The sequence below is a fragment of the Clostridium bornimense genome (assembly GCF_018917145.1).
In the GTDB taxonomy this organism is placed as follows: Bacteria; Bacillota; Clostridia; order Clostridiales; family Clostridiaceae; genus Clostridium_AN; species Clostridium_AN bornimense_A.
Map to the genome: position 1 here is coordinate 1 of NZ_JAHLOD010000019.1, position 57,671 is coordinate 57,671.

General features: G+C 29.1%; 57 protein-coding genes, 1 pseudogene and 1 riboswitch (1 of these 59 running past the window's edge). Of the genes and pseudogenes, 52 read left to right on the top strand and 6 right to left on the bottom strand.

Annotated elements, in window-relative coordinates:
* The first annotated feature begins 270 nt into the window (after positions 1–270).
* The 16 genes from KQI30_RS08405 (at position 271) to KQI30_RS08480 (ending at position 15,866) form a co-directional block, all read left to right on the top strand.
* Positions 271–1,257, top strand: coding sequence for an asparaginase (locus KQI30_RS08405; protein ID WP_216462860.1), 987 nt, complete (start codon positions 271–273; stop codon positions 1,255–1,257).
* A 268-nt stretch (positions 1,258–1,525) separates the two neighbouring features.
* Complete coding sequence (locus KQI30_RS08410; RefSeq protein WP_216462861.1) at positions 1,526–2,410, top strand: YicC/YloC family endoribonuclease; 885 nt, start codon at positions 1,526–1,528, stop codon at positions 2,408–2,410.
* 15 nt (positions 2,411–2,425) lie between these two features.
* Positions 2,426–2,701, top strand: a complete 276-nt coding sequence (remA, locus tag KQI30_RS08415; protein WP_044038752.1) for an extracellular matrix/biofilm regulator RemA — start codon at positions 2,426–2,428, stop codon at positions 2,699–2,701.
* 1 nt (position 2,702) lies between these two features.
* The gene (gene gmk, locus KQI30_RS08420; protein ID WP_437177725.1) at positions 2,703–3,332 is read left to right on the top strand and encodes a guanylate kinase; all 630 of its coding nucleotides are present in this window, start codon (positions 2,703–2,705) and stop codon (positions 3,330–3,332) included.
* Positions 3,325–3,543, top strand: coding sequence for a DNA-directed RNA polymerase subunit omega (gene rpoZ / locus KQI30_RS08425; RefSeq protein WP_216462863.1), 219 nt, complete (start codon positions 3,325–3,327; stop codon positions 3,541–3,543). Before gmk ends, rpoZ begins: the two co-directional genes overlap by 8 nt.
* A gap of 20 nt (positions 3,544–3,563) precedes the next feature.
* A complete protein-coding gene (gene coaBC, locus KQI30_RS08430) occupies positions 3,564–4,751 on the top strand; it encodes a bifunctional phosphopantothenoylcysteine decarboxylase/phosphopantothenate--cysteine ligase CoaBC (RefSeq protein ID WP_216462864.1) in 1,188 nt (395 codons plus the stop codon).
* Between the two features lie 118 nt (positions 4,752–4,869).
* Positions 4,870–7,071, top strand: a complete 2,202-nt coding sequence (gene priA, locus KQI30_RS08435; RefSeq protein ID WP_216462865.1) for a primosomal protein N' — start codon at positions 4,870–4,872, stop codon at positions 7,069–7,071.
* 30 nt (positions 7,072–7,101) lie between these two features.
* Positions 7,102–7,551, top strand: coding sequence for a peptide deformylase (def, locus tag KQI30_RS08440; RefSeq protein WP_216462866.1), 450 nt, complete (start codon positions 7,102–7,104; stop codon positions 7,549–7,551).
* 4 nt (positions 7,552–7,555) lie between these two features.
* Positions 7,556–8,485: a methionyl-tRNA formyltransferase gene (gene fmt, locus KQI30_RS08445; protein ID WP_216462867.1), complete on the top strand. Its 930-nt coding sequence runs from the start codon at positions 7,556–7,558 to the stop codon at positions 8,483–8,485.
* Positions 8,482–9,801, top strand: a complete 1,320-nt coding sequence (gene rsmB, locus KQI30_RS08450) for a 16S rRNA (cytosine(967)-C(5))-methyltransferase RsmB (RefSeq protein ID WP_216462868.1) — start codon at positions 8,482–8,484, stop codon at positions 9,799–9,801. Before fmt ends, rsmB begins: the two co-directional genes overlap by 4 nt.
* A 16-nt stretch (positions 9,802–9,817) precedes the next feature.
* Complete coding sequence (gene rlmN / locus KQI30_RS08455; protein WP_216462869.1) at positions 9,818–10,870, top strand: 23S rRNA (adenine(2503)-C(2))-methyltransferase RlmN; 1,053 nt, start codon at positions 9,818–9,820, stop codon at positions 10,868–10,870.
* A complete protein-coding gene (locus KQI30_RS08460) occupies positions 10,854–11,558 on the top strand; it encodes a Stp1/IreP family PP2C-type Ser/Thr phosphatase (RefSeq protein WP_216462870.1) in 705 nt (234 codons plus the stop codon). The genes rlmN and KQI30_RS08460 overlap by 17 nt, the downstream gene beginning before the upstream one ends.
* Positions 11,552–13,702 carry a Stk1 family PASTA domain-containing Ser/Thr kinase gene (gene pknB, locus KQI30_RS08465; protein ID WP_216462871.1) on the top strand — a complete coding sequence of 717 codons (2,151 nt, stop codon included), beginning with the start codon at positions 11,552–11,554 and terminating at the stop codon, positions 13,700–13,702. The genes KQI30_RS08460 and pknB overlap by 7 nt, the downstream gene beginning before the upstream one ends.
* 12 nt (positions 13,703–13,714) lie before the next feature.
* Positions 13,715–14,581 (top strand): ribosome small subunit-dependent GTPase A, encoded by an 867-nt coding sequence (gene rsgA, locus KQI30_RS08470; protein ID WP_216462872.1) that lies wholly within the window; start codon positions 13,715–13,717, stop codon positions 14,579–14,581.
* Positions 14,578–15,231 carry a ribulose-phosphate 3-epimerase gene (gene rpe, locus KQI30_RS08475; protein ID WP_216462873.1) on the top strand — a complete coding sequence of 218 codons (654 nt, stop codon included), beginning with the start codon at positions 14,578–14,580 and terminating at the stop codon, positions 15,229–15,231. Before rsgA ends, rpe begins: the two co-directional genes overlap by 4 nt.
* Positions 15,228–15,866 (top strand): thiamine diphosphokinase, encoded by a 639-nt coding sequence (locus KQI30_RS08480; RefSeq protein ID WP_216462874.1) that lies wholly within the window; start codon positions 15,228–15,230, stop codon positions 15,864–15,866. The genes rpe and KQI30_RS08480 overlap by 4 nt, the downstream gene beginning before the upstream one ends.
* 247 nt (positions 15,867–16,113) lie before the next feature.
* Here KQI30_RS08480 and rpmB read toward each other — a convergent pair whose 3' ends face one another.
* A complete protein-coding gene (gene rpmB / locus KQI30_RS08485) occupies positions 16,114–16,305 on the bottom strand; it encodes a 50S ribosomal protein L28 (RefSeq protein WP_044038724.1) in 192 nt (63 codons plus the stop codon).
* A 179-nt stretch (positions 16,306–16,484) separates the two neighbouring features.
* Here rpmB and KQI30_RS08490 point away from each other — a divergent pair, with 179 nt between their 5' ends.
* From KQI30_RS08490 to KQI30_RS08515, 6 genes are all read left to right on the top strand, one after another.
* On the top strand, positions 16,485–16,832 hold the full coding sequence (locus tag KQI30_RS08490; protein ID WP_216462875.1) for an Asp23/Gls24 family envelope stress response protein: 348 nt from the start codon (positions 16,485–16,487) through the stop codon (positions 16,830–16,832).
* Positions 16,833–16,885: 53 nt separating this feature from the next.
* Positions 16,886–18,478: a DAK2 domain-containing protein gene (locus KQI30_RS08495; protein WP_437177726.1), complete on the top strand. Its 1,593-nt coding sequence runs from the start codon at positions 16,886–16,888 to the stop codon at positions 18,476–18,478.
* 87 nt (positions 18,479–18,565) lie between these two features.
* Complete coding sequence (gene recG, locus KQI30_RS08500) at positions 18,566–20,593, top strand: ATP-dependent DNA helicase RecG (protein WP_216462877.1); 2,028 nt, start codon at positions 18,566–18,568, stop codon at positions 20,591–20,593.
* Between the two features lie 181 nt (positions 20,594–20,774).
* A complete protein-coding gene (gene rsmD / locus KQI30_RS08505; protein WP_216462878.1) occupies positions 20,775–21,329 on the top strand; it encodes a 16S rRNA (guanine(966)-N(2))-methyltransferase RsmD in 555 nt (184 codons plus the stop codon).
* A 33-nt stretch (positions 21,330–21,362) separates the two neighbouring features.
* The gene (gene coaD / locus KQI30_RS08510) at positions 21,363–21,872 is read left to right on the top strand and encodes a pantetheine-phosphate adenylyltransferase (protein WP_216462879.1); all 510 of its coding nucleotides are present in this window, start codon (positions 21,363–21,365) and stop codon (positions 21,870–21,872) included.
* On the top strand, positions 21,859–22,413 hold the full coding sequence (locus KQI30_RS08515; RefSeq protein ID WP_216462880.1) for an ATPase: 555 nt from the start codon (positions 21,859–21,861) through the stop codon (positions 22,411–22,413). The genes coaD and KQI30_RS08515 overlap by 14 nt, the downstream gene beginning before the upstream one ends.
* Here the strand turns inward: KQI30_RS08515 and KQI30_RS08520 are convergent.
* A complete protein-coding gene (locus KQI30_RS08520; RefSeq protein ID WP_216462881.1) occupies positions 22,381–23,325 on the bottom strand; it encodes a sporulation integral membrane protein YlbJ in 945 nt (314 codons plus the stop codon). The two genes, KQI30_RS08515 and KQI30_RS08520, sit on opposite strands and share 33 nt — an antisense overlap.
* Positions 23,326–23,712: 387 nt before the next feature.
* Between KQI30_RS08520 and KQI30_RS08525 the strand changes: the two genes are divergently transcribed.
* The 3 genes from KQI30_RS08525 to KQI30_RS08535 all read left to right on the top strand — a co-directional run bounded on the left by KQI30_RS08525 (position 23,713) and on the right by KQI30_RS08535 (position 25,635).
* Entirely contained in the window at positions 23,713–24,045 is a 333-nt protein-coding gene (locus tag KQI30_RS08525) for a PadR family transcriptional regulator (RefSeq protein WP_216462882.1), read from the top strand.
* A gap of 1 nt (position 24,046) precedes the next feature.
* Entirely contained in the window at positions 24,047–24,763 is a 717-nt protein-coding gene (locus KQI30_RS08530; RefSeq protein WP_216462883.1) for a DUF2812 domain-containing protein, read from the top strand.
* Positions 24,764–25,038: 275 nt separating this feature from the next.
* Positions 25,039–25,635: a hypothetical protein gene (locus tag KQI30_RS08535; RefSeq protein ID WP_216462884.1), complete on the top strand. Its 597-nt coding sequence runs from the start codon at positions 25,039–25,041 to the stop codon at positions 25,633–25,635.
* A 230-nt stretch (positions 25,636–25,865) separates the two neighbouring features.
* Here KQI30_RS08535 and KQI30_RS08540 read toward each other — a convergent pair whose 3' ends face one another.
* Complete coding sequence (locus tag KQI30_RS08540; RefSeq protein ID WP_216462885.1) at positions 25,866–27,095, bottom strand: nucleotidyltransferase; 1,230 nt, start codon at positions 27,093–27,095, stop codon at positions 25,866–25,868.
* 178 nt (positions 27,096–27,273) lie between these two features.
* Between KQI30_RS08540 and pta the strand changes: the two genes are divergently transcribed.
* The 13 genes from pta to KQI30_RS08605 all read left to right on the top strand — a co-directional run bounded on the left by pta (position 27,274) and on the right by KQI30_RS08605 (position 40,062).
* Positions 27,274–28,269, top strand: a complete 996-nt coding sequence (pta, locus tag KQI30_RS08545) for a phosphate acetyltransferase (RefSeq protein ID WP_216462886.1) — start codon at positions 27,274–27,276, stop codon at positions 28,267–28,269.
* A 19-nt stretch (positions 28,270–28,288) separates the two neighbouring features.
* Positions 28,289–29,482 carry an acetate/propionate family kinase gene (locus KQI30_RS08550; protein ID WP_216462887.1) on the top strand — a complete coding sequence of 398 codons (1,194 nt, stop codon included), beginning with the start codon at positions 28,289–28,291 and terminating at the stop codon, positions 29,480–29,482.
* A gap of 75 nt (positions 29,483–29,557) precedes the next feature.
* Complete coding sequence (locus tag KQI30_RS08555) at positions 29,558–30,055, top strand: YceD family protein (protein ID WP_216462888.1); 498 nt, start codon at positions 29,558–29,560, stop codon at positions 30,053–30,055.
* Between the two features lie 15 nt (positions 30,056–30,070).
* Positions 30,071–30,256, top strand: a complete 186-nt coding sequence (gene rpmF, locus KQI30_RS08560; RefSeq protein WP_044038693.1) for a 50S ribosomal protein L32 — start codon at positions 30,071–30,073, stop codon at positions 30,254–30,256.
* A 120-nt stretch (positions 30,257–30,376) separates the two neighbouring features.
* Positions 30,377–31,390: a phosphate acyltransferase PlsX gene (gene plsX / locus KQI30_RS08565; RefSeq protein ID WP_216462889.1), complete on the top strand. Its 1,014-nt coding sequence runs from the start codon at positions 30,377–30,379 to the stop codon at positions 31,388–31,390.
* An 80-nt stretch (positions 31,391–31,470) separates the two neighbouring features.
* Entirely contained in the window at positions 31,471–31,704 is a 234-nt protein-coding gene (gene acpP, locus KQI30_RS08570; protein WP_216462890.1) for an acyl carrier protein, read from the top strand.
* Between the two features lie 105 nt (positions 31,705–31,809).
* Positions 31,810–32,514, top strand: a complete 705-nt coding sequence (rnc, locus tag KQI30_RS08575; protein WP_216462891.1) for a ribonuclease III — start codon at positions 31,810–31,812, stop codon at positions 32,512–32,514.
* Positions 32,504–33,559 (top strand): elongator complex protein 3, encoded by a 1,056-nt coding sequence (locus tag KQI30_RS08580; protein ID WP_216462892.1) that lies wholly within the window; start codon positions 32,504–32,506, stop codon positions 33,557–33,559. The genes rnc and KQI30_RS08580 overlap by 11 nt, the downstream gene beginning before the upstream one ends.
* A gap of 74 nt (positions 33,560–33,633) precedes the next feature.
* Complete coding sequence (locus KQI30_RS08585; RefSeq protein ID WP_044038675.1) at positions 33,634–33,894, top strand: stage V sporulation protein S; 261 nt, start codon at positions 33,634–33,636, stop codon at positions 33,892–33,894.
* A 79-nt stretch (positions 33,895–33,973) separates the two neighbouring features.
* Positions 33,974–34,117, top strand: a complete 144-nt coding sequence (locus KQI30_RS08590) for a hypothetical protein (protein WP_216462893.1) — start codon at positions 33,974–33,976, stop codon at positions 34,115–34,117.
* Positions 34,118–34,285: 168 nt separating this feature from the next.
* On the top strand, positions 34,286–35,086 hold the full coding sequence (locus KQI30_RS08595; protein ID WP_216462894.1) for an N-acetylmuramoyl-L-alanine amidase family protein: 801 nt from the start codon (positions 34,286–34,288) through the stop codon (positions 35,084–35,086).
* 264 nt (positions 35,087–35,350) lie between these two features.
* Positions 35,351–39,556: an alpha-amylase family glycosyl hydrolase gene (locus KQI30_RS08600; protein WP_216462895.1), complete on the top strand. Its 4,206-nt coding sequence runs from the start codon at positions 35,351–35,353 to the stop codon at positions 39,554–39,556.
* Positions 39,557–39,816: 260 nt separating this feature from the next.
* Positions 39,817–40,062, top strand: a complete 246-nt coding sequence (locus KQI30_RS08605; protein WP_216462896.1) for a hypothetical protein — start codon at positions 39,817–39,819, stop codon at positions 40,060–40,062.
* A 363-nt stretch (positions 40,063–40,425) separates the two neighbouring features.
* On the opposite strand, the gene KQI30_RS08610 is transcribed toward KQI30_RS08605, so the two are convergent.
* Positions 40,426–41,166 (bottom strand): LytR/AlgR family response regulator transcription factor, encoded by a 741-nt coding sequence (locus KQI30_RS08610; RefSeq protein WP_216462897.1) that lies wholly within the window; start codon positions 41,164–41,166, stop codon positions 40,426–40,428.
* A 213-nt stretch (positions 41,167–41,379) separates the two neighbouring features.
* Here KQI30_RS08610 and KQI30_RS08615 point away from each other — a divergent pair, with 213 nt between their 5' ends.
* The 11 genes and pseudogenes from KQI30_RS08615 (at position 41,380) to KQI30_RS08665 (ending at position 54,528) form a co-directional block, all read left to right on the top strand.
* The gene (locus tag KQI30_RS08615) at positions 41,380–42,693 is read left to right on the top strand and encodes a sensor histidine kinase (protein WP_216462898.1); all 1,314 of its coding nucleotides are present in this window, start codon (positions 41,380–41,382) and stop codon (positions 42,691–42,693) included.
* Between the two features lie 221 nt (positions 42,694–42,914).
* Positions 42,915–43,535: pseudogene (locus KQI30_RS08620) on the top strand (polyphosphate polymerase domain-containing protein).
* 24 nt (positions 43,536–43,559) lie between these two features.
* Positions 43,560–44,219 carry a DUF4956 domain-containing protein gene (locus KQI30_RS08625; RefSeq protein ID WP_216462899.1) on the top strand — a complete coding sequence of 220 codons (660 nt, stop codon included), beginning with the start codon at positions 43,560–43,562 and terminating at the stop codon, positions 44,217–44,219.
* Between the two features lie 16 nt (positions 44,220–44,235).
* A complete protein-coding gene (locus KQI30_RS08630; protein ID WP_216462900.1) occupies positions 44,236–45,027 on the top strand; it encodes a CotH kinase family protein in 792 nt (263 codons plus the stop codon).
* A gap of 159 nt (positions 45,028–45,186) precedes the next feature.
* Positions 45,187–45,678, top strand: a complete 492-nt coding sequence (locus KQI30_RS08635) for a hypothetical protein (RefSeq protein WP_216462901.1) — start codon at positions 45,187–45,189, stop codon at positions 45,676–45,678.
* A gap of 284 nt (positions 45,679–45,962) precedes the next feature.
* Positions 45,963–46,835, top strand: a complete 873-nt coding sequence (locus tag KQI30_RS08640) for an NUDIX hydrolase (RefSeq protein ID WP_216462902.1) — start codon at positions 45,963–45,965, stop codon at positions 46,833–46,835.
* 18 nt (positions 46,836–46,853) lie between these two features.
* Positions 46,854–47,648, top strand: a complete 795-nt coding sequence (locus KQI30_RS08645) for a ribose-phosphate pyrophosphokinase (RefSeq protein ID WP_216462903.1) — start codon at positions 46,854–46,856, stop codon at positions 47,646–47,648.
* Between the two features lie 13 nt (positions 47,649–47,661).
* Positions 47,662–48,207: a cysteine hydrolase family protein gene (locus KQI30_RS08650; RefSeq protein ID WP_216462904.1), complete on the top strand. Its 546-nt coding sequence runs from the start codon at positions 47,662–47,664 to the stop codon at positions 48,205–48,207.
* A gap of 5 nt (positions 48,208–48,212) precedes the next feature.
* Positions 48,213–49,682, top strand: a complete 1,470-nt coding sequence (locus tag KQI30_RS08655) for a nicotinate phosphoribosyltransferase (RefSeq protein WP_216462905.1) — start codon at positions 48,213–48,215, stop codon at positions 49,680–49,682.
* Between the two features lie 560 nt (positions 49,683–50,242).
* On the top strand, positions 50,243–51,886 hold the full coding sequence (locus KQI30_RS08660; protein WP_216462906.1) for a glutamate synthase-related protein: 1,644 nt from the start codon (positions 50,243–50,245) through the stop codon (positions 51,884–51,886).
* 434 nt (positions 51,887–52,320) lie between these two features.
* Positions 52,321–54,528 carry an outer membrane protein assembly factor BamB family protein gene (locus KQI30_RS08665; RefSeq protein WP_216462907.1) on the top strand — a complete coding sequence of 736 codons (2,208 nt, stop codon included), beginning with the start codon at positions 52,321–52,323 and terminating at the stop codon, positions 54,526–54,528.
* A 22-nt stretch (positions 54,529–54,550) separates the two neighbouring features.
* Here KQI30_RS08665 and KQI30_RS08670 read toward each other — a convergent pair whose 3' ends face one another.
* Positions 54,551–55,045 carry a CarD family transcriptional regulator gene (locus KQI30_RS08670; RefSeq protein WP_216462908.1) on the bottom strand — a complete coding sequence of 165 codons (495 nt, stop codon included), beginning with the start codon at positions 55,043–55,045 and terminating at the stop codon, positions 54,551–54,553.
* Between the two features lie 153 nt (positions 55,046–55,198).
* Between KQI30_RS08670 and KQI30_RS08675 the strand changes: the two genes are divergently transcribed.
* Together KQI30_RS08675 and aat are read left to right on the top strand one after the other, a co-directional pair.
* Positions 55,199–55,669: a hypothetical protein gene (locus KQI30_RS08675; protein WP_216462909.1), complete on the top strand. Its 471-nt coding sequence runs from the start codon at positions 55,199–55,201 to the stop codon at positions 55,667–55,669.
* Positions 55,670–55,700: 31 nt separating this feature from the next.
* A complete protein-coding gene (gene aat, locus KQI30_RS08680) occupies positions 55,701–56,345 on the top strand; it encodes a leucyl/phenylalanyl-tRNA--protein transferase (RefSeq protein ID WP_216462910.1) in 645 nt (214 codons plus the stop codon).
* 330 nt (positions 56,346–56,675) lie between these two features.
* Here aat and KQI30_RS08685 read toward each other — a convergent pair whose 3' ends face one another.
* A complete protein-coding gene (locus KQI30_RS08685; RefSeq protein WP_216462911.1) occupies positions 56,676–57,095 on the bottom strand; it encodes a zinc-ribbon domain-containing protein in 420 nt (139 codons plus the stop codon).
* Between the two features lie 225 nt (positions 57,096–57,320).
* Positions 57,321–57,422: riboswitch (SAM riboswitch) on the top strand.
* Between the two features lie 91 nt (positions 57,423–57,513).
* Here KQI30_RS08685 and KQI30_RS08690 point away from each other — a divergent pair.
* Positions 57,514–57,671: the beginning of an O-acetylhomoserine aminocarboxypropyltransferase/cysteine synthase family protein gene (locus tag KQI30_RS08690; RefSeq protein ID WP_216462912.1), read on the top strand. The gene runs 1,132 nt beyond the window's last position; the window shows 158 of its 1,290 coding nt (coding positions 1–158); the start codon lies at positions 57,514–57,516; the stop codon falls past the right edge of the window.

Genomic DNA, 57,671 nt, shown 5'->3' on the forward strand with positions numbered 1-57,671 from the left:
CCCTGTAAAATTTTGGAATCAGAATGAGCTTTATTAAAGTTACCCTTTTTTTAATAAGACAAACTAGAAAATTTCCAATTTTAAAGTTTTTTTATCTTGACATATTACCAGTCGTCTTTAAATTATTAATAAATTGGAGAAAATAATTATAGTTTATATAATATATACGTTATATTACTATTAATATATCATTTGTTATTATATTATATTTACCAATGAAAGATAAGAGAATATAATATAAAAAACAGATATAAGAAGAGGCGTGGTTATATGAAAAAGGTAGTTGTAATATTTAATGGTGGAACTATATCAATGAGAGTTGATGAAAGAATACATGCTGCAATTCCTACTTTAAAAGGTGAAGAAGTAATGTCGATGGTTACTGGAATAGAAGAATTTGCAGAAATAGAAAGTTATGATTTTTCTAATAATCCAGGGCCACATATGACACCTAAAATAATGCTAGAACTTTCTAACTACATAAAGAAGTTTTTAGAAAGAGACGATGTTAGTGGTGTAGTTGTAACTCATGGTACTGATTCATTAGAAGAGACAGCATATTTATTAGATTTAACAATAGATAGTGATAAGCCGGTTATAGTTACTGGAGCTATGAGAAATTCATCAGAATTAGGATACGATGGACCAGCTAATTTAGCTGCTTCTATATGTACTGCTATATCAGATGAAAGTAGAAAAAGAGGAGTTTTAGTGTGCATGAATAACGAAGTGCATCTAGCATCTCAAGTTACAAAATCACATTCTATGAATTTAGATGCATTTAGAAGTCCAGAGTTTGGATCTATAGGAATTGTTGATGATAATAAAGTTTTATATTACAGAAGAGCATTTATGAAAAGACAATTTATAACTTCAGACAAGATAGAAGATAAAGTTGCACTTATAAAGGCTGTAGCTGGTGATAATAGCGATGTTATGAAGTATTTAATAAGTATTGGCTATAAAGGATTTGTAATAGAAGGCATGGGTAGAGGTAATGTGCCACCAGCGATGTTAGAAGGAATAAAAATGGCTATAGATAATAATTTGCCAGTAGTTCTAGTATCAAGATGCTTTAATGGAAGAGTATTAGATTCTTATGGATACGAAGGCGGAGGAAAAACATTAAGAAATATGGGAGTAATTTTTGGCGATGATTTATGTGGTCAAAAAGCTAGAATAAAGTTAATGTTAGCATTAGGAGAAAATAAAGATTTAGATAGAATAAAAGAGATATTTGAAGAAGGACGTTATTAATAAATAGTATTGTTTTTACTATATATATATTTACAATAATAGATATATAAATTATAATTTATTGAGGTGGATGTTGCAAAGTGACTTAGGTTGTTTTGCAACATTCTATTTATGATAATATAAAAAATATAGTATACTTAGGATAAATAGAGTTAAGATTATATCAATTATTAAATATTAAATAATAATTGATAATTGTGAATTATGAAGAATATGTGATATAATCCATAGTATTGAATGATTTTTGCCAATCGGGAAGGATGGTACCATGCTAAAGAGTATGACTGGGTTTGGACGTGGTATATATTCAGAAGATAATTTAGGATTTACAATTGAAATGAAAAGTGTAAATCATAGATTTCTTGATTTGAATATTAGAATGCCAAGAAGTATTATGGCCACAGAGGATAAAATACGTAAAATAGTATCTAAAAGCTTAACAAGAGGTAAGGTAGATATTTTTATAACTCAAAATAATAGTGGGGAAAATTCAGGTGTTGCTACTTTTAACAAAGAATTAGGCGACAGTTATTTTAAATGTTTAACGGATATTAAAAAAATGTATAATTTAACTGATGAACCTACTTTATCTTTACTATCAAAATTTCCAGATGTAATTACAGTAGAAGCTGCAGAATTAAATGAGGAAGAAGCATTTAGAGTTCTTAAGGTAGCTTTAGATGAGGCTATAGAAAATATTGTTTTGATGAGAGTTAAAGAAGGAGAGAAACTAAAAGAAGATTTACTAAAAAAACTTCAAGGTATTGAAAAAAATGTTGATTCATTATGTGAATTAAGTAAAGATACTGTAGAAAGTTATAGAGTAAAGCTTTCAGAAAGAGTTGAAGAACTTTTAGAGGGATCCAATATTAATGTTGATGAAAATAGAATTGCTCAAGAAGTAGCAATTTTTGCTGATAAAAGTTGTGTAGATGAGGAAACAGTAAGATTATATAGTCATATAAATCAAATGAGGGATAATCTTAATTTAAATGAACCAGTAGGAAGAAAACTTGATTTTATTGTACAAGAGATGAATAGAGAGGCTAATACTATAGCATCAAAAGCTAATGATATTAGAGTAACTAATATAAGTATAAGTTTAAAAAATGAAATAGAAAAAATAAGAGAGCAAATTCAAAATATTGAATAGTTTAGGAGGATTTTCATGGGCATTAAATTAATTAATATCGGATTTGGAAATATAGTATCTGCTAATAGATTAGTAGCTATAGTGTCACCGGAATCAGCACCAATCAAAAGAATAATTCAAGAAGCAAGAGATAGAGGTATGTTAATAGATGCTACATATGGTAGAAGAACAAGAGCTGTTATAGTTACAGATTCTGATCATGTAATATTATCAGCAGTACAACCAGAAACAGTAGCACACAGATTAAGCACAAAAGGTGAAGAGCAAGGTATAGAAGAGGTTGATGAATAATATGCAATATGATAATTACGATAAAGGACTTTTAATTGTAATATCTGGTCCATCAGGAGCTGGAAAAGGAACAATTTGCAAAGCGTTAGTAGAAAAAGGAGATTATTTTGTATCTGTTTCTGCTACTACTAGAAATCCAAGAGAAGGAGAAGTTGATGGAAAGTCATACTATTTCCTAAATAAAGAAGATTTTATAAACAAGATAGAATCAGGTGATTTTTTAGAACATGCAGAAGTTCATGGAAATCTATATGGTACACCAAAATCAAGTGTTTTAGAAAAACTTGATGAAGGTAAAGATGTTATATTAGAAATAGATATACAAGGTGCGCTTAAAGTAAAAGAAACTTATCCAGATGGAGTATTTATATTTATTCTTCCACCATCTATGGATGAACTTAAAAAGAGACTTATTGGAAGAGGTTCAGAGACACCAGAATCATTACTTACAAGGTTTAACACTGCATTTAAAGAAATAAATTATATATCTAAATATAATTATGCCGTAGTAAATGATGAAGTTAATGTTGCCGTTGATAAAATTGAGGGTATATTATTAGCAGAAAGATGCAGAGTAGATAGAGTAAAAGAAATTATGTTGAATTCTAAGGAGGATATTATAAATGAGTGATGCAATGATCAATCCATCAGTTTATAAACTAAAAAAAATAACAGGAGACAGATATTCTTTAGTTGTAATAACATCAAAAAGAGCTAGAGAAATTATTGATGGTGATGAACCATTAGTAAACATAAAGTCAAACAAAGCATTAACAATAGCTATAAACGAAGTTAATGAAGGAAAAATTGAATTCGAAAAAGTTGAAGAAGGTATAAAATAGTATATAAAAAGAGGGATATTATGGGAAAAACAGTTGTTTTGGGCGTTACCGGTGGAATAGCTTCTTATAAGGCTTTAGATATTGTTTCTAGATTGAAAAAGAAGGACATAGATGTTCATGTAATAATGACAGAGCATGCGAAGGAGTTTGTAACTCCATTATCTTTTCAATCGTTAAGCTCTAATATGGTTATTTATGATATGTTTGAAGAACCAAGAGCTTTTGAAATACAACATATATCTTTAGCAAAGAAAGCAGATGTTCTTTTAGTGGCACCAGCTACAGCTAATATAATTGGTAAGGTTGCTAACGGAATAGCTGATGATATGTTATCAACTACTATAATGGCTACTAAGTCACAGGTTATATTTGCACCAGCAATGAATACAAATATGTATGAAAATCCTATAGTACAGAATAATATAGAAAAGTTAAAAAAGTATGGATATAAGTTCATAGAACCAGGTAGTGGAAGACTTGCTTGTGGAGATATGGGTAAAGGTAAATTAGCAGATGTTGATGATATTTGCGAAATAGTAGAATCTGCGTTATATGATAAAAAAGATTTAAGTGGTAAAAAAGTATTAGTATCTGCAGGACCAACAATAAGTAAAATTGATCCTGTAAGGTATCTTACCAATAATTCTAGTGGTAAGATGGGATATGAAATTGCAAGAGAAGCCAGGGATAGAGGTGCTAAAGTTACATTAGTTAGTGGACCAACTAATATTAAGGCACCCCTTGGAGTTAATGTTATTAATATATCTACTAATGAAGAAATGAAAAATGCTATAATGGATAGACAAGAGGAATTTGACATTATAGTAATGTCAGCTGCAGTAGCAGATTACAAAGCTAAGCATTATAGTGATAAAAAGATTAAAAAAGGCAATGAAGATTTAGTTATTGAGTTTGAAAGAGATTCTGACATTTTAAAATTACTAGGTAAAGTGAAAAAAGATAACATTTTAGTAGGTTTTGCCGCTGAAAGTAATGATTTATTAGAAAATGCTAGAGGAAAGCTTATAAAGAAGAACTTAGATTTTATAGTTGCTAATGATATTTCCACTAATGAATATGGATTTAAAAGTGATTTTAATAAAGTAACTATTATATCTAAAAGTGGAAAAGAATTAGTTTTAGATAAGATGACAAAAAGAGAAGTTGCTAGAAATCTATTTGATACGATATTGGAAAAAAGCCTCTAGGGGCTTTTTTTTCAATTCACTTAATTCAGTGCACAGTTGGCAGTGCACAGTGCACAGTGAATGTGGAAATTTCGTAGGAATTTCAACCAAAACTGTGCAATGAAAAAGGAGGTGTTTTATGGAGCTTTATGCAGGGATAGTAATTGAGGTTGATCATTATGGGTTAGATAATATATTCACATACAAGGTTCCTAGTGAAATGAATGATACTATTGCTATTGGGAAAAGAGTTACTATTCCTTTTGGTGTTAGTAATAAAAAGATAGATGGATATGTATACGAAATATATTATTGTAGACCTGAGAGTAGTAAGAGTTATAGATTAAAGTATATAAAAGAAATAAAAGATGATATAGAGCATTTTACAGAAGAAGATAAGAAGGTTATACAGTTCATAAAGGATAAATATCTTGCTACTTATATTGATTGTATAAGGTTAATAACACCGCCGGGGGCAGATAAGGGATCGAAGATAAAGGTTGAAAAGAAACTATATATAGAAAGACCGTTAGATGGCAAATTTGATAAGGAGCCATATATATCTATATACAATGAAGTACAATATAATGAAGGAAAGTATAGTAAGAATACTTTAAGTAAAAGTAGAGGGTTATCATTATCATCTATAAATACTTTAATAAAGCACCAATACATAAAAGAAGAAGAAAAAAGGGTGCTTAGATATAATAGTAAGAATTATATCAAAGAAGAAGAAAAAAATCTTACACTACAGCAAAATATGGCGTTAGATACTATAAACAATAGTTTTTATAATAAATTTTTAATACATGGAGTTACTGGTAGTGGAAAAACAGAGGTTTTTATAAGGCTTATAGAGGAAAGTTTAAAAAATGATAAGGATGTTATCATATTAGTACCGGAAATTTCTCTTACACCTCAGATGGTAGAGAGAATAAAGGGAAGATTACAAATAGAGATTGGTGTTTTTCACTCAAAAATGAGTGTTGGTGAAAAATATGACTTTTGGTACTCTATAAAAAAGAAAGAAATAAAGGTTGCTATTGGTCCTAGATCAGCTTTATTTTTACCTTTTAGCAATTTGGGACTCATAATAATTGATGAGGAACATGAAAATACATACAAGTCTGAGACTGATCCTAAATATGATGCTAGAGAAGTAGCTGAGTTTTTAATGGATATGAAGGGTGGAAAAGTAGTTTTAGCATCGGCTACTCCAAGTTTAGAAAGTTATACAAAAGGGAAAAGCGGACATTATAAGCTTATTGAGATGTCTGATAGAATTCCTGGGGCGGTGATGCCTAAAATTGAAGTAGTAGATATGAGATCAGAATTAAGTAATGGTAATAGTTCTATTTTTTCTAAAAGCTTGTTTGAAAAGATAAATGATAGATTAGAAAAGAAAGAACAGATAATATTATTTCTTAATAGAAGAGGTGATTCCTCCTTTGTTTCTTGTAGAGCTTGTGGTTTTGTATATAAGTGTCCTAATTGTGATGTATCATTAACACTTCATAGATCAGAAAATATATTAGAATGTCATTATTGTGGATATAAGGTTAGACCACAAATTAAGTGCCCAAAATGTAAGAGTAAATATATAAAGTTCTTTGGAATAGGTACGGAGAAGGTTGAAAGATTAACTAAAAAAGCTTTTCCAAGTGCCAATGTAGAAAGAATGGATTTGGACACAATGAAGGGAAGAAATTCTTTTAGTGAAGTTTACGAAAAACTTAAAAATAATGAGATAGATATATTAATAGGAACACAAATGATAACAAAGGGGTTTGATTTTAAAAATGTAACATTAGTAGGTGTTTTAGCAGCAGATTTAACTCTTAACATCCCTCAGTATAAGTCTGCAGAAAGGACATTTCAGTTACTTACACAAGTTGCGGGAAGAGCTGGCAGAGGTGCAAAGAAAGGTGAGGTAGTTATACAGACCTATACTCCAGGAAACTATGCAATTCAGAGGGCTGAAAAAATTGATTATAAAGGATTTTATAGTGACGAGGTAGATATAAGACAGGCAATGAAGTATCCTCCTTTTGGAGAGATTGTATTGGTAAATCTATTTTATAGTAAAGAGGATGAGGTTGTAGATACTATAAATGTTTTAGCAAAAGAAATGAAATCTAAGTTTACTGATTTGTCAATTCTTGGACCAGTTCCTTGTCCAATTTTAAAAATAAATAATAATTTTCGATATCAAATTATTATAAAAGGGGATTTATCTCAAAAGATTAATAAAAATATCAAAGATTTTGTGTATAATATAGTAAAGAAAAAAAATAATAATATAAAAATTTCAGTAGACATAAATCCAAATGATTTACTGTGATAATATAGTATATTTATAGGAGGCATTAACATGGCAATAAGAAATGTTAGAAAGATAGGAGATCCACTTTTAAGAAAGAAGAGTAAAGTAGTTGAGAAAATAGACAGAAGAACTCTTATTTTAATAGAAGATATGATAGATACAATGTATGAAGAAGATGGAGTAGGTCTTGCTGCACCACAAGTAGGGGTTTTAAAGAGAATAGTTGTTATTGATATTGGAGATGGACCAATGGTATTAATCAACCCTGAAATAATAAAAACTGAAGGAAGTTATAGAGATTTTGAAGGATGTCTTTCTATACCAGGAGAAAGCAAAGAAGTAGATAGACCAATGAAGGTATGGGTAAAAGCTCAAGATGAAAATGGTAAAGTAAGAGAACTTGTAGGAGAAGAGTTACTTGCAAGAGCTTTTTGTCATGAAATAGATCACTTAGAGGGAATATTATTTGTTGATAAAGCAGTAGAAAGTGAGGAATAATACTATGAATATAGTTTTTATGGGAACTCCTGAATTTGCAGTTCCATCTTTAGAAGCTATGATTAGCAATTATAATGTAGTAGGTGTTTTTACACAACCAGATAGACCTAAGGGTAGAGGAAAGAAACTTGCTTTTTCTGCAGTTAAGGAAGTAGCGGTTAAACATAATATAGATGTATATCAACCTGAAAAGCTTAGAAATGAAAGAGAATATATTGACAAATTAAAAGAACTTTCACCAGATTTTATAATAGTTGTTGCATATGGGCAAATACTTCCTAAGGAAGTATTAGATATTCCTAAATATGCATGCATTAATTTACATGGATCACTATTACCTAAGTATAGAGGAGCAGCACCACTTAATTGGGCTGTTATTGATGGTGAAAAAGTATCAGGAAATACAACTATGATTATGGATGTTGGATTAGATGAAGGTGATATGCTTCTAAAACAAGAAGTAGAAATTACAGAAAATATGACAGCAGGACAATTACATGACATTCTAATGGTAGAGGGTGGAAAACTGTTAGTTGAGACTATAGATAAGTTTGTAAAAGGTGAAATAGTTCCTGAAAAACAAGATGGTAGTTTATCTAACTATGCTTCTATGCTGTCTAAAGAAACAGGAAAAATAAATTGGAATAAAACAGCGGTGGAAATTCATAACTTAGTAAGAGGGGTAAATCCATGGCCTATTGCTACAACAATGTATGGTGATAAGGTAGTAAAGATATATGAGACAACTCCATTAGAGGAAAACTGCAATGACACACCAGGTACTATATTAAAAGCTGACAATGATGGAATCAGGGTAGCTACAGGAGATAAAGTGTTATTGATAAAGAAAATTCAATTTCCAAATAAAAAACCTTTAGAAGTAAAAGAATACTTAAAAGGAAATTCAATAGAGGAAAAGGTAGTATTAATATGAAGAGTGGAAGAGAAGTAGCAGTAGAAGTTTTAGATGAGGTATTTTTTAAAAAAGCTTATTCAAATATAGCATTAAATAATGCATTGAATAAGAGTAATGTTAGAGATATAGATAAAGGATTAATAACTGAACTTGTATATGGAACATTAAAACATAAATATACAATAGATGAAATTATAAAAGCGATAACAGGAAGAAATATAAGAGATATTGATAAATTTTCTATTAACATAATAAGAATAACTATATATCAATTAAAATATCTTAGCAGAATTCCTGAATTTGCAGCAGTAAATGAAGCTGTAGAATTAACTAAAAAGAGAGCTGGAATAAAGATGGCTTCATTTGTTAATGCAGTAGTAAGAACTTATATTAGAGGAGATAAGAAGCCTACATTTAAAAACATAGATTATAAAGAAGCTTTTAAATATTCATTAGAACCATGGATGATTCAAAGTTTAAGAAAAGACTATGGAACATATTCTCCAGCTATATTTAAGGGGCTTAATGAAAGACCCGCCGTTACAGTAAGAGTTAATTGCCTAAAAGGTGATTATGATGATGTTTTTGCTAAGTTAGAAGAACTTGGCTATGAAGTAAATGAGGGATTTGTATCTCCAGATGCTATTGAAATTGTTAGAGGAAAGTCAATAGAAGAAAATCCTTTATTTAAGGAAGGATATATAACAGTACAAGATGAATCTGCTATGCTTGTTGCATCAATAATGGATTTAGAAGAAGGTTTTGATGTTTTAGATGTATGTGCTGCACCAGGCGGTAAAACTACACATATAGCTGAACTTATGAATAATAAAGGTAAAGTAGTAGCTTGTGATATTCATGAAAATAAGCTTAAACTAGTAGAAGAGAATGCAGAAAGATTAGGAATCGATATAATTGAAACTAAAACTTATAATGGTGAAGAATTTAATGAAGAGTTTGAAAATTCTTTTGATAGAGTTCTTATAGATGTACCTTGTTCTGGACTTGGAATTATAAGAAAAAAACCAGAAATTAAGTGGGAGAAAAAAGAATCAGATATTTCTTCAATTCAAAATATTCAAAGAAATATTATGAAGAATGCTTCCAAATATGTTAAGAAAGATGGAGTGTTAGTATATTCTACTTGTACATTAAACTTAAAAGAAAATGATGGAAATGTAAAATGGTTTTTAGAAAATAATCCTGATTATGAAATAGAAAAAGTGTTTTTTGGTGCACTAGATAATATGATATATGATAAATTAGGATATGTAACTATATTGCCAAATAAATCAATGGATGGTTTCTTTATGGCTAAATTTAGAAGAAAGTAATAAGCAAGGTGAGAGTATGATAAACATATTAGATTTAACAAAAGAAGAAATAAAACAATGGATGGTTGAAAATGGTGAAAGTAAATTTAGAGGTGAACAAGTTGTAAGTTGGATTTACAAAAAGGTATTTGAATTTGATAATATGAAAAATATACCTGCATCATTAAAAGAAAAATTAAAGAATAATTTTTATTTTTCGATACCTGAAATAGTGGAAAGATATATTTCAAAAGATGGTAGAACAATAAAATATTTGCTAAAACTTAGAGATGGCTATATTATAGAAGCAGTACTTATGAAATATGACTATGGAAATACAGTATGTTTATCAACTCAAGTTGGATGTAGAATGGGTTGTAAGTTCTGTGCATCTACTATAGGTGGCAGACTTAGAAACCTTTCAAGTGGTGAGATATTAAGTGAAATTTTAGTTATGGAAAATGACTGTAATGAGAGAGTATCGAATATAGTACTTATGGGGACTGGGGAGCCTTTTGATAATTATGATAATGTTATGAAATTTATAAGAGAAGTTAATGCTGATTATGGATTAAATATAGGGCAAAGACATATAACAGTATCTACTTGTGGAATTGTTCCTAAAATAATAGAATTTGCCAATGAGAAAACTCAAGTTACATTGGCTATATCACTACATTCAACTACCGATGAAAATAGAAAAAAGATAATGCCTATAGCTAATAAATATTCTATAGATGAATTATTAGAAGCTTGTAGGTATTATATTAAAACTACTAGTAGAAGAATAACTTTTGAATACTCATTAGTTAAAGGGGTAAATGATTCAGTAGAGCAAGCTAAAGAACTAAGCAAATTATTAAAGGGTATGCTTTGTCATGTAAATTTAATTCCTGTAAATGAAGTAAAAGAAAGTGGTTTTGTAAGATCTACAGAAAAAGATATAGAAGGATTCAGAAAAGTATTAGAGAATAATGGCATTGAAGCAACTGTTAGAAAAGAAATGGGTGGAGATATCAATGCAGCATGTGGTCAGCTTAGAAGAGATTATGTGGAGAAAATGAGGGATAAGGATGTTAGGGTTCGTTAGTGATGTGGGAAATGTTAGAACATTAAATGAAGATTATTATGGTTATTTACAAGATAAAGACTATAGTATATATGTTATTGCTGATGGAATGGGTGGACATAATGCAGGTGAAGTAGCAAGTAAAATAGCTGTAGAAGAAACAATAAATGTTTTTAAAAAGACTAGGAGTATAACAGAAGCGATACGAAAAGCTAATGAAAAGATTTATCTTCTTAGTGTAGAGGATAAGAAATTAAGTGGAATGGGAACTACAATTACAGTAGCAGTAATAGAAAATAATAATATTGAAATAGGTCATGTGGGGGATAGTTCATGTTTTGTTATAGATGGTGATGAGATTGTTAAAATAACTAGAGATCATTCATTAGTTCAAGAACTTATAGAAATTGGATCTATAACAGAAGAACAGGCGAAGACTCATCCTAATAGAAATATAATAACTAGGGCACTAGGAACTAATGATACTATTGATATTGATGTATATAAATTAGAACTTACTGGCAAGGAAAAATTTATATTGTGTACAGATGGATTAAGTAATTATATAGAACAAGATGAGATGCTAGCCATAGTAAATAAAGAAGACTGTAAAAAAGCTTGTTTAGATATGGTAGAGTTAGCTAAGTCTAGAGGAGGTAGAGATAACATTACAGTTATAGTATTTGAAGGAGAGGGTAGAGAATGTTAGGTGTAGTTATAGCTGATAGGTACGAGATACTAGAGAAAATTGGAGAAGGTGGAATGGCTCTAGTTTTCAAAGCTAAAGATTTAAAATTACAACGTATAGTTGCAGTGAAAGTTTTAAAAGAAGAATATTTACAAGATAGTGAATTTGTAAAAAAATTTAAAGCTGAAGCTATAGCAGCAGGAAGTATTTCTGATGGAAATATAGTTAATATTTTCGATGTAGGTACTGATGGAAATGTAAACTACATTGTAATGGAATATTTGCAGGGGAAAACATTGAAAGAAATTATAAATGAAAAAGGTAAAATCCACTGTGAAGATGCTATTGAAATTTCACTACAAATAGCAAAGGCATTAGATTGTGCACATAGAAGTAATATTATACATAGAGATATTAAGCCTCATAATATCATGATTACTGATTATGGAATAGTAAAGGTGATGGATTTTGGTATAGCCAAAGCAGTGAATTCTACAACTATAACAAATACTAATGTAGTATTGGGGTCAGTGCATTATATATCACCAGAACAAGCAAAAGGACAGTATGTAAATAAAACTTGTGATTTATATTCTTTAGGAGCTGTAATGTATGAAATGGTTACAGGAGTAGTTCCTTATGATGGTGACACTCCTGTATCTATAGCAATCAAGCATATACAAGAAGAATTAATAGAACCAAAAACACTTAATCCAAATGTGCCAGAATCATTAAATAAAGTAATAGTTAAGTTATTACAAAAAAATCCTGATATGAGATATCAAAGTGCTAAAGAATTACAAGTTGATCTTATAAAAATCAAAAATGGTGAATCTTTAGAAAATAATTATGAAGAAGAATTTACAAAAGTTTTGCCTAGAGTAGATGATATAAATAGTATGATGAAAAATAGTAATACTAATACAGAAAATAATAACGAAGATTTAAATGGTGGCAAAACTGATATTGATGATGAAGATGAAGAAAATGATGAAGATGATGATTCTAAGAAATTAAATGTAGATAAGAAAAAAGCTATGATTTTTGCAATAGCTTTAGCAGCAGTATTATTACTTGTAGTTGGTGTTGTTGTTATGCCAGCATTATCATCAGATAGTAGTAGTGACAAAGTAACTGTACCTTCTATATTAAAAATGGATAAGGCAGAAGCAAAGAAAAAGGTTGAAAAGGCTGGATTAACATTTAAGATAGTTGAAAAAAAGAAAAGTTCAGAACAAGAAGGAAAAGTTATTAATGTTAGTCCTAAGGTAGGAACCGAAGTTAAAAAAGGTTCAGTAGTAAAAGTTACAATTTCATTAGGCCCTGGTGATACAGAAGTTCCAGATGTTACAGGAAAATCACAAAAAGAAGCAGAAGCGGCACTAGAGAAAGCTGGATTTAAAGTCGGCGATGTAACAACAGAATATAGTGATACTATCACTTATGGATTAGTAATGTCTCAAGATCCTAAAGGTGGGGATAAGGTAGATAAAGGTGAAACTGTAAACTTAGTAATATCAAATGGACCAAAGGCTAGAGAATACAACCTTATAGGTAAGACAGTAGATGATGCAAAAAGTGAAGTAGGTTCTTTTGCTAAAATAAGTGTGTCAAATGAAACAGTTAAAACTAATGATTCAAGTAAAGATGGACTTATTGGAGCACAAGATAAGACATCAGTTAGGATAAACGAAACAATTACAGTATCATTGTATAAATATGAGAGAGATAAAGATATGGTGCAAGTACCATACCTTAATGGACAAAACTTAAAAGATGTGATGAATTCATATAAAAATAAATTAACAATTGTGGCAACTGATGAATATGGTCAAAGTATAAGTGGAAATTATGGAGATTATACTATTTCAAAAGGTCCAGATAATGCTGGTGAAAGTGTAGAAAAAGGTTCTACTATTTACGTTACATGTAAAGGTAAGAATAATAGTAATAATGGAAATAGTTCTAGTAATAATCCATATGACGACATTGCTAAGATGAAAGGTAAAAATTTGGCATCAGTATTAAATGATTGGAGTAAAACATATACAATAGAGCCAAGGATAGATGGATGGAAAGAGTTTGAAGGTAATACAAGTGATTATAAAGTAATTGATGGATGGACTGAAGGAGAAAAAATTATATTAAGTGTATCTGAAAATTAAAATGGAGGTAACATGGAAGGAACAATAATAAAAGGAATAGGCGGATTTTATTATGTAGATATTGATGGGGAAGTTATTGAGTGTAAGGCTAGGGGAAAATTTAGAAATGCAAAAGTATCACCGATAGTAGGAGATAGAGTTAAAATAACTTTAGAAAATGGAAAAGGTGCTATTGAAGAGATTAAAGAAAGATCTAATATGCTTATAAGACCACTAGTGGCAAATGTAACTCAAGCTTTTGTAGTATTTGCTATAAAGAAACCTGATTTAAATATGGACCTTTTGAATAAGTTCCTTCTACTATGTGAATACAATCATATAGAAGCGGTAGTTGTTTTTAATAAATGTGATTTGATTACAGAAGAAGAAAAAGAATATTATAGTGAGCTATTAGAAAAAGCTCACTATAATGTGATATTTGTAGAAGGAAAGTCAGGAAAAAATTTAGATAAGTTAAAAGAACTTATGAAAGATAATATTACTGTATTTTGTGGACCTTCAGGAGTAGGAAAATCTACTATATCTAATAAGTTAGTAGGAAGAGAGCTTATGGAGACAGGAGAAATCTCTGAAAAGTTAAAGAGAGGTAAACATACTACTAGACATTCAGAACTTATAGAGTCAGACCATGGATTTTTAGTAGATACTCCAGGTTTCTCTAACTTAGATTTATCTTTTCTGAAGGAAGAAGAAGTTAAAGATTACATAAGAGATTTTCATGATTTTGAAGGAAGATGTAAATTTACTTCTTGTGCCCATGTATCTGAGCCTAAATGTGCAGTAAAAGATGCAGTAGAAGAAGGAAAAATATCTAGAGAGAGATATGAATTTTATCTAGATGTTTTAGAAGAAGCTAAAAACAGGAGGAATAAAAGATGATAAAAATTGCTCCATCAATATTATCTGCTGATTTTAGCAGATTAGGAGAAGAAATAGAATTATTAGATAAAAGTGGTGCAGACATTATTCATATAGATGTTATGGATGGTCATTTTGTTCCAAACTTAACTTTTGGAATGCCAGTGGTAAAGGCTATTAGAAAGTATACTAAATTACCTTTTGATGTTCATTTAATGATAGAGAATCCAGCAATGTATGTTAAAGATTTTATTGATGCAGGAGCAGATATAATAACAGTTCATTATGAAAGTGATAGACATATCGACAGAACAATAAATCTTATAAAAGAAAATGGATGTAAAGCTGGTATAGTTATAAATCCAGGTACATCTGTAGAAGTAATAAAACACCTAATACCTATTGTTGATATGATTTTAATTATGAGTGTAAATCCAGGTTTTGGTGGTCAAAAATTTATAGAGTATTCAGTAGATAAAATCAAAGAAGTTAGAGCTATTGCTGATAAAGTAAATAAAGATCTAATGATTGAAGTAGATGGTGGAATAACAACTGATAATATTGGAAAGGTTGTGGCAGCTGGTGCTGATGTTCTTGTAGCAGGTTCAGCAGTATTTAACGGTGGAAAAGTAAAAGAAAATATAGCTGCATTAAAAGCACAAGCAAAATGAGGGGCATTGTAATCTTAGGAGGAGATGCTCCTTCTTTAGAATTATTAAAAGAATATATTACTGATGATACTATAATAATTGCTGCTGATAGTGGAGGAGATTCCCTATATAAGTATAATATTGTACCAACACATTTAGTTGGAGATTTAGACTCAATATCACAAGAGGCTCTAGAATTTTTTAAGAAAAGTACAAATATTAATGTATATCCGAGAGAAAAAGATGAAACAGATGGATATATTGCTATTGATTTAGCTCTTAAGTCTAATTGTAGCGATATTTATATCTTTGGTGCTATAGGGGAAAGGATGGATCATGTTTTAGCTAATATAGGGCTTTTAAATGTTATTTTGAACCGTGATGCAAAAGGATATATAGTAGACGAGAATAATTTAATATTTCTTATGAAAGAAAGTGGAGAGATTAAATATAAAAAAGATAAAAGACTTTCACTTACTGCTTTTGGTGATACTGTTAGGGGATTATCAATAATAGATGCAAAATATTTATTAAAGGATTATGATTTACAATTTGGAGATTCAAGAACAGTATCAAATGAGTTTTTAGATAAGGATGTAACGGTAAAATTTAAATCAGGAATTTTATTAGTAATGATAACTTCTGATAAAAAGTAGAAACAAAGGAATATTACCTACATATAATATAATACAATACAATGTACTTATATTTATAAGGTGGGGGTATTTATGAAGATAATAGTATGGAAAGTTCCAAAATTCTTAAGCAGAATAATTAAAACTTTTAGAAAAAAATCTTGTTAGACATAATAATAAAGAAAAGTGGTAACCTAATGGTAGCCACTTTTCTTTATGAACATAAAAAATTAGAACACTGAAAAGTATTCTAATTTATTTAACGCTATTATATAGCACGTTCAATCTTTCCAGAACGTAAGCATCTAGTACAAACATGAACAGTTCTTGGTGAACCTTTAACTATAGCCTTAATCTTTTTAACGTTTGGAGCCCAAGTTCTCTTAGAAGCTCTGTGAGAGTGGCTATATTGTGAACCAGATATAACGCCTTTTCCGCATACATCACATTTTCTTGACATTTAGTTACACCTCCCTTAAAGCAGTGTAGTATTTAAACTGAAATTAGACAATTCATATTTTAACACAAAGTTATTCTTATATGCAAGGGTGAAGAGAAATAATTCTTTATTTCCTTGAATATATCTTAGGTTTAATATAAAATTAATATAATGGTTGAATATTTTAAGGAGGAATCGGAATGATGAATATTAATAATGAAAACGGCAATATTATCTATTCAGATGAAGTTATTGCTAATATAGTAGGAATATCAACTATGGAATGCTACGGTGTAGTAGGAATGGCATCAAAAAGCCCTAAGGATGGATTATGGGAACTTCTAAAAGGGGAAAATCTATCTAAAGGTGTAAAAGTTAATTGCAAAGATGAAATATTAAATATTGAAATATATATTATTGTTGAATATGGCACAAAAATTTCTGTAATTGCCAACAATATTATTCAAAAGGTAAAATACAACATTGAAAACTTAACAGGACTAAAAGTATCTACTATAACTGTTAATGTTCAAGGCGTAAGAGTTTAAGGAGGTACTAAGGTTTGAGTATTAAAAAAATAGGCGGCAAAGACTTTTATTATATGATTATAAGTGGCTGCAATAACTTAGAAGAACAAAAGAACTATGTAAATTCATTAAATGTATTTCCAGTTCCAGATGGTGATACTGGTACGAACATGTCAATGACATTCAGAAGTGCAACAGAAGAAATATTATCTTTAAAAGATGAAACTATAGGAGAGGTATCTAAAAAGCTTTCTAGAGGGGCTCTTATGGGCGCTAGAGGTAACTCAGGTGTTATCCTATCTCAAATTTTTAGAGGTATTGCTAAGGGATTAGAAGGTAAATCAGAAGTTACTAGTTCAGATTTAGCTAATGCGATAGAAGAAGGAGCAAAGTCTGCTTATAAAGCTGTTATGAGACCAACAGAAGGTACAATATTAACAGTTATAAGATCAGCAGGAGAACATGCATTAAATTATAAAGGTGACGACGTAATAGAATTACTTGAAGAAGTTATAAAAGGTAGTGAAGATACGTTAAATAAGACACCAGATATGCTTCCAGCTTTAAAAGCTGCTAAGGTAGTAGATGCTGGAGGAATGGGACTTTTAGTTATCTTTAAAGGAATGCTTAAAGAATTAAAAGAAGGAAATAAGCCTTCATTAGATGGTGTTGGAGAAACTGTAGAAGTTTCATCTAAGGCTGAGTTAAATGGTGAAGCTGAAATTACTTATGGATATTGTACTGAATTCTTTATAAATACAACTTCAATTACTAGTGAAGAGTTTAAAAAAGAAATAGAAAATATGGGTGATTCTTTAATTTCTGTAGGTAGCGATGGATTAATAAAGATTCATATACACACAGAACAACCAGGAGAAGTATTAACTAAGGCATTAGCTCATGGTAGTCTATCAAAAATAAAAATAGATAATATGAGAGAACAACATAGAAAAGTTTTAGAAGCAGAATATGAAACAGGAACTACTATAGATAATTCTTCAAATGAAGAAAAAGAATATGGGTTTGTAGCTGTAGCCATGGGAAGCGGAATAAAGAAAATATTTGAGAATGACTTAAATGTTGACGTAGTAATTGAAGGCGGTCAAACTATGAATCCAAGTACTCAAGATTTTATCGATGCTGTTGGTAAAATTAATGCTAAGAATATAGTTATACTTCCTAATAATAAAAATGTTGTTATGGCAGCTAACCAAGCAAAAGATGTTTGTGAAAAGAATGTAATAGTTATTCCAACTAGAACTATTCCTCAAGGTATCGCAGCTATAACTGTATTTAATGGCGATGCTAGTGTAGAAGACAATGAATCTAATATGAATGAAGCAGTAAGCAATGTTAAGAGTGCTTCTGTTACTTTTGCGGTAAGAGATACTGAAATAGAAGGTAAAGAAATTAAAGAAGGCGACATTCTAGGGTTAATAGAAGGAAAAGTTAAGGTTGTAGGTCATAGCATCAATGAAGTAGTAAAAGAATTATTAGAAAATCTTGTAGATGATGAATCTTCACTTATATCTTTATATTCAGGAGAAGATGTTAAGGAAGAAGAAAATTCTCTATATAAAGAATTAGAAAATATATATGATGATATTGATGTTCTAACTTATAAGGGAGAACAGCCATTATATTACTATTTAATTTCTGTAGAATAATTATACAAAGAAGTTGAAATAAATCCATGAATTTCACCAATAATATAATTGGATGATTCATGGATTTTTTATTGAGGTGTATAAAATATGAATATTTCTGATGATATAATAACCTTAAAAGGTATTGGAGAAAAAGCAAAGGCAGAACTTAATAAATGTGGAGTGTTCACTATATATGACTTATTATTATACTTTCCAAGAACATATGAAAACATCGAAAGAGTAAAATCTTTAGATGAAGTAGAAGAGGGCGAAAAAGTTGTACTTATGGGAAGAATGAAGAGCCTTAATCAAAGAAAAAGTGGATATAAAACAATAACTCATGGTGTTTTAGAAGGTGATGGTGGAACATTTGAAGTATATTGGTTTAACGTTACATATATAAGAAATGTTTATAAGGTGGGAAATACATATCTACTTATGGGAAAGGTAAAACTTTTGAGAGGAAAGGTAACGTTATCAAATCCTACAATTTTTAAAGGTGAAGATAATAGAAAAAATATAATGCCTGTTTATCATTTAAAAGGTTCTCTTAAAAATTCTTATATGATAAAAACTATAAAGGGATTGTTAGAAACTGTTTCTATAGAGGAAAATTTACCTGAAAGAATAATAAAGAAATTTAAGTTTTGTTCTTTAGATGAGGCACTTAGGAATATACATTTTCCTGAAAACTCTACATTGCTTAAGGAAGCAACAAGAAGACTTAAGTTTCAAGAGTTATTTTCTTATTCATTAAAAGTTTTGATGCTTAAGGATTATATTAATAATAATAAAAAGGGAATTAAATTTAATATAACTAAGGAACTTTCTGATTTAAAGGAACAATTGCCATTTCAATTAACATCAGCACAAAGTAGAGCTGTAAGAGAAATATTAAAGGATGAAAAGAAAGAGACAGCAATGAATAGATTACTACAAGGTGATGTTGGATCAGGAAAGACAGTAGTTGCAGCCATAGCTGTTTTTAATGTAGTTATCAATGGTTATCAAGGATGTGTAATGGCACCAACAGAAATATTAGCTACGCAGCATTATGAAGAGTTTAAAAAGTTGTTTGAAAGATTTAATTTAAACATAGAATTATTAGTAGGATCAAGAACATTAAAAGAAAAAAGAGATATAAAAGAGAGACTTTATAACGGAGAAATAGATATATTGATTGGTACTCATGCGTTAATAGAAGACGATGTAGAATTTAAAAATCTAGGAATCATTGTAGCTGATGAACAACATAGATTTGGAGTTGCACAAAGAAATAAACTATACTCTAAAGAGAATAAGGCAGATATATTAGTTATGACAGCAACACCAATTCCGAGAACTTTAAGTTTGTATATCTATGGCGACTTAGATGTATCTGTTATTGATGAATTACCACCAGGAAGAAAAAAGATAGATACGAAGTTTGTAGATAGTAATAGAAAGTATAAAGTATATGAGTTCCTAAAGAAGCAACTAGAAGAAGGAAGACAAGGATATGTAGTATGCCCTCTTATTGAAGACGATGATGGAAGTGATTTAACATCAGTAGAAAAGCTTTATAAAGAACTAAAGGAAGATTATTTTAAAGAAGAATCTATTGAAATTTTACATGGCAAAATGAAACCAAAAGAAAAAGATGAGATAATGAATAGATTTAAAAATAAAGAAATAAAAATATTAATTTCTACAACAGTAATAGAAGTAGGAATAAATGTACCTAATTCCAATGTGATGATAATAGAAAATTGTGAAAGATTCGGATTATCACAATTACATCAACTTAGAGGTAGAGTTGGAAGAGGGGAGCATAAGTCCTATTGTTTCTTAGTTGGAAATTGCAAAAGTGAAAAGACTCGTAGAAGGATGGCTATAATGGAAGAATCTAATGATGGATTCTATATATCACAAGAAGATTTAAAGCTTAGGGGGACTGGTGACCTGTTTGGCTTTAGGCAAAGTGGAGAGGATGGTCTTATTTTAAGTGATATCTTTGAAGATTTTGATCTTTTACGAGATGCAAATAATGAAGCGAAGGCACTTTTAAACAGTGAAGAAGAAGAAGATATGAAAATAAAGGATGAGATGATTGAAAGGCTAGAAGGATATAATCAATATATATCCTTTAATTAGGAAGTAAAGAGGGAAAAGTAAAAGGGTGGATAGGACCACCCTTTTATGAGGAGAATTATAGGAAGAGCCATTTGGCATCAGTTATATTATTGACAAAATAGAAGTATTTATACATATAATTTTGTATAAAATAATTCAATATGATAAAATAAAAAAGAATTAAAAATAGGGAGGACCAAAGATGAGAATAATTTCTGGTAAAGCAAGAGGAAGAAAAATATTATCTCCAGAAAGCATGGAAACAAGACCAACATTAGACAGAATAAAAGAATCAATTTTTAATATAATACAAAATAAAACACCAGATGCTGTAGCTTGTGATATATTCTCAGGGACAGGAAGTTTAGGACTTGAAACAGCTAGTAGATGGGCAAAAAGAGTATATCTTGTGGATAAAAGTCCTAGAGCATATAAAAATCTTCAAGCTAATGTGGAAAACTTAAAATTTCAAGATGTATGTACAACATTAAATATGGATGCTTATGATGCATTAAGAGAGTTTAAGAGAAGAGGAGAAGTTTTTGATCTAATATTTATAGATCCACCATATGCAAAAGAAATGATTCCTCCAGCAATGGAAATAATCTATGATTTAGAGTTATTAAAAGAAGATGGGATAATAGTAACTAAGATAGATTCTAGTGAGGAAATTTATGATGGCTTTAAAAATATAAAGCTATATGATAAGAGAAAGTATGGAAATACTACAGTTATTTTTTATAGAATAGAAAATTAAAATAACTAAATTTATATTTATAGGGAGAGAATTATGAGAGTTGCAGTATATCCAGGGAGTTTTGATCCAATAACTAATGGACATCTAGATATTATAGAGAGAGCCCTTAAAGTTTTTGATAAGGTTATTGTTGCAATACTTATTAATCCTACAAAAAAAGGATTGTTTTCGGTACAAGAAAGGGTAGAACTTATAAAGAAAGTTACAAAAGACATCGATAATGTAGAAGTAGAATCTTTTGAAGGTTTATTAGTTGATTTTTTAGAAAAGAAAGAAACTAATATAATTATTAAAGGATTAAGAGCTGTTTCTGACTTTGAATACGAGTTTCAAATGGCTCTTATGAATAATAAGCTTAATTCTGATGTTGAAACTGTTTTTATGATGACATCAGCAGAGTATTCATATTTAAGTTCATCATCAGTTAAGCAAGTAGCATTCTTTGATGGATCAGTAGAAGGGTTAGTGCCATCAAAGATAATAGGAGACATAAAGGAAAAAGTAAGAAAGGTTAAGGAGGCAGAGCAATATGGAAGTAAATAAGTTAGAAGTAGTTCAATTACTAGAGTATTTACAAGAAATTATAAATAATGCAGCTAAAGTGCCTATGAGCGGAAAAATCATGATTAGCAAAAAGGAAATCATGGAAGTTACAGAAGAGATTATAAATTTGCTTCCGGAAGAATTCAGAAAAGCTCAATGGATGTTAGGCGAAAAGGATAGAATTTTAAGTGAAGCAGAAGCTCATGCAGAAGAAGTTAGAAGAGATAAAATTGAGTACATAAAAAATGAAGTTGAAAATCATGATATAGTGAATGATGCAAAAAAGGTAGCAGAAGAAATTATTGCTAAAGCTCAATTAGAAGCTAAAGAAATTAGAATAGGCTCAAGAGAATATTCTGCAGAGATAATAGAAGAATTAAATGCTGCAATCTCTAGTAAAAAGGAAGAATATCTATCTGTTATTGAAATAGAAAGTAAGAAGTTTAGAGATAAAGTAAATAATATGCTAAACTCCACATCAGTGGAGCTTAGAGAAAATATAAAAGAATTAAAAGGTACAAGCAGTAATATAAGTAAATAGATTATATATTGCAAAAGCAACTACACTGTTAATGACGCCAAATAAAATTTTATATTTAACAAAATATAAAAAGCTTATCTTTAAGTCATATATAAATGAATAGCATTGACTAAGTATACTTAATCCACCGAAAGTAAGAAAAAATGCGATTATAGAAATAATAAATTGCATTGGAATTGCTGAGGTGGATATTATTTTGCAACCATTTGTCATTTCTAAGATTCCAGCTAGAATACCACCAACTAGAGAAAAGTGCAATTTTGAAAAAACTAAGTTATCTAAAAATGTACATAGAACATTAAAAAAGATTATAAATCCTCCCACCATAAGTACTGTTGATATACTTTGTTCCACAGAGTTTAAGAAACATTTACTAAAAGGAAGTTTTTCTCTTGAGATATTATTAACATTGATTATATTTCTACTTTTATCTATTTTTAATATAAAAGATAGTATAAATGCAGATATGTAAGATGATATAAGTAATATGTATCCTAAGGTAACATTTTTAAGCATTAATACTCCAATAGATCCAATAACAAAAATAGGACTAGGAGTAGAAGCTAAAATAACTAGTCTTTTGAAAGTCTTAAAATTTATATCACCATTTCTATATAAATCCCCAGAATATTTTGTACCTAAAGGGTATCCACATAAAATTGATATTATTATTGCTGTAGCACATTTTCGTGAAAGTCTAAGGGGTTTACAAAGCATACCTCCAAATAGTTTGCTATACAATTCTATGCCTCCTAAAGAGACGATTAAATTGCATAGAATTGAGAACATAAATAATGCGGGAAATACATTAAAGAAGAATAACTTTGCACCATTTAATGTAGCTGTTAATGCGACAGTAGGACTTATTACCATCATTAGTATAAATGTTGAGATTAATAAAATTAGCAACATTGCACCTCCTTTATAGAAATATATGAAAGAGGGATTATAAAAATTCGCAATTGTGGAGGAACAGTGCACAGTGAAGGAGAAAATTCCTTTGGGGAATTTCTTAGAATTTAAGTATGGTGTCTGTAGTTGTTATTGGGTCTTGTTTTATAATTGGAATTAGACCTTGGATGGTGTCTTACGGGGAGCTAATAAAAGTTGTACTTTCATGTAGCTTGTTTTTTATAGGTTAGAGGTATGAGAGTAGTGGTGTTACCACTACTTATCTAGAACAGATGATAAATATAGTTTTAAATACATAAAAGTAAATGCTTTACAATATATCATTAAATGATATAATATTAAGTGATATATCATTTAATGATATAGTTATAGAGAAAGGGAAATTTTATGGCTAGAAAGAATTCTATTGATACTAATCAACTAACAGATGCTGCGTTTTATATTTTATCTAGTGTTGTAAAGGAGCAACATGGATATTTAATAATGAAAACTATTGAAAATTTTAGTAATAATGAAGTTACTATTGGACCGGCATCGATGTATACAACATTAAAGAAACTTTTAGAATCAGGTTTAGTTGAATTGTCTGATTCAGATAAAAATAAAAAGATATACAAAATAACAGATAAAGGTATGGAGATGCTATTAAAAGAAATAGAACGAAAAAAACAAATGATTAAGTTTGCAGAAAAATTTTTAAAATTAAGTAAGGAGAAATAACATGAAAAATAAGTATGTTGCTATTGGGGGATTTGCATTTACCGAAGAAAGTGATATGAAAAAATTAAGTAATTACGCAAGGGAGGGATGGATATTAGATTCTATAGTTGGAGGTTTCTTTTATAAACTAAGGAAAGGTACACCTCAAAATATAATATATACTCTAGATTATCAAGATAATGTTGATGAAGAGTATTTTTCAATATTTAAGGAGGCAGGATGGGATCTTGTAGTTTCAATAGGAAATAAAATGAATATTTTTTCAGCTCCAGTTGGTACTAAACCTATTTATAGTGATATGGATACGGAAATGGAAAAGTATAAAATAATGAAAGAGCAAACTAAAAGAGGTACAGTTTATTCTTTGCTAATAGGGGTAATATTAGTGATATCAATGATTGTATCTGTAATTGCTGTAAAATCTATATTTTTAATATTATTAGGACTTTTTATAATTGATATCATTGTATTTATTTTCAACTTTATGCCTTATGTAGCTTATAATGATAAAGTTAAACAACTAAAAAAAGGGAGAAATTCTACATTAGATAATAAGAATTTATGGAAGATATATATGTTTGCAGGTGCTTTGTATATTATTCCAAATGTGTGGGATTTAATTGAAGGAGATAGTCCTTCTTTGATTTTTACTACTCTTGGTATACTTTGTATCATTTTAAGTCTTATAAAGTATAAGGAATATAAAAAATATTTATAATATATGAATTATGATAAGGACTCGCAAAGACAAAGAAAATCTGATTGCGAGTCTTTTTTTATTTATAATTTATTAATAACAACACTTAAGTATAATAGTTTTATATATAAAAAATTAATCAATGCCCAGAAATCATAATAGAAATTTTAAAAATAGACCAATAATAATTTACAAAATATGTTATGATAAAGTAAAAAATAAGTTTCGGTGACATAGAAGTAATGATTTGCAAGGGATATTATTTCTATAATTGGAGAGTGAGGAGAGTTTTATATATGAAACATAAAGTAGTATTCCTTTCTACTATTGTGATGATATTGCTTCTTGCTAATTTCATGGTACATCTGAGAGGTTGTAGCTTGATGTTTAAGCAAAGTGATAAAGAAGGAAATCCCATGATTTGTTGTAATAAGATTGGGAACTGTGCTTTTGTAGGAATTTATAGGTGGGATGGAAGGAAAGAGTCTACAATAATTACCATTCCTGATGAGTGGGAAGGGATTCCTGTTATACAGATTGGCGGTTACTGTGGTCGTGGTTTACCAACACCTTTTATGATTCATATGCCAGAGTCACACTTTAACGGTGAAGGCGTTTATTTACAATCTCCAGAAAGATATAAAATAGCAGAGCCATATACTATTGAAGAAATACCTTTTACAATAAATTTAGGGGAAAATATAAGTAAAATTGAGAATGTGAAAGATTCATATTACCCATTTACAAATGAGGATGGTAGTATTACCTTTTATCATCCAACGGTATACATCCAGTGTTCAGAACGGAATAAAACTTTTTACTCACAATACGGAAAATTGTATTATAAGTCAAATAATAAATTAGTTGAGGGATTTAACTATACCTTAGATTGATTTTGTGTTAGCGATGTGAATAGTAAAGTTTTTTATTTTTAAAGAGATAAATAAGAAAATATATAGTTTTTAAATTTGGGCTATCAATAATGATAGCCCTTTTTAGAATTCATAATTATATACATACAACGACAAGTACATGAATATTTTTAATATTCATTACGTCTTACTATCCACTGACATCACATGCCGTCTGCAAGACTAAAATAATTTTCCCCACAGGGGAAAATTCACCTTAATTGTGAATTGCGCATTGTGAATTGTGAATTGACATATGGTCCTCTTTTATAGTCATCCATTGGCCCAATATTTTTATTTATCATAGAATAAGCTTTTGTAGCTAAAAGATCTATTTCTAATGATGGATTTGAATATTTCCTAGGAAATTTTGTGATTATTTCTATATCAGATTTTTTCTTAATTTCTTTTATTATCTCTGCTCCTGTAGAATTAAGTCCTAAAATACGTGCATATTCTACAGGTTTTTTTACTATAGATTGAACATCATAGTTTTCAAGTCCTATAAAAAGTTTGCAAAGAATACGAGATAATCTAGTATAAGCATATCTCTTGCTTTTTATATTCATAAGTAATTCCTCTAGAGAGTTGGCGTTAATAATTTCTTTTAAAATTTTATTATCAATACCTTCAGAAACATCATATATATTTGATATGCTTTCTTTGTTAGTTAGTAGTTTATATTTTATATATGGAAACATATCAGAAGGAAAAACTAAGTTATCCAGATTTTTATTTGTTTCTAATATAGTTGACGTTGGCAATTTGTCACTAAGAGAATTTATATCTCCACCATCTTTTAAAAATGCTCTTACCCCTGAGGCAGAAGGAAAACTTGATGATACTTCTGTTGAATTATAGTTAGCGCCTAATCTTTTAATAGTAGTTGGTTTTATTTTACTATCTAAAGTTTTTATAGCTTTAAGATATTCTAGAGATAATATATTGTTTGATTGGTTTAATATAGAAATTTCATCAGTTGATAAATTTAAAAATGTTTTTATAGCGTCCATGCGAGCAACAGGATATGATAAACCGCTATTCAAGTTTTCTTTTAATAAGTTTTTATATTCTAAAGGCTCATCAATAAGTAAATCACTTATTTTATCTATTAATAGTAAATTACCTTCTTCAGAACCGAATGATATATAATCAATGACATTTAAATTATTTAATAAAGATACACCACCAAAGGCAAAGTGCTCTGCAGAGGATACCGCAAAGACAGAAGGTAACTCTATTACTAAATCTACTCCAGATTCTATAGCTATTTTTGCTCTAGTCCACTTGTCTAATATACTAGGGAGACCTCTTTGAACAAAGTTTCCACTAAGGATACATACGATACCATCGCAATTAGTTTTCTTTTTTGTTTCTTCTATATGATAAACATGCCCAAGATGCATTGGATTATATTCAGCAATTATTCCACAAAGATTCATAAAATCTCCTTTCAAATTTTGTTATTATTGTGTAAATAAAATTAAGTATTCTAAATATTTTAACATTATTAAAAACATTGTACCGCTATATTATAAGGTATATAATTAAAGAATAAAACATTATTATAGGGAATGTAAGAAAATAAAAGTATCAAAGAAGGCGGAGGTAAAAACACATATGCAATTTATGCAAACAATTTGGAAACAAGCAAGAGCTGAAAAGAAAAAAATTGTTCTTGCTGAAGGAGAAGAAAGAAGAAACTTAATAGCAGCAGGTAAGATTATAGAAAATTCCTTAGCTGACCTTATTTTAATTGGAGATGAAGAGACAGTAAGGAATAATGCTAGAAAAATTGGAGTAGACATAGATGGTGCTACGATAATTAATCCAAACAAAAGTGATAAACTAGAGAAATACATAGAGGAGTTCTGTGAGATAAGAAAAAATAAAGGGATGACTTTAGAAAAAGCAGAAAAGATAGTTAGAGACCCATTATATTTTGGCACAATGATGGTTAAAATGGGAGATGCAGATGGAATGGTTTCAGGAGCTATTCATACTACTGGTGATTTATTAAGACCAGGTCTTCAAATAATAAAAACTGCGCCAGGTACAAAGGTCGTATCAGGATTTTTTGCTATGATGATTCCAAATTGTGATTATGGAGATGCAGGAATGTTATTGTTTGCAGACTGTGCTGTAAATCCTAATCCAACTGCAGAAGAGTTAGCATCTATTGCAATAACTACAGCAGAAACATGTAGAACATTATGCAAAACTGAACCAAAAGTTGCAATGTTATCTTTTTCAACTATGGGAAGTGCTCATCATGAATTAGTTGATAAAGTTAGATTAGCAGCAGAAATTGCTAAAAAGCAAAGACCAGACTTAGATATAGATGGAGAACTACAATTAGATGCAGCTATTGATAGTGAAGTGGCAGCACTTAAAGCACCAAACTCACCAGTAGCTGGAAAAGCAAATGTACTTATATTCCCAGATTTGCAAGCCGGTAATATAGGATATAAATTAGTGCATAGATTTGCAAAAGCTAGTGCTATTGGTCCTATATGTCAAGGATTTGCAAAACCAATAAATGACCTATCAAGAGGATGTAGCCCAGAAGATATAGTAAATGTCGTAGCAGTAACAGCAGTTCAAGCGCAAAAGTGAATATAAAAGGAGGAAAAGTATGAAGGTATTAGTTATTAATTGTGGAAGTTCATCAATAAAATATCAATTATTTGATATGAATGATGAAAAGGTATTGGCTAAAGGTTTAGTTGAAAGAATAGGGATGGAAGGATCAGTACTTACTCATAAGGTAAATGACAAAAAATATGAAATAAAGGAACCAATTAAAGATCATAGATATGGAGTGAAGTTGGTAATAGAGGCATTAACAGATAAGGAATATGGTGTTATTGAATCAATGGACGAAATTGCTGGTGTAGGGCATAGAGTAGTTCATGGTGGAGAAAAATATTCCGAATCTGTACTCGTGGATGAAAATGTTATCAATTATATCGGAGAATGTATAGAGCTTGCACCTTTGCATAATCATGCAAACTTAGTAGGAATTAAGGCATGCTTAGATATAATGCCAAATACTCCTATGGTGGTGGTGTTTGACACTGCATTCCATGTAAATATGCCTAAAGAAAATTATATATATCCAATACCATATGAATATTATGAAAAGTATGGTATAAGAAGATATGGATTCCATGGTACTTCTCATAAATATATTTCTAATAGAGCGTGTGAGTTCTTAGGTGAAGATATTAAAAACTTAAAAATAATAACTTGCCATTTAGGAAGTGGTGCTTCAGTAACAGCAATAAAAGATGGTCATAGCATAAATACATCTATGGGATTTACACCATTAGAAGGTTTATGTATGGGTACAAGAACCGGAGATGTAGATTTATCAATATTTACTTATCTTATGAAAAAAGAGAATCTTACTTACAAAGATGTTGATATAATAGCAAATAAAAAGAGTGGAATTTTGGGTATTTATGGAAAGTCTTCAGATTTTAGAGATGTAAGAGATGATAAAGTAGCAGGAGAAGAAAGAGCAGTATTAGCATATAAAATCTTTGGAAACAGAATAAAAGGATATATAGGAAATTATGCAGCACAAATGAATGGTGTTGATTTAATAGTCTTTTCTGGAGGAATTGGTGAAAACGATCCATCTATAAGAGAATATGTATGTGAATCTTTAGCGTTCTTAGGAGTAGACTTCGATAAAGAAGCTAATGAAGAAGGCGGAGAAATAAAGGTAATTACTAAAAAAGGCTCTAAAGTTAGAGCTATGATTGTAACTACTGATGAAGAACTAATGATAGCAAGAGATACCAAAACAATAATAACGAAATAACTTGACAATTTATCTTACCGTTTATATAATTGATTATGGTTATTTAAATGATAAGTTTTTTTAGGGAGTAACAATATGAAGTTAAATTTAAGAGAACTTAAAGAAAAAAATTCTTATAGTAAAGAAGTGGAATTAGAGCTAGATAAAGAAAGCTTTACTTCTTTAAAAAACTACAAAGTAGAAGAACCTTTGAAATTTGTAGGTACTATAGGAGAAAAAGATAACTTGATTTTTTTAGACGGGGTAGTTCAAGGTGTGCTAGTACTTAATTGTAGTCGCTGTCTTGAAGAGGTTAATTATCCAGTAAACGTGGAAATTCATGAAAAACTTTCCCGCAATAGTGGTAATGAGGATGAAGATATCATCTTTATTCATAATGATATAATAGACCTTGCTACAGTATTAGAAAATGATATATTATTTTCTATACCGTTAAAGGTACTATGTAAAACTGATTGTAAAGGCTTATGTCAACAGTGTGGAACTAATAAGAATTTTGACACGTGCAGCTGTGAAGATTCCTCTATAGACCCTCGCTTTGAAAAGCTAAAAGACTTTTTGAACAACAACTAAGAGGAGGTGTTATTGATGGGAAATCCAGCTAGAAAATTCTCTAAAGGAAGAAGAAACTCTAGAAGAGCTCAAACTTTTAAGTTAGGTCTACCAGGAGTTGTTGAATGTCCAAAGTGCCATGAAATGAAGCTTTCACATAGAGTGTGCAAGAACTGTGGTACTTATAACGACAAGGAAGTTATTGCTTCTACAGAAGAATAAGATAAAGGAAAGTCGTAAGACTTTCTTTTATTTTTTGTAAGAAAAATATCAATTGCACCTAACCGAAACAAATAATATAATAGTTATAGGATTATTAATGCTTGATGGGAGACGAAGTAAATGATATTTGTTATAGATGGAATGGGTGGAGACAATGCTCCAGTAGATGTAGTAAAAGGAGCTGTTGATGCTGTAAAAGAAAGAACAGATTTAAATCTTATTATTACAGGAAAAGAAGATTTAATAAAAAAAGAATTAGATAAATATGATTATGATAAAGATAAAATAAGAATAGTACATACCGAAGAGGTTATAAGTAATGATGAAAGTCCTACTGCTGCAATAAGAAAGAAAAAAGATTCATCTTTGGTAAAAGGACTTCAGTTAGTAAAATCAGGAGAAGCAGATGGAATATTATCAGCAGGAAGTACTGGGGCTTTTATAGCTGGATCTACTTTAATTGTAGGTAGAATCAAAGGTGTAAAGAGACCAGCTCTTGCACCAATTATGCCAGGACAAAATGGACCATTTATGGTAGTAGACGTAGGTGGAAATGTAGATTGTAAACCAGAATTTCTACAAGATTTTGCAATGATGGGTAAAGTGTATTATGAAAATGTGATGGGGATAAAAAATCCATCAATAGGTCTTGTAAATATCGGTGTAGAAGAAGAAAAAGGTAATGAACTTACAAAAGCTACATATGGATTACTTAAAACTATGGATATAAACTTTGTAGGTAATGTTGAACCAAGAGAAATACCTAAGGGAGATGTAAATGTAGTAGTTTGCGACGGTTTTGTTGGAAATACTGTATTAAAGATGTATGAAGGAGTAGCATCTACTTTATTAAAAGGTATAAAAGCTGAAATTATGAGTAGTACAAGAGGAAAAATGGGAGGACTACTTTTAAAACCTACTTTTAAGAATTTCCAAAAGAAATATGATTATAGAGAAACTGGTGGATCACCATTTTTAGGTGTTAAAGGAATTTGTGTTAAGGCACATGGTAGTTCTGATTCTTATGCAATTAAGAATGGGATTAAGCAATGTGTAGCATTATATGAAGGAAAAGTAGTAGATAAAATTCATAAAGGAATTAATGATATCAAAGAAAAAAATGAAGATGTATAAATTAACATTTTTTTATTAATACATATTGACGAGATAAATTTATTATACTATTATCATTATAGAGTTAGGAGGTGTTTAGGATGATATTTGATAAAGTTAAAGCTATAATTGTTGACCAATTAGGTGTAGATGAAAACGAGGTAAAATTAGAATCTTCTTTTGTAGATGATTTAGGTGCAGATTCATTAGATGTAGTTGAATTAGTAATGGCTATTGAAAATGAGTTTGAAATAGAAATATCTGATGAAGACTACGATAAAGTAAGTACTGTTGGAGATGTAGTTGAATACATAAGAGAACGCGTAGAAGGTTAAAATATAAGTCTCGCTTTTAAGCGAGGCTTAATTTTTATTTAGAGATTATTCTTGAAATTATATGGTAATTTGAAGAATGGTCTTAATGTTAAAGGAGTTATATGTATGGATAAAAATATACTAATAGAAGAGTTGTGTGATATATTAAAAATAGAGTTTAATAATAAACATTTGCTTTTAGAAGCAATTACACACTCATCATATGCTAAACCCAAGATAAAAGTAGAGTATAATGAGAGGTTGGAGTTTTTAGGAGATTCTGTATTGCAAGTGGTAATTTCAGATTATTTATATAATAAATATAAAGAAAAAAAAGAAGGAGAATTATCTAAGTTACGTTCTTTGATAGTTTGTGAGAATTCTTTATTTAAAATTGCAAGCGGTTGGGATTTAGGAAAGTTTATCAGAATGAGTAAAGGAGAAGAATTTACTGGTGGTAGACATAGAGTTTCTATTTTAGCTGATGCTGTAGAAGCTATAATAGCTGCTATATATTTAGACAGAGGTATGGAAGTAGCTAGAAAATTTATTTTAGAGAATTTTAAAGAAATAATTAAATTAGCTACAGAAAATAAGATAATTATGGATTATAAATCAAAGCTACAAGAATACTATCAACAGTTAGGGGATTCCGAAATAGTTTATGAAACTATAAAATTTGAAGGACCACCACATAGAAGAAAGTTTTTTGTAAGAGTTTTAGTTAATAATGAAATAGAAGGCTTTGGCGAAGGATACTCTAAAAAAGAAGGCGAACAAAAAGCAGCAAAAGATTTACTAAATCATTTGGAGGTAATAGATGAAAAGTAGAAATGTTATAATACCTATTTTTATTCCACAGGAAGGATGTCCTCATAAATGTGTATTTTGTAATCAAGAAACCATTTCTGGGGAAGAAAATAGAGTTAATGAAAAAGATGTAGTAAATATAATAGAAGAATATCTCACTACCATAGATAGAAAAGCTTCAATAGTAGAAGTATCATTTTTTGGAGGTACTTTTACAGGGATACCTATTGAAAAGCAAAAAGAACTTTTATCAGTAGCAAAGGACTATAAAGATAAAGGGTTAATAGATAAGATAAGAATGTCTACAAGACCAGATTATATAGATAGAAAGATTTTAGAGCATTTAAAAGAATATGATGTTGATATAATAGAATTAGGTGTTCAATCTTTAGATGAAGATGTATTAAAAAAATCAGGACGAGGTCACACTGTAGAGGATGTTTATGAAGCAAGTAGGTTGATAAAGGAGTATGGTATCACTTTAGGACATCAAATGATGCTAGGATTGCCAGGAGATACATTTGAAAAAGATATTGAAACAACAAAAAGAATAATAGAAATGAAGCCATCATTATGTAGAATTTATCCTTCATTGGTAATAAAAGATACATCTATGGAAAAGATGCTTAATATGGGTATATATAAACCATATACATTACATGAAGCTATAGATATATGTAAAGTTGTTTATAAAATGTTAATCGATAACGATATAGAAGTAATAAGAGTAGGGCTACAAACTACTAATGAAATAAATTATGATGGCGATATAGTAGATGGTCCATTTCATCCTGCATTTAGAGAATTAGTCGAAGGCTCTATATATTGTGATATTATAAAAAGTGAGTATGAAAACGGAAAAGGGAATATAGAAATTAGAATAAATGAAAAAGATATTTCTAAACTATATTGTAATAAGAAAAAATATTTTAATGAAGTTAAAGATATTATAAACGAAAATATTATAGTAAAAGTTGATAATAGTATTTCTAGGGGAGAAATACTATTTGCGCAAGGGGAAAAAAGTATAAAAATGGCGATAAAAAAGTTTAAAGGAATACAGTAAAAAAAAGGATTTTATGCAACAATATAGAATTATTATAGTGATGAAATAATAATTGATGTAATAGGGGGATATTTATGGAAGTATTAAAAGTATCAGCGAAATCACAACCAAAGTCAGTAGCAGGAGCATTATCAGCAGTATTAAGAGAAAATGTATCTGCAGAGGTGCAAGCTGTGGGAGCGGGAGCTGTTAATCAAGCTGTAAAAGCATTAGCAATTACAAGAGGATTTGTTGCACCAAATGGAATCGACTTAGTAGTAATCCCTGCATTTTCTGAAATTACTATTGATGGAGAGGAGAGAACTGCCATTAGATTTATAGTAGAATCTAGATAAAAAGTTATTGTATCAAAATATTATTAGTACTCTTAATGAATAGAATTTTATATAATCACTAAAAATAAGTATTAAAGGAGTGATTAATATAAAAAATAAAATTAATATGAAGGCTATTGGAAATTTTACTAAAAATGCAGCTAAGGAATTTGAAAAGAATATAGTGACAGAAAAAGATTTTTTAGAAAAGGCAGATAGTAGATATAATAAAAACAAAAAGTAGAGAATACTCTAAGAAAAGATAGCCTTTTCTTAGAGTATTTTTATAAAATCTCGCATAATTATAAACTATTTTAGGGGAGAGACGAAAATATTATTGAAGTAAACAAAGTTATAGATTTATGTTAAATTTACTTAGTGATATTTTTATGATAGTTTTGGGAGAAAGAATATGTCAAGAAAAAGTAAGGTATCTGCAAAAGAGCAGAGAAAACGAAAGATAAGAAGAAGAGTAACTATAAGAGTGACTATATTATTTTTTGCACTTATTGGAGTTATAAATACGTGTAGTTTTATTTTTGAAAAGGGTAAAGGAGTTATTACATATGTATTTCAAAATAATAATGAAGCTGTAGTATTAGCTAATGTAGAGGATAATAAATTTACTGTGTGTATAGATGCTGGTCATGGAAGTCATGATGAGGGAACTAAAAGTGCTTCTGGTGTTAAGGAGAAGGATATAAATTTAAAAGTAGTTCTAAAACTTGGCAAGATGTTAGAAAAAGAAGGCATACAAGCAGTATACACTAGAAAAACTGATAATTTATCTTGGGATGGAGATGAAATTGAAGATCTTAAGGAAAGAGTAAATATATCTAATAGAGCTAAAGCTGATGTTTTTATATCTGTTCACTGTAATAGTGGAGAAGATGAGACTTATAGTGGAATAGAGACTTGGTGTAGATATCCTAATACAGATAGTTCTAAGTTGGCAAAATTAGTACAAGATAAATTAAATTCGTTAAATTATAGTACTGGTAGGGGAATAAAATATGAAAGCGATGGAGAATTAGCAGTATTGAAAAACAATAATGCAGCAGCAATATTAGTAGAATTAGGTTTTCTTTCAAATAGTAATGACTTAGCATATTTGAAATCTAGTATTGGTCAAGAAAATATAGCTTCAGCTATAACAGATAGTGTTCTAGAATATAAAAAAGAAAATTGGGACAAGGATTCAGTAAATGAATAATTAAAGTATTATAAAAACATAGATAGATTATTTACTTGGATGAAATAACAATAAGAATGAGTTAAAATATGTAATAGTTTACAAAAAGACCTGAAAGGGTCTTTTTTTGTTATCTACATACGAACACTATGGTATAATTTAAGTAAACTTTAATGTGAAAATATATCTATAAAAAAAATTAATGTAATAATAGTTATACTTTCACATGTAAAGGTTTTAGCAGCAATTGTTAAAGAATTCAAAATAATTTACAGGAGGAAAGTTATGGGAAGTATGAAAAAGAAAAGTTTTTACAACTTAATTAGCTTATTTACTGCAATAGTTCTTTTTATTACGTTATTGCCTTATAAAGGTGTTGTTTCTGCTGAAGAAACTGATAAAATTTCAATGTTACAAGTTGAAATTAATGGCGTTAAAGAAGAAATGAAGGTATATCAAAATGGACTTTATGAAACCGATATCGATGGTACTGGAAGTGATATTAAATATGATGTCATAAAAGATGGAAAAACAGTAACATCTAAGACGGTAAAAGCAGATAAAGGTACAAAGATATATGTTAGATATAGTAGCAAAGATGATGAAGTTTATGATTCAGTGAATGATAAAAATTCATTTAAAACTTCTGGAACATTAGTTGGTGGAATTGAATCAGCTATTGTTGGTGGACAAACATGGAAACAAGACGACGCTAACATGGATATGGAATACATAGGTGGCGGTTTTTATAAAAGAACTTTTGATGTAAAACCTGGAGCAACTGGCAAGGTAGAATACAAAGTTTCTTATGGTCATTCATGGGATAATGGTGAAATAGGTTCAAATGCTAGTATTACTTTAACTGGTAAGGAAAGTAAGTTAACAGTAATAGGCAATTACTTGGATAATTATGTAATGGCATATACTGATTTAGATGAAAATGATCTTAATGTTGTATATTCTTTAATAGGTAGTGCAAGAGGAGAAAAAGATACTTGGGAAGCTACAGCTAAGGGTTATGAATTTACAAACTTAAGTGAAGATGGAAAACTAGTATATAGCAAGTATTATAAAGCTGGAACATATGAATATAAAGCAGTAGGTAATTATGCATGGGATGATGCATTAACATTACCAAGTGCTGGTGATAATGGTAAGTTTACAGTACCAGAAGGTGGTGCCTTTGTAGTATTTGTAATAGATCCTGTAGCACATAAAATGTATACTTCTATTGAAAATGAGAATATTGTTTTATCAGCATTAGGATTAAAGTCAGGTCCTGTAGAAGAAGAACCTGAAGAGGTTAAATCTCAAATTAATGCAAATGGTACAATAACATTTAAATATCAAAATAAAAAGGCTGATTCTGTATATGTAGCAGGTAATTTTACTAATTGGGACGATGGAAAAATTGCTTTAGATGTAGATAATGATGGTGTATGGTCTTATACTACTAGACTTGGTGATAGTGCAAGAGAAATTGAATATAAGTTTGTAGTGGATAATGAATGGATTGTTGATCCAACTAATGATGCTAAATCTAAAGATGGAAATTCCTTAATTAGTTTTCCAGAATATAAAGGTAGAAAAGTAGTATTAGCTGGTGATATCCAAACAGCGTTGGGTGAATCAGGATCTTGGAATCCAGCTGGTGGATTAAAATCAACTATGACTTATGTAGGAAATGGTGTTTATGAATTAAGTGGTGATTTAAAAGCAGGTACTTATCTTTATAAAGTTGCTATGGGTGACTGGGGAGAAAATTATGGAGCCAATGCAGAAAAAGATGGAAAGAATATTTCTATAACAGTGCCAGAAGATATGAATGTTAAGTTTACGTATAATGATGATTCACATGTAATAGTTAATTCATTAGAATACAATGCTATAAAAATGTATTTAAAAGATGGTAATAGTAAGGTAGGAGTATTAGAAGATAAGTTATTAGATGGTAGATATTCAATAGATGTATCCTTAGAAAAAGGTACTTATAGTAATTACAAGATAGTGTTAGAAAATAAAGAAGTTACAGTTCCAACATTTAATGTATCTAGAAATAAGGTTGTTACAATTTCATATGATCCAACTTTAGACTTAGCTTATACTAATGCAGCAGATGTAAAAGTCAAAACAAAAGAACTTTATTACAATTCAAGAAGTACAGAGTACAAAAAACCATATGGAGCATTAGCTGATAATGAAACTGCAACATTTAAATTGAAAACTGGTGATGATGTAACTAATGTACAATTAGTAGTTCAAGGTGATAATGGAGTTAAATATGTTGATTTAACTAAAGGTAAAAACAATATGTGGAGTGGAAAATATGAAGCTACTGAAATAGGTATTTATAAGTATTTCTTCTTAGTATCAAATGGTGAAGATACTAAGGTGTATGGTGATGATGATACTTACTTTGGAGAAGGAAAAGGTGGGGAACCTGGAACTGTTAAACCATATGAAGTAAATGTGTATAAATCAGATTATAAAACTCCAGATTGGATGAAGAATGGAATAATGTATCAAATATTCCCAGATAGATTCTTCAATGGAGATACTAGCAATGACTATGCACAAACTATAGGAAGAGGAACAACTAAATATACATTCCCAACAGATTGGTATAGCATGCCAGATAGTCCAGTAGCAGATAAAGATACTAGTGATGGAGAATGGAGTAATGATTTATTTGGTGGAGATTTAAAAGGTATAGAGAAGAAACTAGATTACTTACAATCTCTAGGTGTTAGCATTGTATATATAAATCCTATTAATGCTTCAATTTCAAATCATAGATATGATATAAGTGATTATGAAGCTGTAGATGCGATTCTTGGTAACTTAGATGACTTTACAAGTCTTATTAAAGCTGCAAGTAAGAGAGATATGAAGATAATATTAGATGGTGTATTTAATCACGTATCTGATGATTCAGTTTACTTTGATAGATATGGTAAATATAAAGAAGCTGGAAAGCCACTTGGAGCATACCAATATTGGTCAAGAGTATATGATATAATGAACGAAAAATCTATATCTCAAGAAGATGCAATAAAGGCTGCAGAAGCAGAGTTTAAAGCAGAAGGAATAACTGATTTTACTTATAGTGAATGGTTTAAGATATACAATGAAAAAGCAGGTGATCACTATAGATATGAAGGATGGAATGGTTTTGATTCAATGCCAGTAATTCAAGCTTTAGATGGATCAGAGTTAAATGTTAAGTCTTGGGCTAAGGATATTATATCTGATAAAGACTCTGTAACTAATTTATGGTTAGATAGAGGAACTAGCGGATGGAGATTAGATGTTGCTGATGAAGTTTCAGATGAAACTTGGAGAGCATTTAGAGATGCAGTAAAAGAAGCTGGACAAGATAATGTTGTTATTGGTGAAATATGGACAGATGCTTCTAAGTATCTTTTAGGTGATATGTATGATTCAGTAATGAATTACAGATTTAGAGGATCAGTATTAGGATATGCTAGTGGAAGTAAAACAGCCGATTTAACAATGAATGAACTTGAAAAAATGAGAGAACAATATCCAAAAGAAGCATTCCAAGCTATGATGAATTTAGTTGGATCTCATGATAAACCAAGAGTACTTTCTTCTCTTGATGGAGTTGATGATAGTGATCAATCTAGACACGTTGGAGCAGCTTCAGAAAAAGCAAGAAGTAAAATGAACTTAATCCCATTCTTCCAAATGACTTATCCAGGAACTCCAACTATCTACTATGGTGATGAACTTGGTATGGTAGGAGCTGCTGACCCAGATAATAGAAGAGGTATGATTTGGGGTAAAGGAGATAAAGAACTAGTTGAAAGATATGCAACTTTAGCTGCTGTTAGAAATGCTTACTCAACACTTAGAACTGGTGATATAAATCCAATAAGTACTGGAAATGATGCAGTAATTGCTTATGAAAGATTTGATAAGAATAATGAAGTTCTAGTACTTATGAATAATAGTAGTAAAGCTCAAAAAGTAACTATAGATCTAAAGAATATAGATGCTAAAAAGTTATACAATGCTTTAGATAAAGATTCTTACTATGACATTGAAGATGGAAAGATAACAGTTAAAGTTCCAGCAATGGATGGATTAATATTGGTTAAAAATTTCAAGAAATTAAATCTTAACTTAGATGGATTAAAAGATGGTTATGATGAAAAATATGTAGTAGCTGAAAGAACTGCTTATGTAGAACCAACAAAACCAGAAGATCCATCAGAACCAACAAATCCTACAGATCCTACAGATCCAAGTAAGCCAACAAAATCAGATGAACAAACAGAATCAGGAAATACAGGCAATAATTCAACAAGTGCTGGTAATAACGATAATAAAAAGGCTACTAATAAGAAAAATAGTCCTTCAATATTAAGTAAAACAGGAGGAATTGGAATTACTGTTATAGTAGGTGTATCAATAATTGTAGTAGCAATAGGAGTTGTATTATTTAGAAAGAAAAAGAAAATTTCATAATTAAATTTTAGCTGCTGCACGAAAGTGTGGCAGTTTTTTTATTAGTTGTAGTTGATACAAAATTGAAATAGAAGCTATATGAAAGATGAAATTTCATATAGTAAATTTTAAATAAAGGTCAACTATAAAATTATAGTTGTGAATTAAGAAACAAGAGATAATTAAAACTATATTACAGGATACTGTAAACTTTATATTGAAATTTTAGAATATCCGATGTATAATTAAAAAAATAAGATTATAGGATAGAGGAGAGTATTATGTGGAAGGGAATTTTATATACTTTATTAGCATTATTTGTAGTGCTATTTATAGTTAAGGCATTAATTTGGTTATTACCTATAATAATAATTGTAGGCGTTGTAATATATTTTTATGGTAAGTACAAGTTGAAGAAAGCAAGCAGAGAAATTGATAATGAAATAAATAATAGAAAATTCAAAGAAAATAATAACAATAATTTTGATGTAGAAAATGTAATAGATGTAGATTTTAAAGATGTATAAAGAGTAAGCTGCTACATAAATGGTGTAGTGGCTTTTTTTATATAATTGTTATTTAACTAGAATAGACATTATTGAAGTGAAGGTCACAAGTATGAGGGTACAAGGCACAGGTATATATCAGTGTACAGGTGTCAGTTCACAGTGATGGATGAAATTCTCTTTGGGGAATTTCTGAGATTTTAAGTGTGATAATTTTAAGTATAGAATGAGATAGTTTCCTTAACTGTACACTGAAATTGTGCATTGTGCCATTTAACCTGTGCCCTGTCTCGTGCCATAATAAAAGGAGGTATCGCTCTAACAACCTTTCATTTGTTAATGCGACACCTTCATAATGTTTGTTGATGAAGAAAAATTAATTACTTAATGTGAAAGTCCTGTTTTTTTAAATTGCTTTAAGTATTTTACTGATATAGGACATTGTTCACCATTAATCATAGTAATAATACGAGATGCAGTATCGATATTTTCAATATTTTCTGTATTTACTAAAAAAGATTTATGACATCTATAAAAACGTTCATCTACAAGTTTTGTAATATCCTTTAATTGAGCATAAAACTCTATTTGACTATCTAGTGTATGAAGTATTATTTTATGTATTGTACTAGAGGTTTCAAAAAAAGTAATCTTTGAAAGTTCAACATTAATTATCTTATCGCCAGATTTTAATACAAAATTTGGCTTAGGTGTATCACTTCTAAATGTGTATCTTTCATTAGCTAATTGTAAGCATTGTAAAATACGACTTTCTATAAAAGGATAATTGTTTTTAACTATATAATCCATAGCTTCAACTTTATATGTAAAAGTAAGATAACTCATTTCTTCATGAGTAGTTATAAATACGATAAAACCTGTAGGATCATATTGTCTAATAATTTGGGCAAGCTCAATTCCATTAATAGTAGAGTTTAAATCTACATCAAGAAAGTACAACCCAGTTGTTTTATTATCTTTTAAGTAATTAATTATATCATGAGGATATGGTGTTGAAAGAGTTAAATTCATATCAAAATTTTCTTTTTCAATTAAATTATTGATTAATTTAGAGATAGAATTTCTTTGATTGGAATTATCCTCACATAAAAATATTTTAAGCAAATTTGACACTCCTTTTAAAAGTAGCAATAAATATAATATAATAATTATATCATAATTATGCATAAATTTAAAATAAAAGATAAAAATGAAATAAATACGAAATAATGAATGTATTTGAATAAATAATAAAAAATTATAAATGAATAAAAAAATACCAAAAGCTACCTTGTGTGATATAATATTATTAAAATTATAAATCAAATAGGTGAGAATATGGAATTAGTAGCACAAATAATTGCATCAATATCGTTAATATATATTGCATTAATATCTGTAGTACCATTTCAAATTAATAAAAAGAGTTTAATATATGGTTTAGCAATTAGTTTAGTAATCGTTTTTCCAATAAAATTTCAAGTTGAGTATTTAGGAATAGTAATTTTAGTTATTATTCAAGTAGTATTTTTATACACTCATAACAGGAATATATTTACGAGTATATTTTTTGCGCTAATAGCGTTGGCTGTGGTAACTATTAGTAATTATATTTTAATTTTTTTATGTTTAAAACTAGTACATATAGGAGTGGAGAGAGGTGGTAGTTACTCTTTAGAAGAATATTTCTTTTTATACTTAATAACAGTAATTATAATATTGATATTAAGTAGAATGGTTAAATTAACAATAACAAGGTATTGGAATATACTAACAGCTAAATTTGATAAAAGTTTTGCAATTCTAATGATAGCAATTGTATTTTTAACTGTATCGATTATTTATTCTAATATAATTTTGGTGGAAAGAGTTAAGGTTGAAAGTAATATAATAGAATACAATAATATGTTATTTATTGCATATTTTATTTTATTGCTGATTATAGTATTTACTATGATCAAGGTGATAACAAAAGAGATTGAGTACAAAAGTAAAAAGGAACAATTACAGAATCTTAAAGATTATACTAATAGTTTAGAGAAAGTATATACTGATATGAGAAAGTTTAGGCATGATTACATAAATATATTATCGTCTATAGTTGGTTATATAGAAGATAATGATATGGAGGGATTGGAAGAACATTTTTATAAAAATATAATGCCTTTAGGAGAGGGAATAAAGAATAATAATTTTAGAATAGGATTACTTAAAAATATTGAGATAGTAGAATTAAAAGGATTATTATCTTCAAAAATTATAGGAGCTCAAGGTAAAGGTATAGATGTATTTATAGATATAAGTGAGAAAATAAATTATATATCTATGGATATTATAGAGCTTATTAGAGTAATAGGTATTTTTCTTGATAATGCTATTGAAGCAGCAGAGCTATGTGAGAAACCTGTAATAAAACTAGGAGTAATAAAAAAGGAAAAATCTATTCTTATTATTATAATTAATAGTTGTACTAAAGATACACCTCCGGTATATAAAATGTTCCAAAAGGGGTTTTCAACAAAAGGAAAAGATAGAGGAACTGGACTTAGTAATGTAAGAGAGATTTTGAATAAGTCATCCAATATTTTTTTAGATACAATAATAAAAGATGTAGAGTTTATACAAAAGTTAGAAATAGAAAATGAAAAATAGTGAAACTGTCGCAATAACGATTAAATCTCGTAGGCGACAGTTTTTTAATATACAGGGATAATAGTCTATAGTTGTTAATATAATGGCATGTATTTATAACTTAATGAAAACACATAAAATTCATATAGCATTCATATTGGAAAATTACACTATGGTCGAGTTGTTTAACAATCATTTAACAAAACTTTAATGAAAATTTAACAGATAGTGATTATCTTACTATAAGACAAAGATTAAATATAGTTGCTAGACATGATAGAAATGTCAATAATGATGGTAAATATAAAATAAGAAGTTTTTATTTTGATAATGATGATAATAAGGTACTTAGAGAAAAAAGATATGGAATTAAGTTCAGGGAAAAGTTTAGAATCCGTTATTATAATGAAAATACATCTTTTATAAAAATGGAGAAAAAACTAAGATTAACGGACTATGCTTAAAAGAATCAGTTAGAGTTACAAAAGAAGAATGTGAAAAAATAATTTCTGGCGATATAGAATGGATGAAACATGTTGATGAAGAACTACTAAATGAATTGTATAGTAAAATGCAATATCAAAGAATAAAGCCAAAGACTATAGTTGATTACATAAGAGAACCTTTTATATATGATATGGGAAACATAAGAATTACTTTTGATAGTGATATAAGAACAGGAATAAATTCTACAGAACTATTTAATTTTCACCTACCTACTATTGCACATGATAGTGGTGATAATAAAAATATAATTATTTTGGAAGTTAAGTTTGATGAATTTCTTTCGTGACATGATTCAAACCAATAATAGAGAACAAACAGCATTCTCGAAGTATGCAGTATGCAGAAATTTTGGATAACAAGTATTTTTAAGGGGAAGTAAAATGACTTTTAATGATATATTTAAATCAAGTTTTTTAGAGAAAACATCGTCTTTTTCGATTATAGATACATTAATAGCTTTTGCTTTAGGACTATTTATATTTTACGTATATAAGAAGACTTTTAATGGAGTAATCTATTCAGCTAATTTTGGAGTATCGTTGATGGCAATGACGCTTATAACAACATTAGTAATATTAGCAGTAACTTCTAATGTTATATTATCATTAGGTATGGTTGGTGCATTGTCTATCGTTCGTTTTAGGACAGCTATTAAGGAACCGTTAGATATAGCATTTTTATTTTGGTCAATTGCAGCAGGTATAGTATTAGGTGCAGGTCTTATACCATTAGCAGTTATAGGATCTATTTTTATTGGAGTATTGATGGTGGTATTTGTAAATAGAAAGAGTAAAGATACGCCATATATATTAGTTGTTGATTGTAATAATGATGAAGTAGAAAGAAGAGTAGTTAAAACAGTTAGTGATGGAGTAAAGAAACATATGGTGAAGTCAAAAACTATTTCTATGGATGGAATTGAACTTACATTAGAAGTAAGACTTAATGAAATGACTACTGATTTTGTAAATAAGATTTCTAATGTAGAGGGAGTATCAAGGGCGGTATTAGTAAGTTACAATGGTGAATATATGTCTTAAGGTGGTGTTATAACCTATGATATCAAGTAAATACTTAAATGCAATTGTTGCTGTAGTTATAGGGTTTGCTATGATTTTTACTGGAATACTTATCTTTATTCCTGATGTGTTAGGAATAAAGGAGAAAGATTCTAATACAACATCATTTGAATATGAGACAGAACTTTTCAATAAGAATAAAATAATTAATCTAGATATATCTATTGATAAAGATGATTGGAGTGAGATGTTAGAAAATGCATTAGCAGAAGAATATATATCTTGTGATGTAATAGTTAATGGGAAAGCTTTTAAAAATGTAGCTATAAGACCAAAAGGAAATACTAGTTTAACAAGTGTTGCAAATGATGATACCACAGATAGATATAGTTTCAAAATTGAATTTGATCATTATGTTTCAAATCAGACATGTTATGGGTTAGATAAGCTAATTTTAAATAATAATATATCTGATGCTACGTATATGAAGGAATATTTGTCTTATGATTTAATGTCATATATGTCATTGTCGGCACCATTACATAATTATGTTAATGTAACTGTTAATGGTGAAAGTTGGGGGTTATATTTGGAAATAGAGGCTATGGAAGAATCCTATGCGGAAAGAAATTTTGGATCTAATTATGGAAAGTTATACAAACCGGAAAGTGTAGGTGCTGGTGCGCAAAAAGAAAATAATGGTGGAGGAGGAGTACCACTAGAAAATAGCAATGATGGTGATAATCAACAACAAAATAATAATAACAAAGATGGAATGACTAATAATGGACTAGGTATGGGAGGAATGTCATCAGGAGGTACAGATTGATACCCATGTAAGCGGTATTGATTTAAGTTAAAGAACTATGTAGCTAAGTTATTAGAAGTTGATGAATATAAAAAAACATATCATAAGTATCTTAGAGAAATAGTAGATGGATATTTTAATAGTGGTAAGTTTACTGAAACTATATAAACAGTAGATGCAATGATAAATGAATATGTGAAAAATGATCCAACAGCGTTTTATTCTTATGATAAGTATACAACAGCTGTTGAAACAATTAAGGAATTTGGAGTGTTAAGGGCTAAAAGTATAGAGGGACAACTAGATGGAACTATACCATCTACTACAACAGATCAAAATTCAAATAAAGATAAGTTAATAGACGGATCATCAATTAATCTTCAATCCATGGGAGTTCAAGGTGGCGGAGAAAAGGAACAAGGATCTCAAGAAGATAAAAATAATAATAGTTCCAAAGATAATAATAGTGTTAACGATGAAAATAAAAGTGAAGATAATAGTAATGGAACGGTGCAAAATTTTAAAAAAGATAGAATAAATGGGGATAATAAAAATTGGAAAGTGTCAAAAGAAAGTACTATAGATATAAAATATATTTATGAAATAGTATGTGTAGTAATAGTATTAATAGGTGCTATTGTATTTGTATCATTATATAAACGGAGAAAATAATAACTATTACAGGGAGCTAATGAAAGCTTTACTTTCATGTAGCTTGGAGTGGAAACCATGATTTATGAAAAACAACACTTAAGTATAATAGTTTTATATATGCAATAAATACAATACTTGTGCCCTGTTTTCTGCCATAATAAAAGGAGGTATCGCTAACAATTTTTTATTTGTTAATGTGACACCTCCTTTTTTGTTGACAAATTTATGAAAATAACATATTATAAATACATAAAGTCAATTTGATATTATCTAAAAGAAAATATGTACGAGGTTAAATTAATATGGATGAAGAAAAGGAATTTCTAAAAAAATACAGCGACAAAGAGTATTATAAACCAAGCGTTACTAATGATGTATTAATTTTTACTACTGAGGATATAAAAGATGATAATATTAGGAAAGTTCCGAGGAAAGGGCTTCAAGTATTGCTAATTAAAAGAGATCAACAACCAGATAAGGATATGTGGTGTATTCCAGGTGGTTTTATTAGGAAAGATGAAAGTTTGGAGGAAGGAGCTGCTAGAAAACTAAAAGAAAAAACAGGAATAGAAGATATGTATTTAGAACAATTATATACTTTTGGTGATGTAGACAGAGATAAAAGAACGAGAGTAATAACTATTAGTAATATGGCTTTAGTAGCTAAGGAAAAAATAAAAACTATCGAAGTAGATTCTTTAAAAGAAAAGAAGTGGTTTTGGGTAGAAAAACATCTTGTAGAATCTAAAAATGACTTACATATAGAAAATAAGTATAAGCTAAATTTAAAGTCAGAAGATGATGAAGTTGAAATAGCATATGATGTTGTAGAAAAGATAGAAAAAGGCATTTTAAGAAAAAAGTCCATTACATATATACTAGAAGAACAGTGTAAAGATAAATTAGCATTTGATCATTACAAGATTTTAGATTATGGAATAGATAGATTGAGAAACAAAGTTGAATATACCCCTATTGCATTTAATTTATTGCCAAAATTATTTACTGTAATAGAATTACAATATGTTTATGAAGCTATTATGGGAAGAAAAATATTAAATTTTAGAAGAAAAATGAATGATTTTATAATAGAAACTGATGAAAAAATTGAAGGGAAACCTCATAGACCAGCAAAAGTTTTTAAGTTTAATGAAGAGTTTAAACATGATTTTTAGAAAAGAGGAGGGAAATATATGATTTTTTTTAACAATGAAAAGATCAATATAAGTAATTTTCCTAATGGAGAGAGTCTTATAGATTCTTATAATATTAGAATTAGTGATAAAGAAAATATTATAAAATTAAAATTTGAGGGCGATTCAGATCTGTTACATTTAATATTTTTAAAAAGTCACTTAGATGAAATGATGGTAAAATGTCATCTAGTAATACCATATATGCCTTATAGTAGAATGGATAGAACAGAAGGGCTTAGAGTATTTACTTTAAAGTATATTTGTAAGATTATAAATGATTTAAATTTTGAAACAGTTACAATTTATGAACCTCATTCTGATGTTATCGTTGCTCTTTTAGATAGAGTAAAGGTAGTGAATAAAACTAAAGATTTAGCAGAAAAGCTAATTAGAAGTTTAGAAAATGAAAATTTATTTTTAGTATATCCTGATGCTGGTGCTGAAAAAAGATACAGTAAACAGATAGAGTATAAGAATATATTAACAGCGACTAAAGAGAGAGATTTTAAAACAGGTAGGATAAAATCTCTTAAGATAAATAGAAGTGCAGAAATTGATAATGAATTTATTGCAATTATTGTAGATGATTTATGTTCAAAAGGAGGGACCTTTCTTTTGACTGCTGAAAAGCTAAAAGAGATAGGGGCAAAGGATATTTATTTAGTTGTAACTCATTGTGAAGATACTATCTTTGATGGCGATATATTAAAAACAGATTTGATTAAGAAGGTTTATACAACTGACAGTATATTAAGCAAAAATTGTGAAAAGATTGAGATAGAAAAGATATAAGAGGTGTTGTAGAATGAAAAAATTATTAGTTGTAGTAGATTATCAAAAGGATTTTGTAGATGGGGCATTAGGATTTCCTAAAGCTAGAACTTTAGAAACTGGTATTTGCGAGAAAATATCAAAGTATCTTGAGGAAGGTGAAAAAGTACTATTTACTTATGATACACATTATGATAATTATTTAGAAACTAGAGAAGGAAAGAATTTACCAACAGTTCATTGTTTAGATGGAAGTGAAGGTCATGAGTTATTTGGAAAATTAAAAGAATATAAAGATAATGAAAATACATTACATTATAAAAAAGAAGCTTTTGCATTGTCACCAAAAGATATCATTTCTATAAAAGAAGAACTTGGAGAAAACATAGATATTATTGAGTTTGTTGGTGTAGTTACAAACATGTGTGTAATAAGTAATGTAGTAGCTTTTCAAGGAGAGTATATAAATTCAAATTTAGTAGTAGATGCTAGTCTTTGTGCTAGTTTTGATGATAACTTACATGAAAAGGCATTAGATGTAATAGAATCATTGCAAGTTAAAGTTATTAATAGGAGATGAGTAAAATGACAAATCCATTATTGTTAACAGATTTTTATAAGACTATACATCATATGTGTTATGTAGAAGGACTTACTAAGTTAGTTAGTTATTGGACTCCAAGAATGTCACGAAAAGAAAATATAGATAAGGTAGTAATGTTTGGATTACAACCTTTTATAAAAAAATATCTTATTGAATACTTTAATGAAAATTTTTTTGAGAAGGATAAAGAAGAAGTTATTAATGAGTATAGGAGAATTATTTCAATAACTATGGGAAATATTGCAGCAGATACTAAACATATAGAAGAATTATATGATTTAGGATATTTACCTATAGAGATAAAGGCAGTAGCAGAAGGTGAAAGGGTAAATATTAAAACTCCTATGATTGAAATTACTAATACTGATGATAGATTTCCATGGCTTGTGAATTATTTAGAAACATTAATGAGTTGTCATATATGGCAACCGATGACTAGTGCTACTATTGCATATAGATATAGAGAAATAATAAATAAGTATTTTGAATTAACTGTTGAAAATGTAGATGCAAAGAAGGCTTGTGGAGATTTTAGTATGAGAGGTTTTAGTTCTCTTGAAAGTGCGGAATCTAGTGCAGCTGGACATCTATTATCATTTACTGGTACAGCAACTATACCGGCAATAATATATCTTGAAAAGTACTATAATTGTGATATTGAAAAAGAAGAAGTAGCATATGGAACTCCATCAACAGAGCATAGTGTTATGTGTAGTTATGGTAGAGATGAGTATTCTGCATATAAAAGACTTATAAATGAAGTATTTCCTTCTGGTGTTATCAGTATAGTATCAGATACGTATGATTATTGGAATCTTATAGTTTCTATGCTTCCTAACCTTAAAAATGATATATTAAATAGAGATGGTAAAGTAGTAATAAGAGGCGATAGTGGTGATCCTATAAAAATAATTTGTGGTGATGATACTGCTGATAAAGATTCACCAGAATATAAAGGTACAGTAGAATTATTGTGGGATATTTTTGGTGGCAGAGTAAATTCTAAAGGATATAAAGTATTAAATTCTCATATAGGAACTATTTATGGTGACAGTATCACAGTAGAACGTTGTGAAGAGATGTGTAAAAGGTTAATGAAAAAAGGATTTGCTGTTAGCAATTGTGTTTTTGGTATTGGATCATATACTTATCAATATAATACTAGAGATACTTTTGGATTTGCACTAAAAGCTACTCATGCAGTTATTAAAGGAGAAGAAAAATTCATTTTTAAAGATCCTAAAACAGATATAGGGAATTTTAAAAAGTCTCAAAAAGGTATGTGCTATGTTTATAGAGATGGTGATGATATATTATATAAAGATCAATTAACAATAGAGGAACAAAGTCAATATAAATATAATTTATTGCTAAGTGTATTTAAAAATGGAAAATTGATAAAAGATTATAGCTTAGATGAAATAAGAAAAAGATTGCATGATAAATTTTAAAGTTAAGATGAAGTTGCTACAGGAGAATGTAGCAGCTTTTTTTCAGAGGGTGCGTATATATCAGTGCACAGGTATGGATGAAATTCCCTTTGGGGGAATTTCTGAAATTTTAAGTGTGATAATTTTGTGCATAGAATAAGTTAGTTTTTTTAAGATATTTATATTTGATATAGGACTATTACGGGGGGCTAATGAAGGCTGTGCCTTCATGTAGCTTAGACTAGGAACCTATGATTTATGAAAAACAACACTTAAGTATAACAGTTTTATATATGCACTAAAAACATCTATAAACACAATTGTAAACTTAACTGTGCCTTGTGAACTGCCTTAACTGTACCTTGTGCCATCTAACCTGTGCCCTGTCTTCTGACATAATAAAAAAGCTATAGCTTATAATTTGCTTATTTGTAAATGAAATAGCTTTATTTTTGATATTTTATCAATAAAAAAATACAATTACATTAGCATTAATAAAAATATTTTCAAGAAGAGGAAAATATTATTATATATGTTATAATTTAATAGTAAAACTAATTGTTTTTATTGGGGGTAATGGAATGTTTCAGTATCAAAAAAGTAATGACGTGTTAAATACCGTAAATAGAGGGAATGCGGCAGAGTCAGGATTGTGTACTTTATGTAGAGCAGATTGTAAAGGTAAATGTGAAACTTGGATGTCTACTATGAAAGGTAGAAAGATGTTATATCCAAGAGATTTCGGTAGAGTTACAGCAGGAAGCTCAAATATTAATCATGTAGGGGTAAGTTATAATAACTTAAGAATTCAAGGATATAATTATGGTGCTAATGGATTAGCCAATGGTTTATCAAATAGTGCCGATGATTGTATTTTTCCAAATGTAAACGTTGAGACTTCTTTTGGGAAAAATGTAAAAACAAAGTCAAGAATACCTATAATGACAGGAGCATTGGGATCTACATTTATAGCAGCGAAGTATTGGGAGTCTTTTGCTGTAGGTGCAGCATTAGTAGGTTTTCCAATAGTTGTTGGAGAAAATGTAGTTGGTGTTGATAAAGCAGCAGTTATTGAAAATGGTAAGATTGTAAAAGCGCCAGAGTTAGATAGAAGAATAGAATCATATATGAAATATTATGATGGATATGGTTCTATAATTATTCAAATGAATGTAGAAGATGCTAGAAATGGTGTAGCTGAATATGTAATAAACAAATATGGTGATGATGTAATAATTGAACTTAAATGGGGACAAGGAGCAAAAGATATTGGTGGAGAAATACAAGTTACTTCATTAGATTATGCATTGTTCTTAAAAGAAAGAGGGTATATAGTAGATCCAGATCCTACAAAATCTGATGTTCAAGAGAGCTTTAAATCTGGTGCTATAAGAGCTTTTGCTAGACATAGTAGATTAGGATATACAAATTTAAATTCTGCAGATGAAGTTAGATCAGATTTTATGGAAACAATAGATTACTTAAGAAGCTTAGGATATAAGAGAATAACATTAAAAACTGGTTCATATGGTATGGAAGCATTAGCTATGGCTATCAAATTTGCTACAGAAGCTAAGTTAGACTTACTTACAATCGATGGATCTGGTGGAGGTACAGGAATGAGTCCATGGAACATGATGGAATCATGGGGTGTACCATCAATATTCTTACATTCTAAAGCTTATGAATATGGAAAGATATTAAAAGATCAAGGATATGATGTTGTTGATATGGCATTTGCCGGTGGTCTTGCAAGAGAAGATCATATATTTAAAGCATTAGCACTTGGAGCTCCATTTACAAAACTTATTTGTATGGGTAGAGCATTAATGATTCCAGCATTCTTAGGTGCTAACATAGAATCAGTTATTCATCCAGAGAGAAGAGAAAGATTAAATGGTAATTGGGATGCATTACCTAAACATATTGTTGATGAATTTGGTACATCTCCAGAAGAAATATTTGCTGGATATTTTGAAGTAAAAGAAAAAGTTGGAGCAGATGCTATGAAAGATATACCTTATGGAGCAATAGGTGTATGGACCCTTGCAGATAAGTTAACAGCTGGACTTCAACAACTTATGGCAGGTGCTAGAAAATTTAGTATTGATCAATTATCAAGAGATGATTTATTTGCTGCTAATAGGGAAACTGAAAAGGAAACAGGAATTAGTTTCTTAACAGAAGTTGGCGATGATTTAGCAAAAGAAATTTTAAGAAAATAGTAATTATGGTTATAGTATCGTATTAACAGATATAAGTTTGTTAATGCGATACTTTTTTATTAATGATAAAGAAGTAATAAATTTTTATATTGTTATATATGATTTTTCAAAATAAAAAAATTTATAAAAAAATAAATAGGATTTTTTTAAAGTTAAAATTTTATTTACTATAATTAGCTAATATATAAACAAAAAATTATTTTCAATAATATTCAATAAATTACATATATATCAATAAATTTTCTGATAGTAGTTTACTAATTTTATCTATGAAAAGTAATGTTTTTATAAAAAATTTGCAATGGTAAAAATAGCGATAAAACTAGTAATGACAAGGAATTAGACGTTATTGACATCAGAATTTGCACAATGTACTATATAAGCATATAATGAAGTATTTTACAGGAAATTGCGAGAAAAGAGGATTGGGATTTATGAAGCTTATAAAATCTTTAGTTGCTAGTATAGTAATCACAGTAATAACTTCTAATGTGGTTTTTGCAGGTAGTAACGGCTTAAATTTATGGACGCAGTTTAGAGGAAATGTTTTAAATCCAGCAATAACAGATAGTAAAACACCTACTACGTCATTAGAGGTAAAAGAAAAGTGGAGTGTAGAAGTAGGTGAGGGATGGAAATTTAGTGATCCAATAATTGTAGGCGATTATATATATGCTACAGATTCTTCATATATAAAGAAATATAATAGAGAAACGGGAAAAGAAGTATTATCAAAGGCACTTACAGAGACTATATCATGGTCTTCGAGAATTGCTTATGGTGATGGAAAAATATTTATACCTACTAATAATGGAAGAATACAATGTGTAGATGCTGAAACTTTAGAGCCATTATGGATAAGTCCTGTTATAGAAGATACAAGTCTTCAAGGTATTGGGACAGTAGTATATTATGATGGATATGTTTATTGTGGTATATCTAGTAATTCTGGTGATAATGGATTTTATTATGCATTATCAGTAGAAGATAAGAATACTAAAAAGGGTGACGAAATAAAAGATTATGCATGGAAATATGAGCCTAAAGATGGAAAGAAGGGATATTACCTAACAGGAGGAGCTATCGTAGGTAATAATATTATTTTTGCAGGAGAAAAAGGCGAAGTAGTTTCTCATAATTTAAAGGAAAATAAGGTAGTGGATACAATAGACATTGGTGATGGAGTAAGAAGTTCAATACATTATGATAAGACAAGTGAAAAAATGTATTTATCTACTAAGGGTGGAAATATATGTTCAATTAAGGTAAACGCTGATGGTACTTTTGATAAAAATTCATTGATAAGTATTAATATTGGTACAGATTCTGTATCAAGTCCAGTAGTTTATAATGGAAGAGTATATGTATGTAGTGGGAAAAATTTTGTGGTGTTAGATGGGACAACCTTGAATACTATATATCAAATATGGGGAATATCATCTAAATCATCACCAATATTGACTACAGCTTATGCTAACAAGGATAATAATAATACAGTATATTTATATGTATTTAATTCATCAAGTCCTGATAGTGTATTTTGCATTAAAGATTTTGAAGGAAATAATAAGGAAAGATATGAAAAAATTATTTCTACTAGTAAGCCACATTCAAATAATGCATCAGCAGCAGTAGATGAATATGGAAGTATATACTTTAAAAATGATTCTGGATATTTATTTTGCTTTGAAAATGAAAACGGAAAATATACAGCTAGTGATATTATTTCTGCAATAAATAATTTGCCAGATATTAATGAAATAAAACTAGAAGATAAGAATACTATAAAAAGTATATTGAATAGATATAATTCTTTAAGTGATGAGGAAAAGAAAACTGTATCAAATATAGATGTTTTAAATAATGCTATCACAAAGATAGAATCATTAAAGAATATAAAAGATGAAGTTGAAAATATTATAAAGGACATTGATAACTTACCAGAGGCTATTACTATAGAAGATAAGAATACTATAAATCAATTAGTTGATAGATATAATGCTTTGCCAGAAGGGTATAAAGCATTAGTAACAAATGCAGATGTATTATTAAACCTTGAAAAAAAGTTAGATGATGATGAAAAGAATAAAGATATTAATGAAATAATTAATAAAATAGATAGCTTACCTTCTGAAAAAGATGTAGTTCTTGATGATAAGGAAGCAGTATATTATGTATATAATCAAGTTCAAAAACTGTCTGAAGAAAAAAAGAATAAGATAACTAATATGGATAAACTTTTAGCACTTCAAAATAAAATATTAAAAGTAAGAGAAGAAGTAAGTGATATTAGAGATGACATATGGGAAAAGATTGATAAGAAAAATATAACTTTAGATGATAAAGAAGCCGTAGAAGATATAATAAAAAGATATAATGCTCTAAATAGTAAGGATAAAAAGTATGTTGATAATTATGACAAAGTGAAAGAAGCAAAGGATAAGATTGAGAAGTTAGCTGCAGGAATTACATTAACAGAAGATGATATCAACGGAAAAAAAGATAGTTCAAAGAAACTTTCTAAAACTGGTGGAATAGGAAAAGAACTTATAGCAATTATAGCTGTTATTATATTAATTTCAGGAATAGTAGTATTATATTTCAGTAGTAAAAAGAAGAATAGTGAAGATAAAAATAGGTAGAGTAAAATCTCTATCTATTTTTTTAGATTGTTGCAAGAGAATTGTCTAATAGAGAAGTAGCTTCAATGGTAGTTAAATTTTTACTAAGACTTATTTCATCAACTAAAATTTTACGAGCATTATTTAGTATTTGTTTCTCACTAGAATTTAATTTAGAATCATTTTGAATATGAGTAAGTTCTATTATTACTTCTACATAATCTTTTAATGTTCCAGAACTTAGTTTGCTTCTATTATCTTTGATTCGTTGTTTAGAATCTATATTTGTAGAGTGGCATCCATTACATAGGAAGTAATCGAAATTATTTAAGTATTTATCTAGAGTTTGTGAATCAGAAACTAGTCGTGCATTAGAAGTTTCCATACGATTACATGGTAGCATTAGTTTTAATGTGCTATTTATTAAATGAATATCGTAATAATCTTGCATAGTATCTTTAAATTCTCTTGATTCTATAGCATCGATTATTCCTACTCCTTGATTAGGAAATACAACTCGGTCACCTGTATTATACAAATTCATTACCTCTTTTACATTATAATTTATTATCATTAGTATTGTAACATATAATCTATTTTTAAGCTAATTTTGGAAAGTTTTATCTATGAAAAACAGTTTTATAATAAGTGGCATATATTGATTAGTAGCTATATAATAGGGGGAAGTAAAATGAGTAATAATGATTATATAAGTAGTAAAACAACTAATAATGAAGCTACGGATAATTTAGAAGATAAAGAAGAAAGTACGTCATATAATGGTAAGATGGATTCTGAACTTATAAGACAACTTACTGTATTGAATTTATCAATAAATACAATATATATTATTGTTTTAGCTATATTAATGAATATAAATTATCTTTATGATTCAAAAGGAAGATTATTAGATGAGATAAATGGTACAAATTATATGAAAGATGCACCTGATGTTAGTGAAGCTCCTAAGATAGCAAATAAGTTATTTTTATATGCTACAGGAGTATTTCTTAAAATAAACTTTGATCAGCTTCAAGTAGTTTCATCGGTAACAGGAGAAGAAAGAGATGAAAAAGCTATTAGTAATGCTAATGATAGGGTACTTTCAAGTTTACTTATTTTTATTGCTACAGGTATAAGTCATAACACATTAAATTTTTAATTAGTATAAATCAAGGAAGAGAGGGTATATCATGACGGTATATATGTTGAATAAAGATATAGTATTTCCAGCGCCAGAGTTAGCTGATGAAGATGGATTATTAGCAGTTGGAGGAGATTTATCATTAGATAGATTAATCTTAGCTTATATTAATGGTATTTTTCCCTGGTATGAAGAAGAAGACATACTTTGGTGGTGTCCTAAAAAGAGATTTATTATAAGACCAGAAAATATAAAGATATCTAAGTCTATGAAAAAGGTATTAAAAAATGGTGGCTTTCAAGTAAAATTTGATGAGGACTTTTCAGCAGTAATAAGCAATTGTAAAGAATTAAGAGAAAATAAAGAAGGTACATGGATTACTAATGATATGAAAGAAGCATATATTAATTTATTTAATCATGGATTTGCTTCAAGTGTAGAAACATATAAAGATGGAGAATTAGTAGGTGGACTTTATGGTGTTAAGATAGGAAAGTGCTTTTTTGGGGAGAGTATGTTTTCTAAAGTATCCAATGCTTCAAAAGTTGCGTTGATTGCTTTAGCAAAAAAGTTAGAAGAAGAGGGGTTTCAGTTTATCGATTGTCAAATGTATACTAGTCACTTAGAAAGCATGGGTGGAGAGTTTGTAGATTGGAACAGTTTTAAGGCAATGATAAAGAAAGGGATAATATAAATCAAGGCACAGGTATATGTCAGTGCACAGTGGTGGATGAAATTCCCTTTAGGGGAATTTCTGAGATTTTAATTGCAACAATTTTGTGCATAGAGTAAGTTAGTTTACTTAAGGTACTTATATTTGATATAGAACTATCACAATTGGCTAATGAAGGCTGTGCCTTCATGTAGCTTGAAATAGAAGCTAATGATTTATGAAAAACAACACTTAAGCACAATAGTTTTATATATGAACTAAATACATCTAAAAATACAATTGTAATTTGCCGTCCGCAGGACTATAATATTTTCCCCATAGGGGAAAATTAACCGAAACTGTGCACTGTAATTATGTTCTTAAATTGAATTCATTATGACATCTTTTACAAGTAACTATTATTTTTCCTTTTCTACGTGGTAATCTTAATTTTTGCCCACAATTAGGACAAGAAACAATTTTATATTTTATCTTTTGATTTATGTCATATTTAAGTCTTGTAAACATTGGTGGTATAAGCTCTAAGCTAACATTAGTCATATAAGGTAATTGTTTATTAAATTTTCTTAATATATTGTTTACAGCAGAAGTAAATTTATTTAGCTCTTGGGAGCGCTTATAAATATTTTTAGAAAATGCTCTGAATATAACTATTGCAGAAAGAACAAGACTAATTAATCTTGGAATTCTTCCAAAGTTAAGAAATAGGCTTATTAATAAAAGAAATATAGATAGTATATCAAATCCATAAGTTCCTGATAGAATTCTCATTTATAGTCCTCCAATTTTTATAATATATGATATATATAATTTTATCATATATACCTATAACAAATATTTAAATTTATTGTTAAATTCAATAGAAATAAAATACTGTAATAAAATTTTTTTATTTCTAAAATATGTTGACACGGCAAAAGTAATACAATATAATAATAATCACAAAGAAAACATATAAAACATATGGGCTTTATAGGAAAAAAGATAAAGCTTATATTCTTATCAAGAGTGGTGGAGGGACTGGCCCAATGAAACCCGGCAACCTAGTGAAAATAGTCATAGGTGCTAAATCCTGTAGCAATAGCTAAGAGATAAGAGGATGTATCTAACGTACTAGAAGATTCTCTCTGGTACATTTTTTTATTTATTAGTAAAAAGATATTCAATAAATAAAAAGGGGCGATTTTAAATGAGTAATCAAGAAAAAAAATTAAGATTTGAAACATTACAACTTCATGCAGGACAAGAAGAACCAGATCCAGCAACAGGGGCAAGAGCAGTTCCAATATATCAAACAACTTCATATGTATTTAAGGATTCAGCTCAAGCAGCAGCAAGGTTTGGTCT

Bases quoted from the DNA above. Each gene is read 5' to 3' on its own strand.
- KQI30_RS08405 (WP_216462860.1), top strand. From the start codon at position 271: ATGAAAAAGGTAGTTGTAATATTTAATGGTGGAACTATATCAATGAGA.
- KQI30_RS08410 (WP_216462861.1), top strand. From the start codon at position 1,526: ATGCTAAAGAGTATGACTGGGTTTGGACGTGGTATATATTCAGAAGAT.
- remA (WP_044038752.1), top strand. From the start codon at position 2,426: ATGGGCATTAAATTAATTAATATCGGATTTGGAAATATAGTATCTGCT.
- gmk (WP_437177725.1), top strand. From the start codon at position 2,703: ATGCAATATGATAATTACGATAAAGGACTTTTAATTGTAATATCTGGT.
- rpoZ (WP_216462863.1), top strand. From the start codon at position 3,325: ATGAGTGATGCAATGATCAATCCATCAGTTTATAAACTAAAAAAAATA.
- coaBC (WP_216462864.1), top strand. From the start codon at position 3,564: ATGGGAAAAACAGTTGTTTTGGGCGTTACCGGTGGAATAGCTTCTTAT.
- priA (WP_216462865.1), top strand. From the start codon at position 4,870: ATGGAGCTTTATGCAGGGATAGTAATTGAGGTTGATCATTATGGGTTA.
- def (WP_216462866.1), top strand. From the start codon at position 7,102: ATGGCAATAAGAAATGTTAGAAAGATAGGAGATCCACTTTTAAGAAAG.
- fmt (WP_216462867.1), top strand. From the start codon at position 7,556: ATGAATATAGTTTTTATGGGAACTCCTGAATTTGCAGTTCCATCTTTA.
- rsmB (WP_216462868.1), top strand. From the start codon at position 8,482: ATGAAGAGTGGAAGAGAAGTAGCAGTAGAAGTTTTAGATGAGGTATTT.
- rlmN (WP_216462869.1), top strand. From the start codon at position 9,818: ATGATAAACATATTAGATTTAACAAAAGAAGAAATAAAACAATGGATG.
- KQI30_RS08460 (WP_216462870.1), top strand. From the start codon at position 10,854: ATGTTAGGGTTCGTTAGTGATGTGGGAAATGTTAGAACATTAAATGAA.
- pknB (WP_216462871.1), top strand. From the start codon at position 11,552: ATGTTAGGTGTAGTTATAGCTGATAGGTACGAGATACTAGAGAAAATT.
- rsgA (WP_216462872.1), top strand. From the start codon at position 13,715: ATGGAAGGAACAATAATAAAAGGAATAGGCGGATTTTATTATGTAGAT.
- rpe (WP_216462873.1), top strand. From the start codon at position 14,578: ATGATAAAAATTGCTCCATCAATATTATCTGCTGATTTTAGCAGATTA.
- KQI30_RS08480 (WP_216462874.1), top strand. From the start codon at position 15,228: ATGAGGGGCATTGTAATCTTAGGAGGAGATGCTCCTTCTTTAGAATTA.
- rpmB (WP_044038724.1), bottom strand. From the start codon at position 16,305: ATGTCAAGAAAATGTGATGTATGCGGAAAAGGCGTTATATCTGGTTCA.
- KQI30_RS08490 (WP_216462875.1), top strand. From the start codon at position 16,485: ATGATGAATATTAATAATGAAAACGGCAATATTATCTATTCAGATGAA.
- KQI30_RS08495 (WP_437177726.1), top strand. From the start codon at position 16,886: ATGATTATAAGTGGCTGCAATAACTTAGAAGAACAAAAGAACTATGTA.
- recG (WP_216462877.1), top strand. From the start codon at position 18,566: ATGAATATTTCTGATGATATAATAACCTTAAAAGGTATTGGAGAAAAA.
- rsmD (WP_216462878.1), top strand. From the start codon at position 20,775: ATGAGAATAATTTCTGGTAAAGCAAGAGGAAGAAAAATATTATCTCCA.
- coaD (WP_216462879.1), top strand. From the start codon at position 21,363: ATGAGAGTTGCAGTATATCCAGGGAGTTTTGATCCAATAACTAATGGA.
- KQI30_RS08515 (WP_216462880.1), top strand. From the start codon at position 21,859: ATGGAAGTAAATAAGTTAGAAGTAGTTCAATTACTAGAGTATTTACAA.
- KQI30_RS08520 (WP_216462881.1), bottom strand. From the start codon at position 23,325: ATGTTGCTAATTTTATTAATCTCAACATTTATACTAATGATGGTAATA.
- KQI30_RS08525 (WP_216462882.1), top strand. From the start codon at position 23,713: ATGGCTAGAAAGAATTCTATTGATACTAATCAACTAACAGATGCTGCG.
- KQI30_RS08530 (WP_216462883.1), top strand. From the start codon at position 24,047: ATGAAAAATAAGTATGTTGCTATTGGGGGATTTGCATTTACCGAAGAA.
- KQI30_RS08535 (WP_216462884.1), top strand. From the start codon at position 25,039: ATGAAACATAAAGTAGTATTCCTTTCTACTATTGTGATGATATTGCTT.
- KQI30_RS08540 (WP_216462885.1), bottom strand. From the start codon at position 27,095: ATGAATCTTTGTGGAATAATTGCTGAATATAATCCAATGCATCTTGGG.
- pta (WP_216462886.1), top strand. From the start codon at position 27,274: ATGCAATTTATGCAAACAATTTGGAAACAAGCAAGAGCTGAAAAGAAA.
- KQI30_RS08550 (WP_216462887.1), top strand. From the start codon at position 28,289: ATGAAGGTATTAGTTATTAATTGTGGAAGTTCATCAATAAAATATCAA.
- KQI30_RS08555 (WP_216462888.1), top strand. From the start codon at position 29,558: ATGAAGTTAAATTTAAGAGAACTTAAAGAAAAAAATTCTTATAGTAAA.
- rpmF (WP_044038693.1), top strand. From the start codon at position 30,071: ATGGGAAATCCAGCTAGAAAATTCTCTAAAGGAAGAAGAAACTCTAGA.
- plsX (WP_216462889.1), top strand. From the start codon at position 30,377: ATGATATTTGTTATAGATGGAATGGGTGGAGACAATGCTCCAGTAGAT.
- acpP (WP_216462890.1), top strand. From the start codon at position 31,471: ATGATATTTGATAAAGTTAAAGCTATAATTGTTGACCAATTAGGTGTA.
- rnc (WP_216462891.1), top strand. From the start codon at position 31,810: ATGGATAAAAATATACTAATAGAAGAGTTGTGTGATATATTAAAAATA.
- KQI30_RS08580 (WP_216462892.1), top strand. From the start codon at position 32,504: ATGAAAAGTAGAAATGTTATAATACCTATTTTTATTCCACAGGAAGGA.
- KQI30_RS08585 (WP_044038675.1), top strand. From the start codon at position 33,634: ATGGAAGTATTAAAAGTATCAGCGAAATCACAACCAAAGTCAGTAGCA.
- KQI30_RS08595 (WP_216462894.1), top strand. From the start codon at position 34,286: ATGTCAAGAAAAAGTAAGGTATCTGCAAAAGAGCAGAGAAAACGAAAG.
- KQI30_RS08600 (WP_216462895.1), top strand. From the start codon at position 35,351: ATGGGAAGTATGAAAAAGAAAAGTTTTTACAACTTAATTAGCTTATTT.
- KQI30_RS08605 (WP_216462896.1), top strand. From the start codon at position 39,817: ATGTGGAAGGGAATTTTATATACTTTATTAGCATTATTTGTAGTGCTA.
- KQI30_RS08615 (WP_216462898.1), top strand. From the start codon at position 41,380: ATGGAATTAGTAGCACAAATAATTGCATCAATATCGTTAATATATATT.
- KQI30_RS08625 (WP_216462899.1), top strand. From the start codon at position 43,560: ATGACTTTTAATGATATATTTAAATCAAGTTTTTTAGAGAAAACATCG.
- KQI30_RS08630 (WP_216462900.1), top strand. From the start codon at position 44,236: ATGATATCAAGTAAATACTTAAATGCAATTGTTGCTGTAGTTATAGGG.
- KQI30_RS08635 (WP_216462901.1), top strand. From the start codon at position 45,187: ATGATAAATGAATATGTGAAAAATGATCCAACAGCGTTTTATTCTTAT.
- KQI30_RS08640 (WP_216462902.1), top strand. From the start codon at position 45,963: ATGGATGAAGAAAAGGAATTTCTAAAAAAATACAGCGACAAAGAGTAT.
- KQI30_RS08645 (WP_216462903.1), top strand. From the start codon at position 46,854: ATGATTTTTTTTAACAATGAAAAGATCAATATAAGTAATTTTCCTAAT.
- KQI30_RS08650 (WP_216462904.1), top strand. From the start codon at position 47,662: ATGAAAAAATTATTAGTTGTAGTAGATTATCAAAAGGATTTTGTAGAT.
- KQI30_RS08655 (WP_216462905.1), top strand. From the start codon at position 48,213: ATGACAAATCCATTATTGTTAACAGATTTTTATAAGACTATACATCAT.
- KQI30_RS08660 (WP_216462906.1), top strand. From the start codon at position 50,243: ATGTTTCAGTATCAAAAAAGTAATGACGTGTTAAATACCGTAAATAGA.
- KQI30_RS08665 (WP_216462907.1), top strand. From the start codon at position 52,321: ATGAAGCTTATAAAATCTTTAGTTGCTAGTATAGTAATCACAGTAATA.
- KQI30_RS08675 (WP_216462909.1), top strand. From the start codon at position 55,199: ATGAGTAATAATGATTATATAAGTAGTAAAACAACTAATAATGAAGCT.
- aat (WP_216462910.1), top strand. From the start codon at position 55,701: ATGACGGTATATATGTTGAATAAAGATATAGTATTTCCAGCGCCAGAG.
- KQI30_RS08685 (WP_216462911.1), bottom strand. From the start codon at position 57,095: ATGAGAATTCTATCAGGAACTTATGGATTTGATATACTATCTATATTT.